General features: G+C 74.2%; 57 protein-coding genes (2 of these 57 cut by a window edge). 27 read left to right on the top strand and 30 right to left on the bottom strand.

Going from position 1 to position 55,388, the window contains the following annotated elements; genetic code table 11:
- On the top strand, positions 1-1,273 hold the 3' portion of the coding sequence (locus tag ACQYWQ_RS01955; protein ID WP_431032118.1) for a discoidin domain-containing protein. It extends 614 nt beyond the left edge of the window; the window shows 1,273 of its 1,887 coding nt (coding positions 615-1,887); its start codon lies off the left edge, out of view; its stop codon occupies positions 1,271-1,273.
- A 103-nt stretch (positions 1,274-1,376) separates the two neighbouring features.
- On the opposite strand, the gene ACQYWQ_RS01950 is transcribed toward ACQYWQ_RS01955, so the two are convergent.
- The 4 genes from ACQYWQ_RS01950 to ACQYWQ_RS01935 all read right to left on the bottom strand — a co-directional run bounded on the left by ACQYWQ_RS01950 (position 1,377) and on the right by ACQYWQ_RS01935 (position 3,752).
- On the bottom strand, positions 1,377-1,955 hold the full coding sequence (locus tag ACQYWQ_RS01950) for a DNA-3-methyladenine glycosylase I (RefSeq protein ID WP_431032117.1): 579 nt from the start codon (positions 1,953-1,955) through the stop codon (positions 1,377-1,379).
- Positions 1,952-2,173 carry a hypothetical protein gene (locus ACQYWQ_RS01945; RefSeq protein WP_431032116.1) on the bottom strand — a complete coding sequence of 74 codons (222 nt, stop codon included), beginning with the start codon at positions 2,171-2,173 and terminating at the stop codon, positions 1,952-1,954. Before ACQYWQ_RS01945 ends, ACQYWQ_RS01950 begins: the two co-directional genes overlap by 4 nt.
- 99 nt (positions 2,174-2,272) lie before the next feature.
- Positions 2,273-3,229, bottom strand: coding sequence for an aldo/keto reductase (locus tag ACQYWQ_RS01940; protein WP_431032115.1), 957 nt, complete (start codon positions 3,227-3,229; stop codon positions 2,273-2,275).
- Between the two features lie 49 nt (positions 3,230-3,278).
- The gene (locus ACQYWQ_RS01935; protein WP_431032114.1) at positions 3,279-3,752 is read right to left on the bottom strand and encodes a MerR family transcriptional regulator; all 474 of its coding nucleotides are present in this window, start codon (positions 3,750-3,752) and stop codon (positions 3,279-3,281) included.
- Positions 3,753-3,956: 204 nt separating this feature from the next.
- On the opposite strand from ACQYWQ_RS01935, the gene ACQYWQ_RS01930 reads away from it, so the two are divergent.
- A complete protein-coding gene (locus ACQYWQ_RS01930) occupies positions 3,957-4,835 on the top strand; it encodes an NAD(P)-dependent oxidoreductase (protein WP_431032113.1) in 879 nt (292 codons plus the stop codon).
- Between the two features lie 56 nt (positions 4,836-4,891).
- Here the strand turns inward: ACQYWQ_RS01930 and ACQYWQ_RS01925 are convergent, their stop codons facing one another.
- Positions 4,892-5,083 (bottom strand): hypothetical protein, encoded by a 192-nt coding sequence (locus ACQYWQ_RS01925; RefSeq protein ID WP_431032112.1) that lies wholly within the window; start codon positions 5,081-5,083, stop codon positions 4,892-4,894.
- Between the two features lie 354 nt (positions 5,084-5,437).
- Positions 5,438-6,499 carry a hypothetical protein gene (locus tag ACQYWQ_RS01920; protein ID WP_431032111.1) on the bottom strand — a complete coding sequence of 354 codons (1,062 nt, stop codon included), beginning with the start codon at positions 6,497-6,499 and terminating at the stop codon, positions 5,438-5,440.
- Between the two features lie 177 nt (positions 6,500-6,676).
- Here ACQYWQ_RS01920 and ACQYWQ_RS01915 point away from each other — a divergent pair, with 177 nt between their 5' ends.
- Both ACQYWQ_RS01915 and ACQYWQ_RS01910 read left to right on the top strand, forming a co-directional pair.
- Entirely contained in the window at positions 6,677-7,762 is a 1,086-nt protein-coding gene (locus ACQYWQ_RS01915) for an S-(hydroxymethyl)mycothiol dehydrogenase (RefSeq protein ID WP_431032110.1), read from the top strand.
- Entirely contained in the window at positions 7,762-8,391 is a 630-nt protein-coding gene (locus ACQYWQ_RS01910) for an MBL fold metallo-hydrolase (protein WP_431032109.1), read from the top strand. Before ACQYWQ_RS01915 ends, ACQYWQ_RS01910 begins: the two co-directional genes overlap by 1 nt.
- A gap of 109 nt (positions 8,392-8,500) precedes the next feature.
- Here ACQYWQ_RS01910 and tatA read toward each other — a convergent pair whose 3' ends face one another.
- Entirely contained in the window at positions 8,501-8,707 is a 207-nt protein-coding gene (gene tatA, locus ACQYWQ_RS01905; protein ID WP_431032108.1) for a Sec-independent protein translocase subunit TatA, read from the bottom strand.
- Between the two features lie 146 nt (positions 8,708-8,853).
- On the opposite strand from tatA, the gene ACQYWQ_RS01900 reads away from it, so the two are divergent.
- The gene (locus ACQYWQ_RS01900) at positions 8,854-10,383 is read left to right on the top strand and encodes an LCP family protein (RefSeq protein WP_431032107.1); all 1,530 of its coding nucleotides are present in this window, start codon (positions 8,854-8,856) and stop codon (positions 10,381-10,383) included.
- Here the strand turns inward: ACQYWQ_RS01900 and ACQYWQ_RS01895 are convergent.
- The 8 genes from ACQYWQ_RS01895 to ACQYWQ_RS01860 form a co-directional block, all read right to left on the bottom strand.
- The gene (locus tag ACQYWQ_RS01895) at positions 10,374-12,872 is read right to left on the bottom strand and encodes an HAD-IC family P-type ATPase (protein ID WP_431032106.1); all 2,499 of its coding nucleotides are present in this window, start codon (positions 12,870-12,872) and stop codon (positions 10,374-10,376) included. The genes ACQYWQ_RS01900 and ACQYWQ_RS01895 overlap by 10 nt on opposite strands.
- Positions 12,865-13,212 (bottom strand): ArsR/SmtB family transcription factor, encoded by a 348-nt coding sequence (locus tag ACQYWQ_RS01890; protein WP_431032105.1) that lies wholly within the window; start codon positions 13,210-13,212, stop codon positions 12,865-12,867. Before ACQYWQ_RS01890 ends, ACQYWQ_RS01895 begins: the two co-directional genes overlap by 8 nt.
- A gap of 73 nt (positions 13,213-13,285) precedes the next feature.
- Entirely contained in the window at positions 13,286-13,510 is a 225-nt protein-coding gene (locus tag ACQYWQ_RS01885) for a twin-arginine translocase TatA/TatE family subunit (protein WP_431032104.1), read from the bottom strand.
- 157 nt (positions 13,511-13,667) lie between these two features.
- Complete coding sequence (locus ACQYWQ_RS01880) at positions 13,668-14,681, bottom strand: sporulation protein (RefSeq protein WP_431032103.1); 1,014 nt, start codon at positions 14,679-14,681, stop codon at positions 13,668-13,670.
- 127 nt (positions 14,682-14,808) lie between these two features.
- Positions 14,809-15,900 carry a PucR family transcriptional regulator gene (locus tag ACQYWQ_RS01875; protein ID WP_431032101.1) on the bottom strand — a complete coding sequence of 364 codons (1,092 nt, stop codon included), beginning with the start codon at positions 15,898-15,900 and terminating at the stop codon, positions 14,809-14,811.
- A gap of 15 nt (positions 15,901-15,915) precedes the next feature.
- Positions 15,916-17,169, bottom strand: coding sequence for a cation:proton antiporter (locus ACQYWQ_RS01870; RefSeq protein ID WP_431032100.1), 1,254 nt, complete (start codon positions 17,167-17,169; stop codon positions 15,916-15,918).
- Positions 17,170-17,175: 6 nt separating this feature from the next.
- Complete coding sequence (locus ACQYWQ_RS01865; RefSeq protein WP_431032099.1) at positions 17,176-17,661, bottom strand: cation:proton antiporter regulatory subunit; 486 nt, start codon at positions 17,659-17,661, stop codon at positions 17,176-17,178.
- A 938-nt stretch (positions 17,662-18,599) separates the two neighbouring features.
- The gene (locus ACQYWQ_RS01860; protein WP_431032098.1) at positions 18,600-18,920 is read right to left on the bottom strand and encodes a DUF3040 domain-containing protein; all 321 of its coding nucleotides are present in this window, start codon (positions 18,918-18,920) and stop codon (positions 18,600-18,602) included.
- Between the two features lie 464 nt (positions 18,921-19,384).
- Between ACQYWQ_RS01860 and ACQYWQ_RS01855 the strand changes: the two genes are divergently transcribed.
- The 7 genes from ACQYWQ_RS01855 to ACQYWQ_RS01825 all read left to right on the top strand — a co-directional run bounded on the left by ACQYWQ_RS01855 (position 19,385) and on the right by ACQYWQ_RS01825 (position 27,803).
- The gene (locus tag ACQYWQ_RS01855) at positions 19,385-20,377 is read left to right on the top strand and encodes a HAMP domain-containing sensor histidine kinase (RefSeq protein WP_431032097.1); all 993 of its coding nucleotides are present in this window, start codon (positions 19,385-19,387) and stop codon (positions 20,375-20,377) included.
- 227 nt (positions 20,378-20,604) lie between these two features.
- A complete protein-coding gene (locus ACQYWQ_RS01850; RefSeq protein WP_431039035.1) occupies positions 20,605-21,318 on the top strand; it encodes a response regulator in 714 nt (237 codons plus the stop codon).
- Between the two features lie 78 nt (positions 21,319-21,396).
- Positions 21,397-22,380 (top strand): MDR family oxidoreductase, encoded by a 984-nt coding sequence (locus ACQYWQ_RS01845; protein WP_431032096.1) that lies wholly within the window; start codon positions 21,397-21,399, stop codon positions 22,378-22,380.
- 263 nt (positions 22,381-22,643) lie between these two features.
- Positions 22,644-24,539, top strand: a complete 1,896-nt coding sequence (locus ACQYWQ_RS01840; protein WP_431039034.1) for a potassium channel family protein — start codon at positions 22,644-22,646, stop codon at positions 24,537-24,539.
- A 132-nt stretch (positions 24,540-24,671) separates the two neighbouring features.
- Positions 24,672-25,172, top strand: coding sequence for a MarR family winged helix-turn-helix transcriptional regulator (locus tag ACQYWQ_RS01835; protein ID WP_431032095.1), 501 nt, complete (start codon positions 24,672-24,674; stop codon positions 25,170-25,172).
- Between the two features lie 151 nt (positions 25,173-25,323).
- Entirely contained in the window at positions 25,324-26,598 is a 1,275-nt protein-coding gene (locus ACQYWQ_RS01830; RefSeq protein WP_431032094.1) for an MFS transporter, read from the top strand.
- Positions 26,599-26,942: 344 nt separating this feature from the next.
- On the top strand, positions 26,943-27,803 hold the full coding sequence (locus ACQYWQ_RS01825; RefSeq protein ID WP_431032093.1) for a SigB/SigF/SigG family RNA polymerase sigma factor: 861 nt from the start codon (positions 26,943-26,945) through the stop codon (positions 27,801-27,803).
- 118 nt (positions 27,804-27,921) lie between these two features.
- Here the strand turns inward: ACQYWQ_RS01825 and ACQYWQ_RS01820 are convergent, their stop codons facing one another.
- Positions 27,922-28,692, bottom strand: coding sequence for a DUF1206 domain-containing protein (locus tag ACQYWQ_RS01820; protein WP_431039033.1), 771 nt, complete (start codon positions 28,690-28,692; stop codon positions 27,922-27,924).
- Positions 28,693-28,916: 224 nt separating this feature from the next.
- Here ACQYWQ_RS01820 and ACQYWQ_RS01815 point away from each other — a divergent pair, with 224 nt between their 5' ends.
- On the top strand, positions 28,917-29,090 hold the full coding sequence (locus ACQYWQ_RS01815) for a hypothetical protein (RefSeq protein WP_431032092.1): 174 nt from the start codon (positions 28,917-28,919) through the stop codon (positions 29,088-29,090).
- Between the two features lie 57 nt (positions 29,091-29,147).
- Here ACQYWQ_RS01815 and ACQYWQ_RS01810 read toward each other — a convergent pair whose 3' ends face one another.
- Positions 29,148-30,257, bottom strand: coding sequence for a hypothetical protein (locus tag ACQYWQ_RS01810; protein ID WP_431032091.1), 1,110 nt, complete (start codon positions 30,255-30,257; stop codon positions 29,148-29,150).
- 135 nt (positions 30,258-30,392) lie between these two features.
- On the opposite strand from ACQYWQ_RS01810, the gene ACQYWQ_RS01805 reads away from it, so the two are divergent.
- Positions 30,393-31,031 carry a DUF1707 SHOCT-like domain-containing protein gene (locus ACQYWQ_RS01805; RefSeq protein WP_431032089.1) on the top strand — a complete coding sequence of 213 codons (639 nt, stop codon included), beginning with the start codon at positions 30,393-30,395 and terminating at the stop codon, positions 31,029-31,031.
- A 52-nt stretch (positions 31,032-31,083) separates the two neighbouring features.
- Here the strand turns inward: ACQYWQ_RS01805 and ACQYWQ_RS01800 are convergent, their stop codons facing one another.
- The 3 genes from ACQYWQ_RS01800 to ACQYWQ_RS01790 all read right to left on the bottom strand — a co-directional run bounded on the left by ACQYWQ_RS01800 (position 31,084) and on the right by ACQYWQ_RS01790 (position 35,046).
- Complete coding sequence (locus ACQYWQ_RS01800; RefSeq protein WP_431032088.1) at positions 31,084-32,631, bottom strand: SDR family oxidoreductase; 1,548 nt, start codon at positions 32,629-32,631, stop codon at positions 31,084-31,086.
- 198 nt (positions 32,632-32,829) lie between these two features.
- Positions 32,830-34,314 (bottom strand): flotillin family protein, encoded by a 1,485-nt coding sequence (locus ACQYWQ_RS01795; protein WP_431032087.1) that lies wholly within the window; start codon positions 34,312-34,314, stop codon positions 32,830-32,832.
- A gap of 216 nt (positions 34,315-34,530) precedes the next feature.
- A complete protein-coding gene (locus ACQYWQ_RS01790) occupies positions 34,531-35,046 on the bottom strand; it encodes a hypothetical protein (RefSeq protein ID WP_431032086.1) in 516 nt (171 codons plus the stop codon).
- Between the two features lie 303 nt (positions 35,047-35,349).
- Here ACQYWQ_RS01790 and ACQYWQ_RS01785 point away from each other — a divergent pair, with 303 nt between their 5' ends.
- The gene (locus ACQYWQ_RS01785; RefSeq protein WP_431032085.1) at positions 35,350-35,844 is read left to right on the top strand and encodes a glutathione peroxidase; all 495 of its coding nucleotides are present in this window, start codon (positions 35,350-35,352) and stop codon (positions 35,842-35,844) included.
- A gap of 57 nt (positions 35,845-35,901) precedes the next feature.
- Here ACQYWQ_RS01785 and ACQYWQ_RS01780 read toward each other — a convergent pair whose 3' ends face one another.
- Together ACQYWQ_RS01780 and ACQYWQ_RS01775 are read right to left on the bottom strand one after the other, a co-directional pair.
- Entirely contained in the window at positions 35,902-36,357 is a 456-nt protein-coding gene (locus ACQYWQ_RS01780; protein ID WP_431032084.1) for a response regulator, read from the bottom strand.
- 358 nt (positions 36,358-36,715) lie between these two features.
- Positions 36,716-37,177, bottom strand: coding sequence for a pyridoxamine 5'-phosphate oxidase family protein (locus ACQYWQ_RS01775; RefSeq protein ID WP_431032083.1), 462 nt, complete (start codon positions 37,175-37,177; stop codon positions 36,716-36,718).
- Between the two features lie 144 nt (positions 37,178-37,321).
- Between ACQYWQ_RS01775 and ACQYWQ_RS01770 the strand changes: the two genes are divergently transcribed.
- A complete protein-coding gene (locus tag ACQYWQ_RS01770) occupies positions 37,322-37,828 on the top strand; it encodes a GNAT family N-acetyltransferase (protein ID WP_431032082.1) in 507 nt (168 codons plus the stop codon).
- Here the strand turns inward: ACQYWQ_RS01770 and ACQYWQ_RS01765 are convergent.
- Both ACQYWQ_RS01765 and ACQYWQ_RS01760 read right to left on the bottom strand, forming a co-directional pair.
- Positions 37,774-38,328, bottom strand: coding sequence for a GNAT family N-acetyltransferase (locus ACQYWQ_RS01765; RefSeq protein WP_431032081.1), 555 nt, complete (start codon positions 38,326-38,328; stop codon positions 37,774-37,776). The two genes, ACQYWQ_RS01770 and ACQYWQ_RS01765, sit on opposite strands and share 55 nt — an antisense overlap.
- A 215-nt stretch (positions 38,329-38,543) precedes the next feature.
- Entirely contained in the window at positions 38,544-40,571 is a 2,028-nt protein-coding gene (locus tag ACQYWQ_RS01760; protein ID WP_431032080.1) for an ATP-binding protein, read from the bottom strand.
- Positions 40,572-40,776: 205 nt separating this feature from the next.
- On the opposite strand from ACQYWQ_RS01760, the gene ACQYWQ_RS01755 reads away from it, so the two are divergent.
- The 8 genes from ACQYWQ_RS01755 to ACQYWQ_RS01720 all read left to right on the top strand — a co-directional run bounded on the left by ACQYWQ_RS01755 (position 40,777) and on the right by ACQYWQ_RS01720 (position 47,361).
- Entirely contained in the window at positions 40,777-41,133 is a 357-nt protein-coding gene (locus tag ACQYWQ_RS01755) for a PRC-barrel domain-containing protein (RefSeq protein ID WP_431032079.1), read from the top strand.
- A 255-nt stretch (positions 41,134-41,388) separates the two neighbouring features.
- Complete coding sequence (locus tag ACQYWQ_RS01750; protein ID WP_431032078.1) at positions 41,389-42,111, top strand: siderophore-interacting protein; 723 nt, start codon at positions 41,389-41,391, stop codon at positions 42,109-42,111.
- 177 nt (positions 42,112-42,288) lie between these two features.
- Positions 42,289-42,579: a DUF5133 domain-containing protein gene (locus ACQYWQ_RS01745; RefSeq protein WP_431032077.1), complete on the top strand. Its 291-nt coding sequence runs from the start codon at positions 42,289-42,291 to the stop codon at positions 42,577-42,579.
- An 86-nt stretch (positions 42,580-42,665) separates the two neighbouring features.
- Positions 42,666-43,088, top strand: a complete 423-nt coding sequence (locus ACQYWQ_RS01740; RefSeq protein WP_431032076.1) for a hypothetical protein — start codon at positions 42,666-42,668, stop codon at positions 43,086-43,088.
- Between the two features lie 297 nt (positions 43,089-43,385).
- Positions 43,386-43,811 carry an ATP-binding protein gene (locus tag ACQYWQ_RS01735; protein WP_431032075.1) on the top strand — a complete coding sequence of 142 codons (426 nt, stop codon included), beginning with the start codon at positions 43,386-43,388 and terminating at the stop codon, positions 43,809-43,811.
- A 42-nt stretch (positions 43,812-43,853) separates the two neighbouring features.
- On the top strand, positions 43,854-45,164 hold the full coding sequence (locus ACQYWQ_RS01730) for a PP2C family protein-serine/threonine phosphatase (protein ID WP_431032074.1): 1,311 nt from the start codon (positions 43,854-43,856) through the stop codon (positions 45,162-45,164).
- Positions 45,161-46,915, top strand: coding sequence for a CHASE3 domain-containing protein (locus ACQYWQ_RS01725; RefSeq protein ID WP_431032073.1), 1,755 nt, complete (start codon positions 45,161-45,163; stop codon positions 46,913-46,915). Before ACQYWQ_RS01730 ends, ACQYWQ_RS01725 begins: the two co-directional genes overlap by 4 nt.
- Positions 46,912-47,361, top strand: coding sequence for a response regulator (locus ACQYWQ_RS01720; RefSeq protein WP_431032072.1), 450 nt, complete (start codon positions 46,912-46,914; stop codon positions 47,359-47,361). Before ACQYWQ_RS01725 ends, ACQYWQ_RS01720 begins: the two co-directional genes overlap by 4 nt.
- A 34-nt stretch (positions 47,362-47,395) precedes the next feature.
- On the opposite strand, the gene ACQYWQ_RS01715 is transcribed toward ACQYWQ_RS01720, so the two are convergent.
- Together ACQYWQ_RS01715 and ACQYWQ_RS01710 are read right to left on the bottom strand one after the other, a co-directional pair.
- The gene (locus ACQYWQ_RS01715) at positions 47,396-48,220 is read right to left on the bottom strand and encodes an NAD-dependent epimerase/dehydratase family protein (protein ID WP_431032071.1); all 825 of its coding nucleotides are present in this window, start codon (positions 48,218-48,220) and stop codon (positions 47,396-47,398) included.
- 69 nt (positions 48,221-48,289) lie between these two features.
- Positions 48,290-49,156, bottom strand: a complete 867-nt coding sequence (locus ACQYWQ_RS01710; RefSeq protein WP_431032069.1) for an IclR family transcriptional regulator — start codon at positions 49,154-49,156, stop codon at positions 48,290-48,292.
- A 214-nt stretch (positions 49,157-49,370) separates the two neighbouring features.
- On the opposite strand from ACQYWQ_RS01710, the gene ACQYWQ_RS01705 reads away from it, so the two are divergent.
- Complete coding sequence (locus ACQYWQ_RS01705; RefSeq protein ID WP_431032068.1) at positions 49,371-50,888, top strand: sodium:solute symporter family protein; 1,518 nt, start codon at positions 49,371-49,373, stop codon at positions 50,886-50,888.
- Positions 50,889-51,004: 116 nt separating this feature from the next.
- On the opposite strand, the gene ACQYWQ_RS01700 is transcribed toward ACQYWQ_RS01705, so the two are convergent.
- The gene (locus ACQYWQ_RS01700) at positions 51,005-51,268 is read right to left on the bottom strand and encodes a WhiB family transcriptional regulator (RefSeq protein ID WP_431032066.1); all 264 of its coding nucleotides are present in this window, start codon (positions 51,266-51,268) and stop codon (positions 51,005-51,007) included.
- Between the two features lie 390 nt (positions 51,269-51,658).
- Positions 51,659-52,024, bottom strand: a complete 366-nt coding sequence (locus ACQYWQ_RS01695) for a PRC-barrel domain-containing protein (protein ID WP_431032065.1) — start codon at positions 52,022-52,024, stop codon at positions 51,659-51,661.
- A gap of 99 nt (positions 52,025-52,123) precedes the next feature.
- Here ACQYWQ_RS01695 and ACQYWQ_RS01690 point away from each other — a divergent pair, with 99 nt between their 5' ends.
- Positions 52,124-52,732, top strand: coding sequence for a DUF1349 domain-containing protein (locus tag ACQYWQ_RS01690; protein ID WP_431032064.1), 609 nt, complete (start codon positions 52,124-52,126; stop codon positions 52,730-52,732).
- Between the two features lie 69 nt (positions 52,733-52,801).
- Here ACQYWQ_RS01690 and ACQYWQ_RS01685 read toward each other — a convergent pair whose 3' ends face one another.
- Complete coding sequence (locus ACQYWQ_RS01685; protein ID WP_431032063.1) at positions 52,802-53,383, bottom strand: TetR/AcrR family transcriptional regulator; 582 nt, start codon at positions 53,381-53,383, stop codon at positions 52,802-52,804.
- Positions 53,384-53,468: 85 nt separating this feature from the next.
- Here ACQYWQ_RS01685 and ACQYWQ_RS01680 point away from each other — a divergent pair, with 85 nt between their 5' ends.
- Positions 53,469-54,350, top strand: coding sequence for an SDR family oxidoreductase (locus ACQYWQ_RS01680; protein WP_431032062.1), 882 nt, complete (start codon positions 53,469-53,471; stop codon positions 54,348-54,350).
- A 1,015-nt stretch (positions 54,351-55,365) separates the two neighbouring features.
- Here ACQYWQ_RS01680 and ACQYWQ_RS01675 read toward each other — a convergent pair.
- Positions 55,366-55,388: the end of an FUSC family protein gene (locus ACQYWQ_RS01675; RefSeq protein WP_431032061.1), read on the bottom strand. It continues 1,339 nt past the right edge of the window; only the last 23 of its 1,362 coding nucleotides appear in the window; its start codon lies off the right edge, out of view — the gene reads right to left on this strand; its stop codon occupies positions 55,366-55,368.

The raw sequence follows: 55,388 nt of genomic DNA, 5'->3' as shown, positions 1-55,388 counted from the left end.
CGCGGGCGCCAACCCCTCCTTCGTCACCGACGGCGGCATCCCCGCCGACCTCACGGGCGACGCGAGCCGCTGGGCCAGCGACTGGAACGCCGACCGCTGGGTCTCCGTCGACCTCGGCGCCTCCTCCACCATCGACAGCGTCGACCTGTACTGGGAATCCGCCTTCGCCGTCGACTACGAGATCCAGGTCTCCGACGACCAGCAGAACTGGCGCACCGTCTACCAGCCGTCCGCCGACGAGGTGGCGGCCCGCCGCGCCGACATCGGCACTCCCGGCCAGTCCGCGGGCAAGCACGACACCGTGCAGCTGCCCGAGCCCGCCACCGGGCGCTACGTGCGCATGCTCGGCAAGGAACGCCGCTCCTTCTACAACCCCGCGCCCGCCACCGCCCAGTTCGGCTACTCCCTCTACGAGTTCCAGGTCTGGGGCACGGGCGGCAGCGACGAGGCCGCCTACCCCGCGCTCCCCGGCGAGCAGGGCGGCGACTACCGCACCACCTTCTTCGACGACTTCGACGGCGACGGCCTCGACCGCTCCAAGTGGCGCGTCGTGCGCACGGGCACCGAGATGGACCCCGTCAACGGCGAGTCCCAGGCCTACGTCGACTCGCCCGACACGCTCAGCACCCAGGACGGCGTCCTCCAGCTCAAGGCCAAGTACTGCGAGGGCTGCACCGAGGCCGGTGGCACCACCTACGACTTCACCTCGGCCCGCATCGACACCAACACCAAGTTCGACTTCACCTACGGCAAGGTCAGCGCCCGCATGAAGCTGCCCGTCGGGGACGGCTTCTGGCCCGCCTTCTGGCTGCTCGGCAGCAACGTCGACGACCCCGAGGTCTCCTGGCCCGGCTCGGGCGAGACCGACATCATGGAGAACATCGGCTACAACGACTGGACCTCCAGCGCCCTGCACGGCCCCGGCTACTCCGCCGACGGCAACATCGGCGCCCAGCAGACGTACCCGGACGGCGGCGCCGACCAGTGGCACACCTACGCCGTCGAGTGGAAGCCGACCGGCATGACCTTCTCCGTCGACGACCGCGTCGTCCAGGAGACCAGCCGCAACAAGATGGAGTCCACGCGCGGCCAGTGGGTCTTCGACCACGACCAGTACGTGATCCTCAACCTCGCGCTCGGCGGCGCCTACCCGGCCGGGTGGAACCAGGTCACCGAGCCCTACTGGGGTCTCCCGCAGTCCAGCGTCGACAAGATCGCGCAGGGCGGCGTCGAGGCCGACATCGACTGGGTGCGCGTCGAGCAGAAGGGCTGAGGCCCCGGCCCTCGTGACGGGCCGGGGACCCCCCGCGCCCCGCGCGTACCCCCGGTCCCGGAACGGCGACCCCCACCGCCGTCCGGGACCGGTCCCGCGCCACTCAGCCCCCGCTCGCCCCCGCCACCACGAAGCAGTCCCCCGCGTGGTCGTCCACGACTCCCGTCGCCTGGAGGAACGCGTACACGATCGTCGTCCCCACGAAGGAGAACCCGCGCTTCTTGAGGTCCTTCGCGAGCCGGTCCGACACGTCCGTGCGCGCCGGGGGCTGCACCCCGCGCGCCCGGTGGCGCACCACGGGCCGCCCGTCCACCCACGACCACAGGTACGCGTCGAAGGAGCCGAACTCCTCGGCCACCGCGAGGAAGGCCCGCGCGTTGCGCGGCAGCGAGGCCACCTTGAGCCGGTGCCGCACGATCCCGGCGTCCCCGAGCAGCGCCTCCAGCTTCGCCGGGCCGTATCCGGCGACCGCCTCGACGTCGAAACCGTCGAGCAGCCGCCGGTAGTTCTCCCGCTTGTTGAGCACCGTCGACCAGGAGAGACCCGCCTGCGCGCCCTCCAGGACGAGCATCTCGAAGAGATACCCGTCATCGTGCGCGGGGCGGCCCCACTCGCTGTCGTGGTACTCCGTCATCAGCTCCGAGGTGCCCTCGGCCCAGGCACAACGCCGCACCTCGCTCACGCCCGCACCCCCAGCAGCGCGCACAACTCCGCCTCGTTCCCCGCGAACCCCGCCGCCCGCAGCGCCGCGTCCGCCTCCGCCATCGGCCCGGCGAGCAGCACCGCGGCGGCGGGCGCCGTCCCGGGATCGGCGAGCACCGCCCGCGTCGCCTGCCGCAGCCGCAGGCAGGCCCGCGCCGCCAGCACCCCGCGCTCGTCCGTCCTGTCCCGTACCGTCACCGCACGCTCCCCGTCTCCACGGCGCGGGCCCGGTGCCGCGCGCCGGTCCCCAGACTGCACCACTCCACTGACAACGCCCGGGGACCACGCGCGCACCTCTCAGCTGGCCTCGCGCGCCCCCTCGGCCACCCCGTACGGCGACACCTCGTCGATGCGCGCCAGCTCCTCCGCACGCAGCGAAAGGCCCGCGGCGCCCGCGTTCTCCTCCAGCCACTTCCGCCGCTTCGTGCCCGGAATCGGTACCGCGCCCCGGCCCGAGAGCCAGGCCAGCGCGAGCTGAGCCGCCGTCACCCCGCGTGCGGCCGCCAGTTCCCGCAGCCGCTCCACGACGCGCAGGTTCGCCGCGATGTTCTCCTCCGCGAACCGCGGCAGCCCGTGCCGCGCGTCGTCGGCGGCGAGATCGTCGGCCCGCGTGATCGTCCCGGTCAGGAAGCCCCGGCCGAGCGGCGAGAACGCGACGAAACCGATGCCCAGTTCCCGTACCGTCTCCAGCACGCCGTTCTCCTCCACGTCGCGGCTGAAGAGCGAGTACTCCGACTGGAGCGCCGTCACGGGGAACGTCGCGTGCGCCCGCCGGATCTCCTCCGGGCTCGCCTCGCTCAGCCCGATGTACCGCACCTTCCCCGCCGTCACCAGCTCGCCCATCGCCCCGACGGTCTCCTCGACCGGTACCGAGGGGTCGACCCTGTGCAGGTAGTAGAGGTCGATGACGTCCGTGCCCAGGTGCCGCAGCGAACGCTCCACGGCGCGCCGGACGTGCCCGGGGGAGCCGTCGTGCGCGTGGTCGCCGCCGTCCTCGAAGTCCTTCGCGAACTTCGTCGCGAGCGTGATCTCCGCCCGCCGCCCGCCGAGCGCCCGCGCGATCAGCTTCTCGTTCTCGTACGGGCCGTACGCCTCCGCCGTGTCGATGTGCGTCACGCCGATGTCCACCGCGCGCCGCAGCGTCGCGACCGCCTCGGCCTCGTCGCGCGGCCCGTACCAGACGCTCATGCCCATCGCCCCGAGCCCCTGCTCCGAGACCTTGAGGCCCTGTGAACCGAGTGCGATCGTCCTCATGCCGTGTCTCCTTCCTCGCGGTGCTCCCGAGGTCGGGTGGTCACCGTGGTCAGTGTTCTGTCGTGTGCGCCGGGGTCGCGGACCGGTCGCCCGCGCTTTCGCTGCCGGCTCCGCCGTCCGTGGCCGCGGCGCGGTAGTACGCGATCTTGCGGTCGATCGCCGCGAGGTGCGTGCGCGTCTCGCGCAGCCGCTCCAGGACGCGCTCCCTGTGCGCCTCGAAGACGGCGAGGCGTTCGGCTTCGGTGCCGGGGCGGCGCGTCAGCGCGGCGAAGGCGCGGATGTCACGGATCGGCATCCCGGTGCGGCGCAACGTCACCACACCCGCGAGCCACTCCAGGTCGCGCTCCGTGTAGCGCCGCTGCCCCGTCCCGGTACGCCCGGCCGGTTCGGCCGTCAGGCCCTCACGCTCCCAGTACCGCAGCGTGTCGATACCGAGACCGAGAGCCGCCGCGGCCTCGCCGATGGTGAGACCGCCCCGCGGCACCTCCACATCCGGCCGCAGCCGGGGAACTCGTACTGCCATGCACACCACCCTCCGCCCTGGAGCGCGCTCCAGGGCAAACGCCGTGCCCCCGCACCGGTCCGGCGGGGCGGAATCCTCAGTGTGGTGCCAGGCTGGGGGAAGCGGCTCGCGCGCCACGAGGCAGGTCCCGTACCACCACGCCGCACCACGAAGGCGCCGGGCCCGCGCCGCGGGCCCGCACCACGACTCAGGGAGGAACCCCTCATGTCCGATTCACCCCTCGTCGCCGTACTCGGCACCGGCATCATGGGCGCGGGGATGGCCCGCAGCCTGCTCCGCGAGGGTCTCTCCGTGCGCGTGTGGAACCGCAGCACGGACAAGGCGCTGCCGCTCGTCGCCGACGGCGCCGAACTCGCCGCCGATCCCGCGGCCGCCGTGCGCGACGCCGACGTCGTCCTCACGGTCCTCAACGACGGCACTGCGGTCGCCTCCGTCATGGAGCAGGCCGCCCCGGGGCTGCGCGCCGGGCAGCCCTGGCTCCAGGCGTCCACGGTGGGTCTCGCGGCGACGCGGACCCTCGCGGAGAAAGCGGCGGCGCACGGTGTCGTCTACCTCGACAGCCCCGTCTCGGGGACGAAGGAACCCGCCGAGCAGGGCAAGCTCATCGTCCTCGTCTCGGGTGACGAGGCGGCACGGCCCGCCGTCACGCCCGTACTCGACGCGATCGGGCAGCGCACGGTGTGGGCGGGGAGCGAGCCGGGCGCGGCGACGCGGCTCAAGCTCGTCGTGAACTCCTGGCTCGTCAACCTCGTCAGCTCCGTCGCCGAGTCCCTCAACGTCGCCGACGCGCTCGGCGTGGACCCGCGGCTCTTCCTCGACACGGTCACCGGCGGGGCACTCGACAGCCCGTACCTCCAGATGAAGGCGGACGCGCTCCTCAAGGGCGAACTCGACCCCAGCTTCGCGCTCTCGACCGCGCTGAAGGACACGCGCCTCATCCTGGAGGCCACCCGCCCCAGCGGCGCCCGTCTCGACCTCCTCGACGCCACGGCGGCGCGCTTCGCCCGCGCGCGCGACGAGGGGCACGGCGGCGAGGACATGATCGCGACGTACTTCGCCGGGCGGCCCGCGGGGGATTCCTGAAACGGCGGGGGTGCCCGCGAGGCGGGCGCGCGCTCACCCACCTCGCGGGCACCCCCTCACTCCGGCTCCCGTCGTCCCTCCTCGGGACGCAGCCCGAGCGCGTCGAGCAGCCGGGCCAGGTCGTCGGCGTTTTCGGCCCGCGCGGCGAGCGCCCTGCGCGCCCTGCTCCGCTCCGCCGCGAGGGCGGCCCCCAGCGTCTCTGCCTCCTGCCGCTCCAGGCGGTCCAGGTCACGCGCGTCGTGGCTCATCGCCACAGTGTCCCCGCCCCGGGGCGCTCGCGCCCGCCGAACCCGCGGCACCTTTCCCTCCTCGGCCGGGTCCTCACCGTGCGCGGGGCGTACCCGCACCCCGCACGGCCGCCTTCCCCGGGGAACGCCCGGCGCACGTCGTCCCCGCGTGCGCGCCGGGGGGCGGCCCGTGCGTGGTGAGCGCGCTGACCTGGCGACTGCCCGCACCGAGCACGTACCGGTGGCGGCGCGGACTCACGGGGGCGCCCGCCGCCCCGCGCGGGGCGCCCGCCTTCGTCCCCTCCGTGTGCCGCGCGTCGAGTGACGGGGCGTGGGGCGTGGAGCGCTCCCTCGAACGAGTGATGTGTGTGACAGTCACACTTCCCTGAGTGCTCCGGGCCCTGCCCGCCCGTCGCGGACGATCCCCGCCGCCGCCTCCTCGACGCGCGGCAGCAGTTCGGCGGCCGTCCGCTCCCCGCGCGCCCGCAGGTCCGCGTACCCGCTCAGGCCCAGATCGGCGAGGACCTCGCGGAAGCCGGGCAGCAGCCCGCGCTGGAGCGCCGGGGCGTCGGCGGCGAGGACGGTGTGGCAGCGCGCGAGCGTCGCGACGATCCAGAAGACCGCCTCGCGGTGCAGCCCCCGGGCCACGAGGTCCGCGCTCCCGTCCACCGCGACGGGCCGCGCGTCGGGCCGCAGGTCGGCCGCGTAGGGGAACGGCGTCCGCACGGGGACCCCTGACGTCGCGTCGAACGTCTCGGTGAGCACGGCGAGGTGCCCGGCGACGCGGGCCCGGTCCAGGTGCGCGCAGCCCAGCGCGCCGAGCAGGTCCTCGTACAGCTCCTCGTGCGGGCCGGGTACGAGGACGTCGCGGACGGCCGGGTAGCGCAGGCGGATCGTCGGGTTGCGCAGCGCGGCGACGAGGAGGACGTGCGTCGTGACGCCGCTCGGGAAGAGCCATGCCGTGACCTGCTGCGGCAGGGGCGCGTCCGCGGGGAGCGCGGCGAGCCCGTTCCTCACCCGCCCCGCCGCCTGCGCGCAGCGGCGCAGGACGTGCTCCGGGCGGGCGAAGCCACGCGCCACCTCGGCGACGAGCGCCGCGAGCCGTCCGTCCGGGTCGGCGATGAGCGTGTCCGTACGGGCGAGCGGCGGCGCCAGGTGGTAGTCGCCGAGCACCGTGTCCGCCGAGGCGAGCGCCGCCCACGGCTCGTACGTGACCTCAAGGAGCGCCCCCGCGTGCGGGAACTTGCCCGGCTTCGGCGGCGGCAAGGGGGTGTCCAGCACGACGACGAGGTCCACGTCCGCGTACGGCGAGAGCACCGCGTCCGCCGCGAGCCCCACCGTCGAACCGCTGAAGTACGCCCCGGCGAAACCCGGCAGCCCGGGCCCGTTCCGCGCCACCCAGTCGCGAGCCGCTTCCCGTGCCGTACCGACGCGCATGGCGCCCCCCTCCGGTGAAAAGCCACAGGGTAGCGGGTGGGGCGCGGACCCGCCGTGAGTCTCCCCCTCGGTGGCGGGCAGCGGGAGCTGGGGGACAATCGCCCCTGTCGCGGACCTTTCGCATTCCATGCGGGTACCGAGCAGGACAGACAGGTCAGAACGAGAGAGGCGGCACTCATGCCACAGCAGGTTCAGGGCGTCATCGCGCGGGCGAAGGGGGCTCCGGTCGAGATCGCCACGATCACCGTGCCTGACCCCGGGCCCGGCGAGGCGGTCGTACGCGTCCAGGCGTGCGGGGTCTGTCACACCGACCTCCACTACCGGGAGGGCGGAGTCAACGACGAGTTCCCCTTCCTGCTCGGCCACGAGGCCTCGGGGATCGTCGAGTCGGTCGGCGCGGGTGTCACCGAGGTCGCCCCGGGCGACTTCGTGATCCTCAACTGGCGTGCGGTGTGCGGCGAGTGCCGCGCCTGCGAGCGCGGTCGGCCGTGGTACTGCTTCAACACCGCCAACGCCACGCAGCGCATGACGCTTGAGGACGGCACCGAGCTGACCCCGGCGCTCGGTATCGGCGCCTTCGCGGAGAAGACCCTGGTCGCCGCCGGGCAATGCACCAAGGTCGACCCCGAGGCGTCCCCCGCGGCCGCCGGGCTCCTCGGCTGCGGTGTCATGGCGGGCATCGGCGCGGCCATCAACACCGGCAACGTCACGCGCGGCGACTCGGTCGCCGTGATCGGCTGCGGCGGGGTCGGCGACGCGGCCGTCATGGGCTCGCGCCTCGCGGGAGCGGCGAAGATCATCGCGGTCGACGTCGAGGACCGCAAGCTGGAGACCGCCCGCAGGCTCGGCGCGACCCACACCGTCAACTCGCGCACGACCGACCCGGTCGAGGCGATCCGCGAGCTGACGGGCGGCTTCGGCGCCGACGTCGTCATCGAGGCGGTCGGCCGCCCCGAGACGTACGCGCAGGCCTTCTACGCCCGCGACCTCGCAGGGACCGTCGTCCTCGTCGGCGTCCCGACCCCCGAGATGCGCATCGACCTGCCGCTCATCGACGTCTTCGGGCGCGGCGGCGCGCTCAAGTCCTCGTGGTACGGGGACTGTCTGCCCTCGCGCGACTTCCCGATGCTCATCGACCTCTACCGGCAGGGCCGCCTCGACCTCGACGCCTTCGTCACCGAGACGATCGCGCTCGACCAGGTCGAGCAGGCGTTCACGAAGATGCACGGGGGCGACGTGCTCCGCTCGGTGGTGGTCCTCTGATGGCCGTACGCATCGAACGCGTCGTCACCTCGGGCACCTTCTCGCTCGACGGCGGCACCTGGGACGTCGACAACAACGTCTGGCTCGTCGGCGACGACAACGAGGTCCTCGTCATCGACGCGGCGCACGACGCCGAGGCGATCGCCCGCGCGGTGGGGGACCGGCACGTCGTCGCGATCGTGTGCACCCACGCGCACGACGACCACATCGACGCGGCACCCGCCCTCGCCGAGGTCACCGACGCCTCCGTGCTGCTCCACCCGGAGGACGTCCCGCTCTGGAAGCTCACACACCCGGGGATACTGCCGGACGGCGAACTGGCGGACGGACAGGTCCTCGGTGTCGCCGGTACGGAGCTGACGGTGCTGCACACGCCGGGCCACTCGCCCGGCGCGGTGTGCCTGTACGCCCCCGCGCTCGGCACCGTCTTCACCGGGGACACGCTCTTCGCGGGCGGTCCCGGCGCGACGGGCCGTTCCTTCAGCGACTTCCCGACGATCATCGAGTCGATCCGCTGGAAGCTCTTCGGGCTGCCGCCCGAGACCGAGGTGCGCACCGGGCACGGCGACAGCACCACGATCGGCGCCGAGGCCCCGCACCTCGACGAGTGGGTCACGCGCGGCTACTGACCCGCGCCCGGTGCCTCGGCCTCGCCGCCGGGAGCGCCGGTGCCGATGCCGAGGCCGAGGTGCGTTTCTTCGACGGCGTCGGTCTCGGCACCGGCGGGCTCCCTTCGGCTCAGCCGGTGGTGCGTGCGGAGCGCGGCTCTCCTTCCGCCTCGGGGGAGTCGTGCTCCGTGCGCAGCGCCTTCGTCTCGCTCTTCAGGATGCGCAGCGACTTGCCCAGCGCCCGCGCGGTGTCCGGCAGTTTGCGGGAACCGAAGAGGACGACGACCACGACAAGAAGAATGAGGAGGTGCCAGGGTTCGAGTCCGTTGCGGATCATGATCGCCTCGTTCCGAGTCCGGGGAGCCCGGGGGCAGGAAGGCGCGCACCCCGGGAAGCTTGCTACATTGCGCAACTGTACAGCCGTGGGTGGAGCCGGTCAGGGGGCCGGCCGACCGTGGGGACCGAGCCACTGAGGGGACGCGCATGACTCGCAAGGAAGCGGCCGCACAGCGTGGGGCGTCCTCCAGGGCGGGGGGAAGGCGGCGGGCGGGGGCCCGCGGGTCCCACGGGAGGGGCAGGTCCCGGCTCCTCAAGGGACTCGGCGTGCTCGCCGCCTTCGCCGTCCTCGCCTGCGGCGGCTTCGGCTGGGTGTGGCTCAAGCTCAGCGGCGACATCGGCACGTTCAGCCAGGACGGGGTGGCGAAGGAACGGCCCGACGACACCGGGCCGGGCGAGAACATCCTTGTCATCGGCTCCGACACCCGCGCGGGCAAGAACAAGGAACTCGGCGGCGGCGAGGGCGACATCGGCCGCTCCGACACCGCCTTCCTGCTCCACGTCTACGCCGACCACCGGCACGCCGTCGCCGTCTCCGTACCGCGCGACACCCTCGTCGAGATCCCCCGCTGCCGCCTGCCCGACGGAAGCTGGAGCGCTCCGCAGCCGAACACGATGTTCAACGCGGCGTTCACCGTGGGCCAGACCGAGGAGGGCAACCCGGCCTGCACCCAGAACACCGTGGAGAAGCTCACCGGGCTCCGCGTCGACCACACCGTCGTCGTCGACTTCAACGGATTCTCCAAGCTGACCTCGGTCGTCGGCGGCGTCTCCGTCTGCCTGCCCAACGACATCTACCAGCGCGACCTGAGCCCCAAGCGCCCCACGCGCGGCAGTCTCGTCTTCCACCAGGGGCTCCAGAAGGTCTCGGGACAGCGCGCTCTCGACTACGTGCGGTTGCGCCACGGCGTCGGCGACGGCTCCGACATCGGCCGCATCAAGCGCCAGCAGGCCTTCGTCTCCGCGCTCCTGAAGAAGGTCAAGGAGAACGGCCTCACCCCCACCAAGCTCCTGCCGCTCGCCGAGGCGGCGACCAGCTCCATGACCGTCGACCCCGGTCTCGGCTCCGCCGACAAGATGCTCGGCTTCGCGCTCTCGCTCAAGAACGTCGACCTGCACAACACGAAGTTCGTCACCGTCCCCTGGCGGTACGAGGGCGAGCGCGTCGCGATCGTCCAGCCCGACGCCGACCGGCTCTGGGCCGCGCTCAAGGCCGACAAGCCCCTCGCCGACCCGGGCAAGGAGAAGAAGTCGCAGTCCACCGACGCGAAGAACGGCGACAAGAGCGCCGAGCCCGTCACCGGCGCGGGGATCACCGTCGCGGTCCGCAACGGCACCACGGTGCCCGGGCTCGCCGCCAAGGCCGCCGGCATCCTCGGCACGGGCGGCTTCACGGTCGCCTCCACGGGCAACGCCGCCGACCTCACCGCGGCCACCACGACCATCGGCTACGGCCCGGGCGAGAAGAAGTCCGCCCAGACCACGGCCCGCTGGTTCCCCGGCGCGAGCCTCACCGAGAGCGAGACCCCCGGCATCACCGTCACCCTCGGCCGCACCTACGCCGAGGACCCCGCGGCAGCGCCCGCCACCCCGCAGCCCACCACCCCGTCGAAGCCGGTCGGCTCCGACGCCCGCTCGGCCGACGAGAACCCCTGCGAGGACCTCTCCTACGGCTGATCCCCGGCACGCCGCTCCCGCAGCCACCGCAGCGCCGCCCCGTACGCCAGCAGCAGCACCGCGACCGCCCCCCACACCCGCCACGGCAGCGCCACCATCCCCAGCGCGGCGCCCACCGGGCTCGGCGGCAGTGCGACGCCCACGACGACGAGGCCCGCCACCGCCGCCCACAACACCTTCGGCACCCGCCCGGCCCCCGGCCGCAGCACGAGGAGCACGAGGGCCTGCGTGAGCAGGTTCTCGGCGAACCACCCCGCGTGGAACAGCGCCTCCCAGCGCGCCCCCGCAGCGCCCCCGGCGCCCCAGGCCAGCGCCGCGAACGTCAGGACGTCGATCCCCGCGTTGAGCAGTCCGTACCCGAGGATGCCGCGCACCAGCGCCCGTGTCCGCAGCGGCACGGGCCGCGCCGAGGCACGGGCGACCGCCCCGCGCCGTACGTAGGCCGTCTGCGCCACGTCGAAGCACAGGTTCTGCACCAGGACCTGCGTGGGCAGCATCGGCAGGAACGGCAGCAGCAGCCCGGCGACGAGCATCGCCACGACGTTGCCCAGGTTCGAGGAGAGCGCGGCGCGCAGATACGCGAGAACCGTCGCCGTGCCGCCGCGCCCGGCCCGCACCGCGTGCCCGGCCGCGCCGAGGTCCTTGCCGCCGAGCACGAGATCGGCGTGCTCGCGCGCGAGCGCCACCGCGCCGGGCGGGCACAGCCCCACGTCCGCCGCACGCAGCGCGGGCACGTCGTTCCAGCCGTCGCCGAGGAAGCCCGTGACGTGCCCGGCGGCACGCGTGCGCCCCACGAGCCACGCCTTGTCCTCGGGCGTGCACCGCGCGAAGACCCGCCCCCGCGCGGCACGCGTGGTCCGCTCCGCCTCCGGCAGCGCGGCGAGCGCGCGCATGTCGACGACCTCGCCGGGGTCGAGCCCCAGGTCCCGGCAGGCCCGCGCGGCGGTGCCCGGCTGATCCCCGGTGAGGACCCGTACCTCGACGCCCAGCGTGGTCAGCTCGCGCAGCGCGTCGGCGACCCCTGCCACCGGCGGGTCCCTGAAGGTGACGAAACCCGCGAGCGCGAGCCCGCGCTCGTCCGCGGGCGTGAACCCCCGCCCGGGCCGCGCGGCACGGTGCGCCGTCGCCACGGCGAGCACCCGCAGTCCGCTGTCCGCGAGCCGCGCGGCGAGCGCCTCGGCCCGCTCCCGCTCCCCTGACCCGAACGCACACCGCTCCAGGACCGCGTCCACCGCGCCCTTCACCACGAGCACGTGCGCGCCGGGCACCCCGGGCTCCGTGAGGAGCACGCTCGCCCGCCGCCGCTCCGCTTCGAAGGGCAGCGCGGCGAGTCCCTCGGGCCCGAGCGGATCGATACCGCTCTCGCCCGCCGCGGCCAGCAGCGCCTCGTCGAGCGGCGCGGGGCGCGGCACCTCGCCCAGCTCCAGCGTCCACGCCGCGGCGACCGCGGCGAGCCGCAGGGGCTCGGGGTCGGGCGTCCCGCGCGGGTCGACACTCGCGTGCACGCGCGGCTCGTCCGTCGTCAGTGTCCCCGTCTTGTCGACGCACAGGACCTCCACGGCGCCCAGGTCGTGCAGCGCCGAAGGCCGGTTGACGATCACGCCGTGCTCCGCCGCGAGCCGCAGCGCCGCCCGCGCGGGCGCGAGCGTCGCCACCACGGGCAGCATCTCCGGCGTCAGGCCCACGGCGACGGCGACGGCGAACGGCAGCGTCTGCGCCCCCTGCCCCTGTGCCACCGCGTCCGCGCACAGCACGAGCGGCGGCACGAGGAGCATGAACCGCACGAGCGTCCACGCGACGCCGCGCACCGAGGCGGCGAACGCGCTCGCGGGGCGCGGCGGCCCGTCCCATGCACCGAGCAGCCGCGTCCGTGTCCCTGTCGCCGTCACGAGCCCCGTCGCCGTGCCGCTCGCGACCGTCGAGCCGAGCAGCGCGCCCCCGGGGTCCCCGGCCCGCCGCGCGACCGCGTCGGACTCGCCGCTCAGCGCCGCCTGCCGCAGCCGCAGCCCGCGCGTCCGCAGCAGCCACAGGTCGGCGGGTACGCGGTCGCCCGGGCCGAGCAGGACGACGTCCCCGGGCACCAGCTCGCCCACCGGCACGTCCCGCACCCGGGGCTCCGCGCCCGCGCGCGCCCTGCGCCGTACCGCGGCCGTGTCCCCGAGAAGCGCGTCCAGCGCGGCCGAGGCACGCTCGGCCCTGCGCTGCCCGAGGGCACGCAGGAGCAGGCTGAGGCCGACGAGGAGCGCGGTGACGGCCGCCGTGCCCCAGGCGCCGACGAGCGCCGAGACGGGGGAGAGGGCGAGGAGCACCGCGGTGAAGGGGTCGGCAAGGCCCTGGCGCGCGAGCCGCCACCACGGCGTGAGCGCGGGCACCGGCGGCAGGTTGGGGCCGTACCGCGCCGCGCGCAGTGCCGCCTCCTCCTCGGTGAGACCGCGCGGCGAGGACTCCAGGCGGCGCAGGACGTGCAGGGGCGCCGCGGTCTCAGGCACCGAGGGACCGCTCGGGTACGGCGGGGGCCTCGCTCCCCGGGGCGAGCAACGCACCGACCAGCTCCACGATCCGCGGATCGCGCAGGTAGTAGACCTGGCGGCGGCCCTCGCGGCGGGAGCCGACGAGACCGCCGAGCTTGAGTTTCGTGAGGTGCTGACTGACGGCGGGCAGCGCGCCGCCGAGCCGCTGCGCGAGCCGCGTCACATCGCTCTCGCCGCCCGCGAGGGCCCAGACGAGGTGGAGCCGGGCCGGTGAGGCGAGCAGCCCGAAGACCGTCGCCGCCGCGTCGAGTGCTTCCGCCGCCGGGTCACCGGCGAAGCCGCTCCCTTCCCCGCTCACACCGCTCTCCGTTCCGCCGGTCCTGTCGGGCGCCCCGGCCGCACAAGTGTAGGCAGCGCCCGGCGGGCACCCTTCAGGCGGCGGGCTCGTCCCGCTCGCGGGTCCACTCACCGGGCCTGGCCTTGATGAGCTTGGGGTCGGCCGGGTCGGTGACCGGCGCCTCGGAGGTCGCGCGCGCCTCGCTCCTGAGAACGCGGCTCGCCCGGCCGGCCGAGCGCACGAGGCCCGGCAGCCGCTTCACGCCGAGTACCACGATCACGACGAGGAGCAGGATCGCCAGCTCACTGAGTCCGAACACCGGGTGCGCTCCTGGGGGAAGGGGGCTTCGGGCAGTACGCCGGACCGGGGCGGAACGGCGTCCGGGCCAGAATCTACAGGAGTGTGGAAGCAAGGGGAGAGGGCCTTTCCCCCTCGTTCACCCCGCGGGCCCGGCCGGCCCCTCGGCCGCCGCGCGCTCACTCCTCGCCGCCGTCCCCGTCCTCACTCCCGCCGTCCTCGTCCCCCTCGATCCAGTCGCCCACCTCGTCGACGACCTCGGCAGCGACGAGACCGCCCGCGACGCCCACCGCGAGCCCGGCGGCCCCCGCCAGGACCGCGCCCCCCGCCCCGTGGCCCCCGCCGCTCTCGTGGTGGCTCGCGTGCCCGCCGCCGTACGGGTCCGCGTGGTTGTAGTACGAGCCGTGATCGCCGTACGCGGAGCTGTGCTCCAGGAGGTGGGTGACCCAGCCGTCGACTTCGCTCGTCCAGTCGAGGCCGGGTACGTCCGCGTGCGCGACGGTGAACCGGGTCAGCGCGTCGTGACCGCCGCCGAGCAGCCCGCCCCGCTTGTCGGCCTCCAGGACCACCTCGGCACCGGTGGACGAGGCGAGGAAGGTGACCTCGACCTCGTTGACGGCGTGCGCGAGCGCCGGCGGCGGGGTCAGCTCGATCTCCTGGTAGAAGGGCAGCCGCTGCCCCGTACCGCCGATCCTGCCCAGCTCCAGGTCCGCCGAGCGGAAGCCCCAGCCGAGCCGCCCGAAGGCGTCGAGCACCGCCTCCTGCACCGGCAGCGCGGTCACCACGAGGGCATCGATGTCCCCCTTGTCGCGGGCCCCGCCGAGCGCCACCTCGGTGCGCACCCCGAGGACGATGCCGAGCGGCTGCCCGTACAGCTCGGTCGTCGGCGTCTCCCACGGCAGCGCGAGCGCGAAGGGCAGGACCCGCTCCTCGCCCGCTTCGAGCGTGAAGTCCCCGTCGACGTGGTGCCGCCCGAAGACGATCCCGCCCTCGTGCTCGCCCGTCTCGCTCTCCGCCTCGACGCGCGCGAGGAGTTCCAGCGTGATGCCGTCGATCCGCGCCCGTGTCTCGCCGCCGCCGAGCCGCACCTCTCCCGTGAGCGTGCCCCCCGGCAGGACGGGCTCGTCGCCGAGCACCGTGTCGACCGAGGGCCCGCCCGCGCCGAGCGCACCGAGCAGCCGCTTGAACACCATCGCGCACATCCTCCTGGGACTCCTGGGAAACGGCGCGCACCCCTGGCGGCGCCGACGCGGTCCCGTAGAGCATAAAGGCGCAGGCAGACCCCCTTCGACCGCTCGCGAGGCGCGGGGTGAGGGGCTGTCAGGAGCTTTCTCGGCCCCTCGTCTGATCCGCCCGTGCGCCGCGCGGCCAGCCGAAGTACCGCGCGCCGATGATTGCCGTGTGGAGCGAGTAGCGGTCGAGGGAGTCGGCGAGATCGAGCCCCGTGAGGGTACGGATGCGTTCCAGGCGGTACGTGAGCGCCCGGACGCTCAGGTTGAGACGCCGCGCGGCCTCCGCCGACACGCAGCCCGCCTCGAAGTACTCCCGCAGGGTCGCCAGGAGCGGCCCCGAACCGCCCCGCGCGTCCTCCAGCGGCCCGAGGACGGTGTCCATGAGGTCGAACATCGCCTGCCGGTCGCGCGTGAGCACGGGGAAGACGAGCAGGTCCTCCGCGTGGAGCACCGGCTCCTCCAGCTCCATGCGCTCGCCGACCCGCAGGACTTCGAGCGCCTCCTCATAGCTGCGCACGACCCCGCCGGGACCGGTGTGCGGGCGCCCGACCGCCGCGCGGCACTCCTTGCCGAGCACGTACGCCTGCTTCGCGAAGAACCGCGCGATCTCCTCCTGCCCGCTCGGCGCGACGCAGATCAGCACCTCGTCCTTCGTCGTGAGGAGCGTCCTGCGGTCACCGAAGCGCGCGAAGACCGCGTCCTGCACGCCGCGCGTGACGGGATGCCCGTCGTCATAGGCCTCGGCGCCGCGCGCCACAGCGACCACGTGCGCGTGCGCGAGCCGCAGCCCGAAGCGCTCGGCGCGCTCGGCCATGCGGCCCTGGTTGCCACGCCCGTGCAGCAGGTCGTCGATGAACTCGCGGCGCGCCGCCTCCTCGTGGCGCACCGCGAGCCGCTGGGCCCGCTCGTAGCCCTCGGCGCTCGCGTCGACCGCCTGCTCCACGGCGGCGAGCACCTCCGGCGCCGAGGCCCCCGGCGGGGCCGGCCAGTCGCTGCGCGCGGCGGCGAGGAGGCCGTTGACGAGTGAGCGCAGCCCGTACCCGGCCTCCGCCGCCTCCTCGCCGAGTCTGCGGCGCGTCTCGATCTCCTCGCGCCGCAGCCGCCGCCCTGTCTTCGCGACCTCGGCGAGGGTCTCGCGGAAACCCTCCGTGTACAGCTCGGGAATCTCTCTGGGGTGCACGTCCCCCTCGCCCCCTCAGTTCGCTGCCGCGGTGCTGCCGGGGTTGTCGGCGGCCCGCGCCCCGGGAGGCTCGGCCGGTACGGGGAGTTCCTTGCCGCCGCTCGTGGCCTGCTCCTTGCGGTACAGGAAGCGGCGCGCGAGCGGCTCGGTCCAGCGGGCGGTGAGCGGCCCGAGGATGACGAGGATCAGGACGTACGCGGTCGCCAGCGGCCCGATCTCGGGGGCTGTGGCCACGGCGAGCCCCGCGATGACGATCGAGAACTCGCCGCGTGCCACGAGTGTGCCGCCGGCCCGCCAGCGGCCCGCCCGCTGCACCCCGGCCCGCCGGGCCGCGTACCAGCCCGTGGCGATCTTGGTGAGGACGGTGACGACGGCGAGGAGCAGGGCGGTGAGGAAGACCGGCGGGATGTCCGCGGGGTTGGTGGACAGGCCGAAGAAGACGAAGAAGACGGCGGCGAACAGGTCGCGCAGCGGTGCGAGCAGGTTGTGCGCGCCCTCGGCGACCTCGCCCGAGAGCGCGATGCCGACGAGGAAGGCGCCGACGGCGGCGGAGACCTGGAGTTCCGCGGCGACCCCCGCGACGAGCACGGTGAGACCGAGCACGACGAGGAGCAGCATCTCGGGGTTGTCCGAGGAGACGGCCCGGCTGATGAGACGGCCGTGCCGCAGTGCCAGGTAGAGCACGAGGCCCACGGTGCCCAGCGAGATGACGAGGGTCAGGCTCGCGCCGCCGAGGCTGAGCCCGGCGAGCAGCGCGGTGAGGATCGGCAGGTAGACCGCCATCGCGAGGTCCTCGATGACGAGCACCCCGAGGATCACGGGCGTCTCGCGGTTGCCGAGCCGCCCCAGGTCGCCGAGGACCTTCGCGATGACCCCGGAGGAGGAGATCCAGGTGACCCCGGCCAGGGCCACGGCGGCGACGAAGCCCCAGCCGAGGATCAGCGCGCACAGGAACCCCGGCAGGGCGTTGAGGACGAAGTCCACGATGCCCGAGGGGTACTGCTTCTTGAGATTGGTGACGAGTTCGGATGCGCTGTACTCCAGGCCGAGCAGGAGCAGCAGCAGGATCACCCCGATCTCGGCACCGGTGGCGACGAACTCCTCACTGGCGTCGAGCGGCAGGAAACCTCCCTTGCCGAAGGCCAGGCCCGCCAGGAGGTAGAGCGGGATGGGGGAGAAGCCGATCCGCCCGGCCAGGCGGCCGAGTATGCCGAGGCCGAGAATGATCGCGCCCAGCTCTATCAGCAGTTCAGTCGTCGTGTCGTGCACGAGGGGTCATCCTCCAGCGATCAGTTCGGCCACGGCGTCCACTCCCTCACGGGTCCCGACGACGACCAGTACGTCGCCGATCGCGAAGCGGAAATCCGGGGTCGGGGAAGGAACCGCGTCGGTGCGCCGCAGGACGGCGACGATCGAGGCCCCTGTCTTCGTACGTGCCTGCGTCGCGCCGAGCACCCGGCCGGCGAAGGGCGAGCGCTTCGTCACCGGGATGTGTTCCGTGACGAGGTCGATCTCCATGTGCTGGCGCAGGTACCGCACCGGGTCGGGCTTGAGCAGCCCGGCGAGCGCGAGCGACTCGCCGGGGTCGAGCTGAGCGGCGTCACGGCAGGTGTCCTCGTCCTCCGGGTCGTGGAGGCCGAGGATGCGGCGACCGTCCTGGTGCACGACGACCGACAGGTGCCTGCCGGATTGCGTGTCCAGGTCGTAGCGCGCCCCGATCCCGGGGAGGGCGGTCTTGGTGAAGTGAGCGGTGGGCTCCATCGAGAACTCCGTACGGTGTGTCGCTTGCGCGTTTTCGCGTGCGTGGGTGTGCAGGGGACGGGTGTCACGGGGGACCGTGACAGCCCATACCGTGTCATCCCTGCTGCGCGCACAGAACACCCGTGCGTGGGTAGGGGACGGAACCGGGCTCCTTCAGGGGTGCGGAGGTGCGCCGGAGCGACCGGCCGCGCGGGAGGGGAGCCCGGAAAGGACGGTGGGGATACGGGGGAGCGGTCTCCCCCTGTCGGGGTGCGGGAGGGGCGAGGGGAAGGTCCGGCGGTACGGGCCTGCGGGGGCGGACGGGACGAGGGTTCGCCGGGGGCTTCGCTGGGCCGGACGGGGTCTCGCTGTGCTGGATCTCGCGGAGGTGGGCGGTACGGCGGTACGGGGCCGGGCCGCACCGTGGTCCGGACCGGAGGGACGCGGGGCGCGTACCCCTGGGGGAGCGCCGGGGCGGGCCGCTCAGGCGCTATGCGGAACGGCTTCGCGGGGGCGCACTCCGATGGCCCTGCCGCGAGAGGGAGGGCGGAGCGCCGCGCCGGGGCCGGGTTGAAGCGGCAGTGCGCGAAGGCGGGTGCGCCGGTCGTGCTCCACGGGACCACCCCCTCCCAGGCCTGCGAAGGCGGCCCTGTGACCGGGCCGCTCGACGCGCCGGGACGCCCAGGAGGGCGTGACCGGCTTGGTTATTTGACCAGTACTTTAACGTACGGCAAATGGGATGAAACGGTGGATTTCGTGGCGAAGTTCGCGTATCAACTGGTGGGAATTTTCCCGCTCTTGAAGGACTCGCGCGAGGCGGGCGCCGCGATTTCGCGTGCGCCGGGGCCGTGCGTGCCGGGGCCGCGCGTGCCAGGGCCCCGTGCGCCGGGGCCGCGAGCGGGCCCGGTACCGCGCGCGGGCGGCGGGCCCGGTACCCCCGGCTCGGCGCCCACGCGCGCTCAGTGTCGCGAGTGAGGCGGGCGATGCGGGGCGAGGCGGGGGCGCGTGAAGGCGCCGCCGGTCCCGCGGCCGCGTGCCCCGGGGTGCGGGTCGAGCAGCTGCGCGGCGATCCCGGCAGCGACGAGCCCCGAGGCCAGCACCACGCCGTGCCCGGCGACCAGGCCGCCGCACAGGGTCCCGAGCGCGAGGACGAGCAGCAGTATCACCCAGGGGTGCGAGGTCCTGGGCGGCCGCCCGGTGCGCAGTGCCCGCTCCAGGCGCGGGTCCTCCGCGCGCAGCCCGCGCTCCAGCGCCCGCAGTGTCTCGTCCTGACGATCCATCGCCCGTCTCTCCCTCCGTGCCTCCCGGGTCCCCGCTTCGGCGGGCCCTGCGGCCCGCGCCCCTCGGCGGCACGTACCCAAGGGATTCCGTCCTCGGGCCCCGTCCACACCTGCTGGAGCGGTTCCGCCGCCACCGTCCGCCGGGTCCTTCCCCCGAAGCCTCTCCCGGGGCCGGGGGCGGGCGCCATCCGGAATCACCCCCACCTTTCGTGGCGGGTTCGTGGGGGAGAACCCTGAGCGGCGCGGAGCCGGCCCCGCGACGAACGGGGCAGCGCCCCCGGGCGGAAATGGGTGGTGCCACGGATGGACCCGTCGGGGGCGGATCGGGGAGGCTGGGGGCGGGGCCCGTCGTGCGGCACGACGGACACGTACGGCCAGCGGTCCGGCCACCGGCCCCGCCACCGACCCGGCCACCGGCCCCGCCACCGATCCGGTCACCGATCCGGCCACAGGGAGGGAACGAGGTGTCGTTGTTCCAGCGCATCTTCCTGCTCAACGGCGCCGTGCTGCTCGCGGCGACCGGGCTGCTGCTGCTCGGCCCCGTGACCGTCTCGGCTCCCGTCGTGCTCACCGAGGTGCTCATCCTCTCGGCGGGCCTGGTGGCGATGCTCACCGCGAACGCGGCGCTGCTCAGGATCGGCCTCGCCCCCCTCCAGCGGCTCCACCGCGCGATGAGCACGACCGACCTGCTGCGCCCGGGGCGCCGCCCCGACGTCTCGGGACACGGTGAGATCGCCGGGCTCATCACCGCCTTCAACACGATGCTCGACCGCCTGGAGGCCGAACGGGCCACGAGCACCGCCCGCGCGCTCTCCGCGCAGGAGGCCGAGCGCCGCAGGATCGCCCAGGAGCTGCACGACGAGGTGGGCCAGACCCTCACCGCCGTGCTCCTCGAACTCAAGAGCGCCGCCAAGGACGCGCCCCCGCCGCTCGCCGAGCGGCTCCACCAGGTGCAGGAGACGACCCGTGGCGGACTCGACGAGATCCGCAGGATCGCCCGCAGACTGCGGCCCGGCGTCCTCGACGAGCTGGGGCTGCGCGCGGCGCTCGCCTCGCTCGTCACGGAACTGCCGGCCGACAGCGGACTGCGGGTGCGGCGCGCGGGGGACCGCGAGTTGCCGGAGCTGGACAAGGAAGTGGAGCTGGTCCTCTACCGGGTCGCGCAGGAGGCACTGACCAACGTCGTACGGCACGCGCGGGCCCAGGAGGTACGGCTCACGCTGCGCGCGGTGCCGCGCGGCGTGGAGCTGACCGTCGCGGACGACGGCCGGGGCCTGGGCGACGCCCCCGAGGGCGCGGGGCTGCGCGGCATGCGCGAACGGGCCCTCCTGATCGGCGCCCGCCTCTCCATCGCCCCCGCCGTCGGCGGGGGCACGGAAATCCGCCTGACGGCGCCGCTGACGACCCACGCGTCCCCGCCGTCCCCGCCGCTTCGCGAGGGGGTGGGGGTCACGTGAGGGGCGGGATGCGCGGGGTGACGAGGCTGGGGCCGCCGGAGCCTGCGGGGGGTGTGCGCGGGCCCGCCGCGCCCGCCTCCCGCACCCCGGCCGCCGTTGCGCGCACGCCGTCCACCGGCCCTGCCGTCCCGCTCGTTTCCCTCGCCTCGCCCCTCCCACCGGAGTCACCCGTGTCCACCGTCCCGGCCGCGCCCACCGCGGCACCCCCGCTCGCCGCCCCGCCGCCCCTGCCCCCGGCCCCGCCCGCCTCCGTGTCCCCTCCCGCCGCGGTCCCCACGCCCGGGAGCGCCGCGCCCATCAGGGTGTTGCTCGCCGATGACCACGCGCTCGTGCGCCGGGGGCTGCGGCTCATCCTGGACGCCGAGCCCGACCTCACCGTGGTGGCGGAGGCGGGGGACGGGGCCGAGGCGGTGGAACAGGCACGACTGCACCGGCCCGACCTCGCCGTGCTCGACATCGCCATGCCCCGGATGACCGGGCTCCAGGCCGCGCGCGAGTTGTCCCATGCCCTGCCGGGGCTCCGCATGATCGTGCTCACGATGTACGACAACGAACAGTTCTTCTTCGAGGCGCTCAAGGCGGGCGCCGGAGGCTACGTGCTCAAGTCGCTCGCCGACCGCGACCTCATCGAAGCCTGCCGGGCGGCGATGCGCGACGAGCCCTTCCTCTACCCGGGCGCGACGGGGGCGCTCATCCGCAACTACCTCGAACAGGCCCGCAGGGGCGAGGACCCGGCCGGGGGCAGCACGCTCACCCCGCGCGAGGAGGAGATCCTCAAGCTCGTCGCCGAGGGGCACTCGTCGAAGGACATCGCGGCGCTCCTCGTCATCAGCGTCAAGACCGTCGAGCGCCACCGCGCCAACACGCTCCACAAGCTCGGCCTCAAGGACCGGCTCGAACTGACGCGGTACGCGATACGGGCGGGGCTCGTGGAGCCCTGAGCGTCACCGCGCGGCGCGGGGGAGCAGACTGGCCGGTACAGGCACCATCCGTACCGCGACCAGCAGGGAGCAGCGCACATGTCGTTCCGCGCCATCCGTGTCACCGAGGACGAGCAGGGCCGCCACGCGGCCGTCCGGACCCTGGAGGACGAGCAGTTGCCGCCCGGTGAGGTGACCGTCGACGTCGAGTACTCGACGGTCAACTACAAGGACGGCCTCGCGCTCGCGGGCAAGGGCATCGTGCGCACGTTCCCGCTCACGCCCGGCATCGACCTCGCCGGTACGGTCGCGGAGTCCGGCGACCCGCGTTTCGTGCCCGGGGACCGGGTCGTCCTCAACGGCTTCGGACGGGGCGAGAGCAAGGACGGCGGTTTCGCCGAGCGGGCCCGGGTGGCCGCCGAGGAACTCGTACCGCTGCCCGAGGCGCTGAGCACACGCCAGGCCGCCGCGATCGGCACGGCCGGGTACACCGCGATGCTCAGCGTCCTCGCGCTGGAGGACGCGGGCGTCGCGCCGGGCGACGGCGACGTGCTCGTCACGGGTGCGGCGGGCGGCGTCGGCTCCGTCGCGATCAGCCTGCTCGCCGCGCGCGGCCACCGCGTCGTGGCCTCGACGGGCCGCCCCGAGCACGGCGACTACCTGCGCGCACTGGGCGCGGCGCAGCTCATCGACCGCGCCACGCTCTCGGCGCCCGGCAAGCCGCTCGCCTCCGAGCGCTGGGCGGCGGCCGTCGACAGCGTCGGCAGCCACACCCTCGCCAACGTCCTGGCGGCGACCCGCTACGGCGGCACCGTCACCGCCTGCGGCCTCGCGCAGGGCCTCGACCTGCCCGGCTCGGTGGCCCCGTTCATCCTGCGCGGGGTCCGCCTCCAGGGCATCGACTCGGTGCACGCCCCGATGGAGTCCCGCCGCCGCGCCTGGACCGCCCTGGCCGCCGAACTCGATCCGGCCCACCTCGACACCATCACCGAGACGGTCCCCCTCGCGGACGTGATCCCCTTGGCGCCGCGCATCCTCGCGGGCCAGGTCAGGGGCCGCACCCTGGTGGACGTACGGGCCTGAGCCGGCCCCCGCGCGGCCCGTGGACGGCGACGGGAGGGGAGCACCGCCGCGTACGCGCGTGGGCTCCCGCGCACCGGGGAACGCCGCGCCCCCGGCGCAGGCCCCCTCCACGCCGCCGCCCGTGCACCCGTACGCCCGCCCGGCGCAGGTTTCCTGACCGCCCCTCACCTCTTGGGCGCTCCGGGCGTATACGGCAGGCTGTCCCCGTGCCCGCTCTCACCTTCCCGTCCCCGTCCTCCTCCGCGCCGCCGCCCGAGCCCGGCATGGTCGTGGCGGGGGACGACGCGCTCGCGCCCCGTATCGCCGCCGAACTCGCGGAGGTGTACCGGGAGCGCGTCACGCTCATCGAGCCGCCCGCGCCCGAAGGGCTCGCGACGGGAGGGGCGTTCCCGGGGCGCGGGCTCGGGCGCGCCTCCGCGTTCTTCGACCGCTTCGGCTTCGTACGGGGACGCGCGGCCGACTCCGACAGGGAGCCCGCGCCGCACGGCGGCGTGGAGGTCGTCGAGGCGGCCCGGCTCGATGACGCGGCGCTCACGGCGGCGGGGATCGCGACAGCGACGGCGCTCGCGCTCGTCCACGAGGAGGACGAGGTCAACATCCACGCCGCGCTGCGCGCCCGGCGGCTCAACCCGCGCCTGCGCCTGGTCATCCGGCTCTACAACCGGCGCCTGGGCCAGCAGCTGGAGCACCTGCTCGACCAGGCGGCCGTGGTCGCCGGGCTCGACGAGGGCGTCGCGAGCGTCACCGTGCTCTCCGACGCGGCGACGGCCGCGCCCGCGCTCGCCGCCTCCGCCGTGGCAGGCACCAGCAAGGTCATCGAGGCCGACGGCATCCTGCTGCGCGCGGTCGAACGCCGCCCGCCCGGCAGGGGCGAGGTCGCGGCGCCCGGCCTCGCCACGCTCGCGCTGCTCTCCGCGACGGTCGGCGACCCCGGCGGTGCCGAGGGCTCGGACAGCAGCGCCGACGCGCCGCGGCTGCTCCCCGACGACGCCGAGGTCGCCGCGGCCGCCGGGCGCGAGACGGTCGTCCTGGAGCAGATCGGCCGCCCGGGCGCCCCGGCGGCCGCCGGCCGCTTCACGGGCTGGCGGGTGCCGCTCGGCTCGTTGTTCTCGGCGAGGCTTCGCTGGTCGGTCGCGGGCCTCGGGCTCGCCGTGCTCGTCCTGACCGCCGCCACGATGGTGGTCACCGGCGAACACCCCCAGCACGCCGCGTACGTGACGCTCCTCGATCTCTTCGCGATCAACGACCCCATCGACGACGGCAAGGCCCGGCAGATCCTGCAACTCCTCAACGGGCTCGTCGGCCTGCTCATCCTGCCGGTGCTCGTCGCCGCGACCCTCGAAGCCTTCGGCACCTTCCGCTCGGCCTCGACGCTGCGCCGCCCGCCGCGCGGACTCGCGGGACACGTCGTGCTCCTCGGGCTCGGCAAGATCGGTACGCGGGTGCTCGCCCGGCTCCACGAGATGAACGTGCCCGTCGTATGCGTCGAGGAGGACCCCGAGGCGCGCGGCATTCCGCTGGCGCGCAGGCTCAGGGTGCCGTGCGTCATCGGCGACGTGACCGATGAGGGCGTGCTCGAAGCGGCGAAGATCGGCCGCGCTTCGGCGCTGCTGGCCGTGACGAGCGTGGACGCCACCAACCTGGAGGCGGCGCTGTACGCCCGCTCGCTCCACCCGCGCCTGCGCGTCTCGCTGCGCCTCTTCGACGACGACTTCGCGACCGCCGTCTACCGCACCCTGCGCGCCGCGCACCCCGCCGCCCTCACCCGCAGCCGCAGTGTCTCCTCGCTCGCGGCGCCCGCCTTCGCCGGGGCGATGATGGGCCGCCAGGTGCTCGGCGCGATCCCCGTCGAGCGCCGGGTCCTGCTCTTCGCCGCGCTCGACGTGGCCGGGCGCCCCGAGCTGGAGGGCCGTACGGTCGCCGAGGCGTTCCGGCCCGGTTCCTGGCGCGTCATCGCGCTCGACACGAGCGGCCCCGCCGAACGCGCCCCCGATCTCGGTTCGCCCGGCGGCCAGGGCGGCGCCGGACTCGTCTGGGACCTGCACCCGGGCTACGTGCTGCGCCCGGAGGACCGCGTCGTCCTCGCGGCCACCCGCCACGGACTCGGCTCCCTCCTCGGCCGCCGCCGCGAGGACGGCACGCGCACGAGCGGCAGGTGAGGGAGCCGCGCGGGTGCCGGGGCCCCGCGGGGCAGGGCGCATTCCCCGTGCCGCTGTGAAGTGGCTCACTCTTTCGCGGATGGTTGCATACTTCATGGACCCCCTATATAGGTGCGTGATACATATGACCCCGTGGATGAGATCCCCCTCAGTCAGGACGACGTCACCGCCCTTCTGGAAGGGCTGACGGCGCTGTCCGTACGGCACCTGACGGTGCATGACATCAGCTTCACCGCCGCGATGACGCTCGGCCGCCTGTCCCGTACGGGACCGACGCGGCTCACCGTGCTCGCGAGCGAGGGCGGTGTCTCGCAGCCCTCCATGACGCAACTCGTCCAGCGCCTGGAGAAGCAGGGGCTCGTACGCCGCGTGCGCTGCCCCGACGACGGCCGCGCCGTCCTCGTCTCCATCACCGAGGCGGGGCACGACGTCGTGCGCGAACGGCGTGAGGCCCGCGCCGAACGTCTCTACCAGCTGCTCGCCACCCTCCCGGCCGAAGAGCGCCTGACGCTCCTGCGGGCGGCCAGGGACGCGAGGCCGGCCCTGGAGACGCTGCTCGACACGGCGGTCCGCACCCAATGGCCCACCCCGCCCGGGCGCGGCGGGGGGCGCCCCGCCCCCCGCACCGACTGACCCGCGCCCACCCCCTGCTCCGCACGGCCCGCGCGCCGCGCGGTCGCACCACCGCACGGCCACGCCCTGCCCGTGGCCGTGCGCTCCGCCTCCCGCCCGGCCGGGACCCGCCCGTGCCGGAGCGGCCGAACGTCCCTCCCTGGAGCACACCTTGTCCGCATCAGGACCGAAGCCGGCAAGCCCGTTCAGGCAACCCAAGGCCGTCTGGGCCGTCGCGTTCGCCTGCGTCATCTCCTTCATGGGCATCGGGCTCGTGGACCCGATCCTCCCCGCCCTCTCCACGAGCCTCAAGGCGACGCCGAGCCAGGTCTCGCTGCTCTTCACGAGCTACCTCGTCGTGACGGCCGTCGCGATGCTCTTCTCCGGCTTCGTCTCCAGCCGGATCGGGGCCAAACGCACCCTCGTCACCGGGCTCGTCATCATCGTCGTCTTCAGCGCCCTCGCGGGCGCGAGCGGCAGTATCAACGGCATCGTCGGCTTCCGGGCCGGCTGGGGCCTCGGCAACGCGCTCTTCATCGCGACCTCGCTCGCCGTCATCGTCGGCTCGGCGAGCGGCGGATTCGCCGGCGCGATCATCCTCTACGAGACCGCGCTCGGCATCGGCATCGCGATAGGCCCCCTGCTCGGCGGCGAACTCGGCTCGATCAGCTGGCGCGGCCCCTTCTTCGGCGTCGCCGTACTCATGGCCATCGCGCTCGTCGCGACCGTCGTCCTCGTCCAGCCGACGCCCAAACCCGCGCGCAAGGCGTCCGTCCTCGACCCGCTGAAGGCGCTGCGCCACCGCGGCCTGCTCACGATGGGCCTCATGGCGCTCTGCTACAACTGGGGCTTCTTCACGGTCCTCGGCTACGCGCCCTACCCGATGGAGCTGGACACCCACCAGCTCGGGTACGTCTTCACGGGCTGGGGGCTGCTCGTCGCCTTCTTCTCGGTCTTCGGCGCTCCCTGGCTCCAGGCGAAGCTGGGCGTCGCCAAGGCGCTCTACCTCAACCTCGCGCTCTTCGCCGTCGACATCCTCGTCATCGGCCTCAACACCGAGCACCGCACGACCCTCATCGTCGCCGTCATCGTCACCGGCTGCTTCATCGGCATCAACAACACCGTCACGACCCAGGCCGTCATGACCGTCTCACCGGTCGACCGGCCCACGGCCTCCGCCTCGTACGGCTTCGTCCGCTTCATCGGCGGCGGCCTCGCCCCGTACTTCGCCGGCAAGCTCGCCGACCACTGGGACCTGCACGTGCCGTTCTACGTGGGCGCGGGCGTCGTCGTCCTCGGCATCGTGATCCTCACCACGGGCCACCGGCTCCTCGCCGACGCCGAGCGCGCCCAGATCGCGGACGCCGCGCACCACAGCGCGTCCGCCGACAAGGAGGAGGAACTCGTCCGCCGAGCCGAGGCCGAGGACCTCGGCTCGGCCACCTGAGCGACAGGTCCAGGACACCAGGACCCGTACACCCGGGCACCCGGACCCGGACACCGCGCGCCCCTACGGCGCATGGTGTCCGGGTATGTCGTATGTACGGGGACAAAGCGGGCGCTCTTCGCGGGACTTCGTCGTGTGCCCGGGCGGCCGGAAAACGTCCCCGGCTGTACGCGGCGGGGGCCGGACGGGTAGACAGGAGGGGTGGACACCGGAGCGAAGGCCCCGTGAGCGACGCCGGGCATGCCGCCGGGAAGTTGAGCGGACGGCTGAGCATGACGGCCGGAAGCCGGGGTACACGGGCCGCAGCGCGCCGCGCGGTGCGGCGCAGGACCGAGGAGGTTTTCATGGGTGCGGTAAGGACCGTCACGACCGCGGGAGAACGGACCGAAGCTGCCCCCGCCCTGCCCGAGATCGCGGAGCCGCACAAGGTGGCCCCCAGGGACGCACGGGAGCTGACCCGGCTCTTCTTCGACAGGCTCGACACGCTGGAGGAGGGGACACCGGAGTTCCAGGACGCCCGTAACACCCTCATCGAGATGAACATGTCGCTCGTGCGCTTCGCCGCCCGCCGCTTCCGCAGCCGCGGCGACGACATGGAAGACGTCGTGCAGGTGGGCACGATCGGTCTCATCAAGGCGATCGACCGCTTCGAGCTGAGCCGCGAGGTCGAGTTCACGACCTTCGCCGTGCCGTACATCGTCGGTGAGATCAAGCGCTTCTTCCGCGACACCACCTGGGCCGTGCACGTACCGCGCCGCCTCCAGGAGGCCCGCGTCGAACTCGCCAAGGCCAACGAGGAACTCTCCACACGCCTCGGCCGGGCCCCCAAGGTCTCCGAACTCGCCGCCCTCATGAGCCTGAGCGAGCAGCAGGTCGTCGAGGCCCAGATCGCGGCCAACGGCTACTCCTCGTCCTCGCTGGACGCGACCATCGGTGGCGAGGACAGCGGCGAGGGCGAGGCGGCCCTCTCCGACTTCATCGGCGCGGACGACCCCGGCATGGAACTCGTCGAGGACCTGCACGCGCTCGCCCCGCTTCTCGCCGGTCTGGAGCCGCGTGACCGGCAGATCCTGGAACTGCGCTTCGGCCAGGAACTGACGCAGGCCCAGATCGGCGAGCGCCTCGGCGTCTCGCAGATGCACGTCTCGCGCCTGCTCAACCGCACACTGGGCACCCTGCGCGCCGGCCTGATGTCGGAGCGCTGAGCCCTCCCCTCGCGGCCGCGGCCGCGAGGACGGTACGCACCATCCCGGGCGCCCCCGCCCGTACGGTCCCCTCACCGGCCGTACACGCGGGGGCGCTTCGCGCGTACGGGCCCGCGCGTCACGTCTCCCGGTACCGCGCGCTCGCCACCGAGAAGGCGCCGAAGGCGAGCAGGCCGACGGCGATCACGACGAGGAGCCAGGGGCCGACGGGGGTCTCCGTGAAGGAACGCAGGGTGTCGTCCATGCCCTTCGCCTTCTCCGGCTCGAACCGGACGGCGGCGACGACGGCGAAGACGCCCGCCGTGCCGAAGAGGATGCCGCGCGACAGGTTCCCCGCGATCCCGAGCACGTCCACGACACGCTCCGTGCGGCGGCCCATCCCCGCGGTCCTGAGGTGCTTGCGGAACTTCCGCATGACGGCGCGCACGACGAGGCCCGCGCCGACACCGACCACGACCGCACCGGCCACGGCGACGAGCCACCGGCCGCCGGGCCTGCCGAGCGCCATCGCGGTCACGTCCTTCGACTTCTCGTCCGAGGAACCCCCGCCGCCGCTGCCCCGCGCGAAGGCGAGCACGGAGTACGAGACGAAACCGTAGAAGACCGCGCGCCCCGCCGACATGAGCCGCTTGCCCGCCTTGCCGCCGTCCGAGCCCGAGGCGCCGAAGGCCGCCTCCGACAGGCGCCACAGCGCCATTCCCGCCGTCGCGATCCCGACCGCCCACAGCAGGAAGAGCCCGAACGGCTTCTCGGCGATCTCGGCGAGCGCTCCCGAACGGTCCGCCTGCCTGCCGCCCGACGGGTGGAAGGCGACGCGGATCGCGATCGCGCCGATCAGCAGATAGATGACGCCCCGGGCCACGAAGCCCGCGCGGGCGGCACGGTCCACCGCCGAACTGTTCGCGGCGCGCCTGGCGGTGCGGTGCGCGCGCTGTGTCGTTTCGCTCGTCATGCCGCCCGGTTGCCCCCGCCCGCCGAGCGGAAACGGGAACCGCGCCCACAGCGAACACGGCCCGCGTCCAGGCGTGCGCCGCCCGCGACGGGGCACTCGCACACAGGTCCCGCCGGGACCACGGGCCCGCTCGGCCCGCCGTACTCCCCCCGGGAGACACCGTGCTCGCCTACGTCGCCGCGGCCTTCTTCGTGGTCGCCTACCTGCTCCTCGCCACCGACACGGGCACCGAGACGTGGTACTCGCCGACCGCGCTCGGCCTCGCCGGTCTCGCCCTCGTCGCCGCCCACCTCGGCGGCGCGTCCTCCCGCCTGGGCGCCCGCCGCCATCGCTGAGCCCGTACGGGGACGGGGCGCCGCCTCTCCTGAGCGGCGCCCCGTCCCCGTACCGCCTCAGTACCGCAGCAGCGCCGCGATCCTGCCGTGCTCGGCGAGCGCGTCGTCCGGGACGAAGACGACGTCGGCGCCCGTGCCGAGCGCCGTCTCGACGAGCGTGTCGACGATGTCGTCCTCGACGTCCGGGTCCTCGGGCGAGGCCGCCGGGCGCAGGTGGGTCGCCTCCGGGATCGCCGAGACCTGGAAACCGTCCTCCACCAGAAGGAGCTGGACGCGCCCCTCCTGGACGTTCTGCCAGATCTCGTCGGTGCCCGCGGCGAAGCGCTTCTGACCGATCCCCTCGCCGAGCCGGTCGAGCGCCGCGCGCTGCCGCTCCGCCGTGTACTTCTCGCGCGCCGGGCGGATGACGTCGAGCACAAGGTGCCCGGTCAGCTTGTCCGCCCCCGCCCGCTCGACGCGCTCCCCGATCCTGTCCTTGCTGCGGGTGCGCTCGACGAGCGTGTTGATCTGGTTCGCCGTGCCCACGACGTGCACGGGACCCTTGCCCGTGCGCAGCGCGTCGGCGAGCTTGTCGTCCACGTCCCGCAGGTACTGGCGCAGCCGCTCCTCGCGGTAGGGGGAGGGCTGGGTGCCGAAGTTCGCGCCCAGGTCGGCGTCCTCGTGGTCGGGCAGCTCGGGCTTCGCGGGGAAACCGAAGCCGGTCACCTCGGTGAGCGACTCCCCGGCCCCGTGCCACAGCCGGCTGCCCTCCTCGGAGAGGACGAGGACCCAGTACGGGCGCTCGTGCAGCCACGAGGAGACGAGGTTGCGGGTCAGATACGTGTCCGCGACGACGACGCGCGTGGGCGGTGCGACGGGCAGCTTCCACACCTCCCAGTCGTTCGCCGAGGCGAGCAGGAGCGTCCCGTCGGTGATCTCCGAGGAGTCCACGGAGGCCGCCGCCTCGTCGATACGCGCCTCAAGGGCCTGGAGCGCCGCCTTGTCCACGCCCGGGTCGTCCGCGAGCCGCTTCTTCGCCTCGCTCACGAGATTGCGCAGCCGGATCGCGTCCTCCGCGCCGTCCGGTGACGCCGGGTGCGTGGGCAGCAGCAGCGACACCGCCGGGTACGGGCGCGGGGCGCGCAGCTCGGCCAGGATGTCCGGGTTCAGCTCGAAGGTGTCTCGCACAGAGGGCTCCCACGTCGTCGGTCCTGTTGTCGAGGGTGGCACCGCCCGCCCTGCCACGCAGCCCGGAAGGGGCCGGGAGGGCGCGGTACGCGCTCCCTGGTGTTCCCGATCGGTGGCCGCCTATGATCCCCGGTCATGAGCTCTTCACCGCTTCCCGGCCGTTTCCCCGGCGAGTTCCCTTACGAGGACGGGCAGCGCGCCTCCGATGCCGACAGGGACGCGGTCGCCGAGCGGCTCAGGGAGGCGGCGGCCGAGGGCCGCATCGATTTCGACGAGCTGGACGAGCGCTTGGGCACCGCCTTGAGCGCGCGGACGTACGGGGAGCTGCGGCCGCTCCTCGCGGACCTGCCCGGCGCGCCCCCGCTCGTCCAGCCGCCCGCGCCGCACGGCGGCGAGCCGCTGGAGTTGCGCGGCGGCATGTACGGCGTCCGCCGGACGGGTGAGTGGGAGGTGCCCGCGCACCTCGTCGTGCACGGGGGCATGGGCGGGGTGCACCTCGACTTCACGCGGGTACGGACGCGGTTGGCCGAGATCCTGATCGAGGTGCGCGGCGACATGGCGGGGATACGGATCGTGGTGCCCGAGTCCTGGGGGGTCGACGCGGGCGGCGTCGACCCGGGCATGGGCGGGCTGCGCGACCGTACGACACCGGGCCGCGAGAAGGGCGCGCCCCTGCTGCGGCTCACGGGGGACGCGGGCATGGGCGGCGTCCGGGTCAGGAACCCGGGCCCCATCGAACGCTCCTGCCTCCGCAAGAACCCCCCACCGGCCTGACAAGCGGACGCCCGTGCGGGTCAGCGCGGGGGATACGGGGCCGTACGGGCCGTCAGGCTCCCGCTCCCCGTGGCCGCAGCATCCCGAGCAGCGCGCGCACCGACTTCCCCGCCTGCCCGGACACCGCCTCGCCGCGCGTCATCCGCTCCGCGGCCCGCCCGATGTTCCGCGCCATCCCGCCGAAGACCAGCGCGTGGAAGGGCGCCACGCTCCACCAGTACGCCTGCCCCGCGAGCCCGCGCGGGTGGAAGACGGCGCGCTGCCGGTACACGGACCGGTCCGGGTCGCCGTCCTCTGCCGGGTCGGCGCGCAGCTCCAGCCAGCCGAGTCCCGGCATCCGCATCTCGGCACGCAGGCGCAGCAGCTTCCCCGGCTCGATCTCCTCGACCCGCCAGAAGTCGAGCGAGTCCCCGACCCGGAGGCGTCGCGCGTCCCTGCGCCCCCGGCGCAGCCCGACACCGCCCTGGAGCCGGTCGAGCCAGCCCCGTACCGCCCAGGCGAGCGGGAAGGAGTACCAGCCGTTCTCGCCGCCGATCCCCTCGATGACCTGCCACAGCGCGGACTCGGGGGCGTCGGCGGAGCGCTGCCGCTCGTCGGTGTAGAGCGAGCCGCCCGCCCAGTCGGGGTCGGTCGGCAGCGGATCGCTCGGGGCCCCCGGCACGGAGGCGGAGGACCAGCGCGTCGCCACCTCGGCCTCGCGCACCCGCTGGAGCGCGAGCCGGAGCGTCGTGTCGAAGGGCATCGGGTGGCCAGGCCCGTCGGGGACGTACCGGGCGATGTCGTGCTCCGCGCAGACCACCTCGTACCGCAGTGACTCGGCCAGCGGACGCGCGAGCCCGCGCGGTACCGGCGTGACGAGGCCGATCCAGTGCGAGGACAGGCGCGGCGTGAGGACGGGGACCGGCACGATGAGGCGCTTGCGCAGGCCCGCGACCCGCGCGTACCGCTCCATCATGTCCCGGTACGTCATGACGTCGGGCCCGCCGATGTCGAAGTCCCTGTCGACGTCGGCGGGCAGCTCGGCCGCGCCCACGAGGTACCGCAGCACGTCCCGTACCCCGATCGGCTGGATCTTGGTGCTCACCCAGCTCGGAGTCAGCATGACCGGCAGTCGTTCGGTCAGGTAGCGCAGCATCTCGAAGGAGGCCGAACCGGAACCGATCACGATGGCGGCGCGCAGCACCGCCGTGGGTGTCGGGCCGGCGCGCAGGATGTGCCCCACCTCGGCCCGTGAGCGCAGGTGCGGGGACAGCTCTTTCTCGGGTACTCCGGCGGGTGTGAGGCCGCCGAGGTAGACGAGCCGCCGCAGCCCCGCGGCGCCCGCCGCGGCGGAGAAGGCGCGCGCCGCCTCGCGGTCCGTCTCCTCGAAGCCGGGACCGGAGGCGAGCGCGTGCACGAGGTAGTAGCCGACCTCCATGCCCTCCATCGCCGCCCGCAGCGACTCCGGGTCGGTGACATCCCCCTTGACGATGTCGACGCGCTCCGCCCACGGGTAGTCGCGCAGTTTCTCGGGCGTACGGGCCAGCGCGCGCACGCTGTGCCCCGCTTCGAGCAGCTCGGGTACGAGCCGCCCGCCGATGTACCCACTCGCCCCGGTCACCAGACAACGCACCACGGCCTCCCTCGGAGTGACGTTCTCGCGGCGTCCTCCCCACCATCGCACCGGCGGGCGGGGAACGCGCGCCACGCCGGTGCGGGCGGTCCCGGGAACCGCGCGGGCCGAGGGCACGCGCCCGCACGCCACGGGGCGCGGGCGCGGGACGTGCCCCGCGCCCGCGCCCCGTGGCGGCCGTCGGGCTCAGTCGGTGATCTCCGTGTGTCCCTTCCGCTGCGCCGGGGGCGCGCTCTCGCCTGTACGGGCGAGCCCCGCGCCCTGCGCCTCCGCGTCCCCTGTCTCCTCGTCGGCCGCCGCCGCACCGCCGCCCGTGGCCTTGCGCAGCAGCTCCGTCAGGTTCACGCCCGTCGTCGACGTGAGCAGTTCGAGCCCCTGCACGACGTTGTTCGCGACCGTACGGGGAAGCTGGCCCGCGCCGTCCGTGGAGATGACGGTGAGCTTGTCGACCGCGCTCAGCGGCTCCGCGGCCTTGGCGACGACCTGCGGCAGCACCTCGACGAGCATCTGGAGCACCGCCGCGTCGCCGTACTGCGCGAAGGCGTCCGCCTTCTTGCGCATCGCGTCGGCCTCGGCGGCACCGCGCGCCAGGATCGCGGCCGCGTCCGCCTCGCCCTCCAGGCGCACGGCGTCGGCGAGTGCCGCGCGGTGCTCCTTCTCACCCGTACCGGTGAGCCTGGCGCGCTGCGCGTCGGCCTCCGCCTGCTTGACGAGCGTGATGCGCTGCGCCTCGGCCTCCTGCTCCGCGCGGTAGCGGGCCGCGTCGGCGGGCTTGCGGACCTGTGTGTCCAGCTCGCGGTCGGTGAGCGCGGCCTGCCGCTCGGCGACCTTCTCCTGCTCGGTCAGCACTTCCTGATTGCGCGCCGCCTGCGCGAGCGGCCCCGCGGCAGCCGCACGGGCGGCGGCCTCGTCCGTCTCGGCCTTGATCTCGGCCTGCTTGAGCGCGAAGGTCCGCTCGGCGATCGCGATCTCCTCGGCCGCCTTGAGCCTCGCCTGCTCCGAGGCACGCCGCGCGACCGCCTCGGCGATGTCCGCCTCCTGCTTGGCGCGCGCCGCCTCGGGCCGTCCGAGGTCCTCCAGGTAGGAGCCCTCGGTCGTGATGTCCTGGATCTGGAAGGCGTCGAGCACGAGCCCCTGCCCCGACAGGCTCGCCTCCGCCTCCTCGGCGACCTGCCCGGCGAAGGCGGCGCGGTCCCTGATGATGTCCTCGACCGACATGCGCCCCACGATCGAGCGCAGCGCCCCCGAGAGCACTTCCTGCGTGAACCCGACGATGCCGCCCTGCTGCATGAGGAAGCGCTGCGCCGCGGCGCGGATCGAGTCCTCGGTGCCGCCGACCTTGACGATCGCGACGCCCTCCAGGTTCGCCTTGACGCCGCGCAGCGTCACCGCGCCGCGCACCGCGACGGGGATGTGCCGCGAGGACAGCTCCAGCGTGAACCGTTGCTGCACGAACGGGACGACGAAGACCCCGCCGCCCACCACCACTTTCTGGCCGCTGTTGTCGGTGAAGATCCGTCCGGTCTCCGGGTCCGTACGCGATTTGCCGCGTCGCCCGGTCACGATGAACGCCTCGCTCGGCCCCGCGACCTTGTACCGCGTGACGACCACCAGGGCCACCAGGACGACCAGAATCACGATGCCGCTCACGGCGAGAACCACTGGACTCATCCGCTGCACCCCCTTCGCCCCCGCCGCGCGGGGATCACTCTCGTGCGTAGTACGTGTCGTGCGTGTGCTGCGTGTCGTGCGTGTGTTGCTGTCGCGCGTGTGCTGCGTGTGCTGCGTGTCGTGCGTTCCGCGAGTCTCGCGTATGCCGCATGTGCCGCGTGGGTGGCGCGCGGCGCGCGCCGTGGACGCGGGGCGCGCCACGTATCCGCGGAGCGCTCAGCGTTCGACGAGACGGACGCGCACGGCCGTCGCCGAGAGCGTCTCCTCGACCCACACCTCCGCCCCGCGCGGCACCGCGACGGCGCTGCGTGCCGCGTACTTGACGGGCTGGCCGCCGAGCGAGAGCAGCACTTCGCCGAAGCCCTCGGCCGGGATCGCTGTCACGACCGCGCCCGAGGTGCCGACGAGATCCGACTCGCGCGGTGTCGTCGCCGTCGCGCCGCTCATGAGCGCGCGCGTGAGGCGCCAGGTCAGCCAGCCCGCCGCGAGTCCGGCGGCCAGGCCGATCCCCGCGGCGGCGCCCGTGCCGAGGTCCGTCGTGGCGAGCGTGAGCGCGCCGGTGAAACCGAGCATCGACACGGTGCCCGCCACGACCGGCAGCGAGAAGAGTCCGTCGAGCAGTCCGTCCAGGAAGGACACACCGTCGAAGAGCCCTTCGAGCAGCCCGTCCACGACGAGCGACAGCGCGAGCACCGCGAGCCCCGCGACCCCGGCCACCAGGAACCACGTCATGGCGACTTCCCTTCCCCGTCACGAACTCCGCGGGGGACCGCTCGGCCCCGGGCGGGTGCCGATCCTTTCACCCGGGACGCCGCCCGCGCACTGCCAGGTTCCGGCAGTCTTCGTGGCCGGTTCCCTGCGGCTTCGGGGTGCGGGACCGCTCGTACGGGTGAGTCCGGGCACGGACGGGGCGGGGCGGCGCGGGGCCGTGAGGGGCGCGGGCGCGGGCGCGCGGGGCCCGCGGGACCTCCGGTGTGCGTCAAGGCGCCGGGTACGGCCCGCCGGGGGGACGGCGGCCGGTCGTACGATGCGGACATGACTGTGCACGATGTGGAAATCAGCGCCCTTCAGGGCGGACCCGCCCAGCTCGACCAGTACCGCGGCCGTACCGTCCTGGTCGTCAACGTCGCTTCGCGCTGCGGCCTCACGCCCCAGTACGAGGGGCTCGAACGGCTCCAGGAGACCTACCGGGACCGGGGCTTCACGGTGCTCGGCGTGCCCTGCAACCAGTTCATGGGCCAGGAGCCCGGCAGCGCCGACGAGATCGCCGAGTTCTGCTCGGCCACGTACGGCGTCACGTTCCCGATGACCGAGAAGGTCGAGGTCAACGGCGAGAACCGGCACCCGCTCTACCGCGAACTCGTCGACGTGCCCGACGCGGAGGGCCACAGCGGCGACATCCGCTGGAACTTCGAGAAGTTCCTCATCGGCCCGGACGGCGCCGTCGTCGCGCGTTTCGCCCCGCCCACCGAGCCGGAGTCCCGCGAGGTCGTCGCGGCGATCGAGAAGACGATCGCCCCGGCCGCCTGAGCCACCCCCGCGCGGCAGGCCCCTCGCCGGGCCTGCCCGCCCCGGGGGCCATCCGGCTCACCCGTCCCGCGTCGCCGCCAGCTCCAGCTGGGCCCGCAACTCCCGTACCTGTTCCCGCAGTGCGACCACGCGCTCGTACCGCTCCAGCAGGTATTCCGCCTTCGTGCACAGCGTCCAGGGATCGACCGGCTTCGTCAGCAGATCCGCCGCGCCCAGCTCGCGCGCCCGCTCGGCAAGGGCCCGTTCCCTGCCGAGGCCCGTGACGAGGACGACGGGGATGTCCTGCGCGCGGTCGACGCCCCGCATGTACCCGGCCACCTCCAGGCCACCCGTCCCCGGCATCACCACGTCGAGCAGGACGAGGCCGACCCCGCCGCGCAGCACGCACTTCAGCGCTTCCTCGCCGCTGTGCGCCCGCAGTACGGGCCGCCCGAGTGGCGCGAGCACGCTCTCCAGGGCGAACAGCGTGTCCGGATGGTCGTCGACCAGGAGGATCGCGGTCTCCGCGGGCATCTCTCGTCCCTCCTCGTGGCGTGCCAGCATATGCCCGGCGGCTAGACCGTCATCCCTACGTGATCTCGCCACCTTTGGCCTGGGGTCGAGAACCGGCCGACGCGCCCGCGCCGCGGGCGTCCGGGGGGGGCGGTCACCGGCGGGGATCGCAACGGCCCCGGCAGGATCAAGGCCCCGTCAGGCCCCCGCCGCGAGGACCTGCCCGGACATACGTTCCCTGGAGTACGTGCCCGCGGGTGTGCTCCCGCCGCCCCGGCCCGGCACCACCACGTTCACCCCGGACGCACGCCCGGCCCGTCTCCGCGCGCCTCCGCGCCGAACTGGCCGGTTCCCGCCGCGCCACCGCCGTACGGCGCCCCTACCGCGCCCACACCCCGTCCCGCATGACGACCCTCCCGTCCAGCTCCGGCACGCCGCGCCAGGCGCGCACCGTCCTGGGAACGACGCGGACGTACACGAAGGCACCCTCCTCCGCGCGCGGGTCCCAGCCGAACGTGCCCGCGAACGCCTCCGCGGCGTCCGCGGGCACCTCCCGCTCGGGAAAACACTCCGCCTCGCCCTGGAGGAGCACCACGTCGTACGTGTCCTGGAGCGCCAGGCGCACCCGGGGCTCCGCACGCAGGTTACGGACCGTCACGGACGCGGCGCCCGTGCACATCCACACCGCGCGCCCGTCCCACACGAACCACAACGGCACCTGGTGCGGGCCGTGTACGGGGTGAGCCGTCGCCACCCACAGATCCCGTCCAGCGACGAGCCGCGCCCGCACGTCCCGAACCCGCTCGGCCGTCCCGCGCCGCGTGCTTCCCGTGGTCTCCATGAGCCGCGACCCTCTCACGCGAGGCGCGCGACCACATGGGCCACGAGACCTACGCCGGTCGCCCGACACCCCTCGGCCCCCCGCCCGACGCGGCCCGCGCCCAGGGTCTGGGACGATGCCGTGGCGCAGGACGAGAGGGGACCCGTGAGCGTGTACGTGACCGAGATGACCGAGGCCGACCTGCCGCGCGTCATGCGCCTGCGCGCCCGGGCCTGGGCCGCCGCCTACGACGGGCTCGTCCCCGCCGCCTACCTCGACGGCATGGACCCCGCGGCCGAAGCCCGTGCGCGCGCCGAGTGGTTCGCGAAGAGCCGGGGGCACGTCACCGATCTGCTCGCGCTCGACACCGGGGGCGAACTCCTCGGCTGGGCCTGCTACGGGCTGCCGAGGCCGGGCGCGGGCCCCGCGGGGGAGTTGTTCGCGCTCTATGCCGCTCCCGAGCGTGTGGGTACGGGGGTGGGACGCCGCCTCGTCGAGGAGGTGCACGCGCGGCTCGCCGGACCCGTCACGCTGTGGGTGCTCGCGGGCAACACCCGTGCCCGCCGCTTCTACACGCGCTTCGGCTACCGGCCCGACGGTACGGAACGCCCCGACGACTACGGCGAGTGGGGCGGGCCCGTGCTCAGGGAGCTGCGGTACGTGCGGGACTGACGGGCGCGCGCGGGGCCCGCCCAGCGCCGTTCGCCGTCCTGCCGGGCTCCGTCCGGGCGCAGGCCGAGGGCGCGCGCGACGGCCTCGGACGCGGCGTGCCCCGGACGCACGTGGGCCACCAGACGCCGTACCCCCGCTTCCGCGAGCCGCTCGGCGAGCGCCCGCGCCGCCGCCTTCGCGAGCCCGCGCCCCTGCCACGCCGTGCCCACGACCCACGCCACCTCCGCCTCGTCGCCGCCCGTCACCGTCGCCTGCACGTAGCCCGCGAACTCGCCGCGATCCTCCACCCGCACAAGGAAGTTGACCCACGCGACACCCTCCTCGCCGGGCCCCGCGAGCTGCCGCGCGTACCGCCGCTCCAGCGCGGCGGCCCGCGGCGGCTCCCCGCCGGTGAACCGGTACAGGGCCGGGTCAGCGAGCACGACGGCCATCGCGGCAGCGTGCCGGACGGCGAGCGGGACGAGGGTGAAGGGCGGGGGCCCTGGCGGGGTGGCGCGCATGGGCGCATCCTCCCCTTTCCCGGCCTCCGGGCGACACCCGGTTTTCCTCCGGGCGACACCCGGTTTTCCTCCGGGCGCGCGGGGGCACGCGAGTCCCACGGAGCACCACGAACCCGTACCCGCGGGGGTGAGCGATGAGCCGGTGCGGAGTCCGAGGGCGGCGGCCGGTACGGGCAACCCCGTACCGGCCGCCGCCCGTTCCCGTGTCGCTGTGCTCAGCCCGGACCGTCGAGCCACGAGTACAGCGCCTCGCGCGCGTCCGTCAGCCGCCCCGCCCGGCGCGCCAGCTCCCAGCGCGCGTCCCCGAGCGACTGCCGCGCGAGCGCCTCGTAGCGCGCGCGTACCGGGGCCAGTTCGGGGGTACCGCGCTGCGGGTGGCCTGTCGTCGTCCAGAAGGTCTCGGCGATCCCCGCCATCCGCGCCGCCCGTTCCGCCTGCCCGGCCGCGCTGAGCGTCGCGGCGAGCACGTCGAGACAGAGCGCCGTGCCGAAGGAGTCCTCGATCGCGCGCTTGCTCTCCAGCGCGGCCCGCGCGTACCTGAGCGCCGGCCGCGCCCTGCCCTCGCCGAGGTGGACGAGCGCGAGCTGGTAGTCGAAGTACGAGAGCGTCCAGCGCTCCCCGAGGGCCAGGCACCGCGCCCGTAGCCGCTCCGCCTCGGACCGCGCCCGCTCCCGTTCCCCGAGCGCCGTGTACGCGAAGACCCGTACGAGCAGGCACCGCAGCCTGCCGGGCGAGCCCGTGTCGGGCCCGGGCGCCGCGTCGAGCGCGGCCTGCGCGAGCGCGAGCGCCCGTAGGGGATCGCCCGTGAGCAGCGCCGTGAGGCCGCCCGCGTACGCCGCGCCCAGCATCCCCTCGCGGTCCCGCTCGCGCTCGGCCGTCCCCGCGCCCCGGGCGCTCAGCTCGGCCGCCGCCCCGTACTCGCCGTGCAGCGCGTACGCGACCCCGAGCGCCCACAGCGCGCGCGTGCGGTGCGGCCCGGTGGCCGAGGGGTTCTTGAGCGCCGCCTCCAGGCGGGCCCGCATCTCGTGCAGCCGCCCGCAGCAGGCCCAGAAGAAGACGAGCCGTCCCGCCATGTCGAGCGCGTCGTCCGGCCGGTGCTCCGTCAAGTACGTGAGTGCCGCGCTCACTTCGCCGTACGCCTCGCGCGCCCAGCGGAACCAGGTGATCTGCCGGGGGCCCAGCCACTCCTCGTCGGCACGGCGCACGAGACGCGCGAAGTACGCGGCGTGGCGCGCCGCCAGCGCCTCGTACGCGTCGGTGCCGAGCCGCTCCAGCCACTGCCCCCCGTACTCGGCGAGCGTGCCGAGCATCGACCAGCCGCGCCCGTGCCTGCGCAGCACCGAGCAGGCGAGGAGCCGGTCGAGCCCCGCGGCGATGTCCGCCCGCGCGAGCGGCCCCCCTGCGCACACCTCGCGCACCGCCTGGAGGTCGAAGGGCCCGCGGAAGACCGTCAGGCGCGCCCACAGGAGCCGGTCCTCGGGCAGGCACAGCTCGTGGCTCCAGCCGATCGTGGTCCGCAGCGTGCGGTGCCTGTCGGGGCCGCCGTGCCCCTCGGCGACGAGGGTGTCGAGCCGCGAGTCCAGACGTCGCGCCAGCTCGTCGAGAGGCAGCCGCGCCGCCTGTGCGGCGGCCAGTTCCAGGGCCAGCGGAATCCCTTCGAGCCGCGCGCAGATCCGCGCGGCCACCGCCCGCTCCCCGGGCGCGAGCCCGGCGGGGCGCACCGCGGCCACGCCCTCGGCGAAGAGGGCGAACGCCTCGGGCCCGTCCTGCGGCAGCGGACCGAGCGTGGACACGTACTCCTCGGCGAGTGCGAGCGGCCGCCGCGCGCTGAGCAGCACCGTGAGCCCGGGGCAGGTCGTCAGGAGATCGCCCACCAGGTCGCGTACCGCGTCCCACACCTGCTCGCCCGAGTCGAGCACGAGCAGGCAGCGCTGGGGGGCCAGGTAGGCGCAGAGCGCCTCGGCCCGCGGGCGCGCGGACTGGTCGGCGAGCCCCACCGCGCGCGCCACCTCCGTGAGCAGTTGCCCCGTGTCGCGTACCCGGCCGAGGTCCGCCAGGCGCACCCCCTGCGGGAAGGTGCCCTTGGCCTCGGCCGCGACCTCGCGCGCGAGCCGTGTTTTGCCGATGCCGCCGGGGCCCGTGAGGCTCACGAGGTGCCGCACCCGGAGCGCGTCCAGGAGCGCGGAACGCTCCCGCTCCCGGCCCACGAAGGTGCTCTGCGCGTACGGATTCTCCCCAGGCATTCGCCCAGTCTCGCGCATCGCTGCCGCGGTGGGGCAAGCGTGCCCGGCGAAGCAATGTCGCCCGCGCGTAGTCGCGATGACGGGGCGTGCGCCCGCGCCGTTGCCGGTACGGGCCCCGACCGGCCGGTAGCCTCGCGTGTGGCCGGGCGGGGCGGGGGCAGGTGGCCAGGAGGGGGCCTGACAGACCGTACGAGGAGGCAGGGCGTTGTTCGAAGCCGAGGACATCCGGGACTGGCGCGGCCATGACGTGGTGGACGCCGAGGGGCACAAGATCGGCAGCCTGGAGGCCATTTACGTCGACACCACCACCGACCTGCCCGCCTTCGCGACCGTCGTGATCGGGCTGCCCACCAAGCGCAGGCTGATTTTCGTGCCGCTCGACGGCGCGACGGTCAAGCCGGGGGCGCTCAAGGTGCGCTACGACAAGAAGCGGGTGAAGGACGCGCCGTCGATCGATACCGACGGCGAACTCGTCGCCGAGGAGGAGCCGAAGCTCTTCGCCTACTACGACCTCAGCTACCAGCTCGGCCCCTCGGGAGCGCGGCGCCTCGGCCGGCGCTGAAGCGGGTACGGGCCGGGGCGGGTCTGGTACGGGGCAGGGCGGTACGGGGCGGGGTGGCGCGCACCGGGGCGGTACAGGCCGGGGCGGGACGGGCCGGGGCGGGACGGGCGGCCCCGCCCGTGCAGGTGGTGGCCGCCGGGCTGTTCTCCCGCGCGTGATTAACTTAGGCTTACCTAAGTTAACTGTCCGGTCGTGGACTCCGCGGCCGGACGCGCGTACGGACCGGGGCCGGGACCCCGGTGGGAGGGGTGCGGCGTGGGACACGGCTGGGAGGGCGCGGTGCTGCGGCTGCTGCGCGCCAGGGACTTCACCCTCACGGTGACGGCGAGCGCACACCTCGCCCCCGACTACGTACGCCTCCGCGTCACCGACGGCGGCCTGCTCGACGCGAGCGGCACCCTGCCCACGACGTGGGTCAGGCTCTGGTTCCGCCGCAACGGCCGCCCCCACCAGCGCGCCTACACCCTCGTCGACCCCGATCCCGCGAGCGGCACCTTCTCGCTCGACTTCGCGCTGCACGCCGGTACGGCCGCCGACTGGGCCCGCGCCGCCCGGCCGGGCGACACCATCGAGGCCACCGTGCACGGCACCCCGCTCACGCCGCCGCAGCCGGAGCCCGCCCACCTCCTCCTGATCGGCGACACGGCCGCGCTCCCCGCGCTCAACTCGCTTCTCGACGCCTACCCGGACACGCCGGCCACGGTGTGGTTCGAGACGCGGGGCCCCGCCGACGCCGACCTCCCCGTGCGGGTACGGCCCGGGCGTCACACCCTGCTCCCCGTCCCGCGCGAACGCGCGGGCGAGCGCCTCGTCGAGGAAGTGCGGGCCACGCTGCCCCAGCACCTCGCCGACCCCGCGGGCGCCTGGGCCTGGATCGCCTGCGACACCACGACGACCCGCGCCCTCGCCGGTCACCTCCGCGCGGCCCTTCCCGCGCCCCGCCGTCAGGTCCGCGCCCAGGGCTACTGGCGCCCCTGAACCCCGGGCGCGCCCCTCTTGGCCGGATGTACCGCCCGCAATGGCTGAAAACCTTTTGGATCGGACGCTTGAGGCACCCAGTGCCGGGTATGCGGTCAGAAGACCACCTGCGGCCCATGTCGGCCGAGCCCGTTTCCGGGAGGGGCGAATGCGACGCAGGAAACAGAAGGGACCGTTGTGCTGATTGCTCACCCTGTCGTGCTGCGCAAGCTGCTGAACCGTTACGAAGCCCTGAGTGCCGTTCAGGAGCCGGGCGCCGAGACGCTCCGCGACCTCGACGACGTCACCTACACGCTCTGTGTCTCCACCGGTACGCGCACGATCGACGCGGCGCTCGGTGTGGCCCGCGAGCGGCTCGCCCGGGCCGCCGCCGAGGAGCGCGCCACTCCAGTGGCACTGCGTGCCAAGGAATCGGCTCCGCGCCGGATCAGCGGCTCAGGGCCGACCCCCCTCGTCCCCGCCGGGTGACACGTCTGCGATCCTCACGGCGTGAGTCCGTCGCAGCCGGTGGCGGGCCGATGCACAGCCCCTGAGATGGCAGAGAGTCCTTCATTGTGTCTTCCCCCACCCCGATCTATCAGCAGCTCGTCGAGGAGCAGGGTGACGTTCTGAACGACACCCGGCAGACCGCCGACGCGCTTCGCAGGAAGGCGGAGCAGACCCTCGGCAGGCCGAGCGTCCCGGCCCCCGGGCCGCAGCAGCCGCCCGCCGCTCCGGCGCCCGCCGCTCCGCCCGCGCCGCCCACCGGGGCGACGCCCCCGCAGGCGCCGACCCCGCCGACGTCGCCGGGTGCCGCCGTACCCGGCCAGGCCCCGAACGGCCCGGCGGCCCCGCCCGCCGGCGACCCCGCGCGCCCGCGCACCCTCGCCGACGCCCGGCCCACGGCCCAGCCCGCACACCAGGCCCAGGCGCCGGCCCCGGAGCAGCCGCGGCCCGCGCCCCAGGCTCCCGCCGAGGAGCGCCCGGCGGAATCCTGACCGCACCCGTACGGGCCTGGACCGCACCCGGACCGCACCCGTACGGGGCCCGTACGCCGCCGATACGCGCGCCCGGGCGCCGGCCCCCGCCGACCCCGCGACGGGCCCCGCCGGACCCGTACGGCCTGCCCGCGGGAGCACCTGCGGCCGGGGCGGCCCTCACCAGGGCCGCCCCCGCCGTACCGCCCGCGACCTCCCCCTTTCACGACGTCCCCTTTTCAGCTCCCGCGCTCGGGGTACACCACTTCATGTACCGATGCGGAGTTCCCCAAGGGCTCCCAGTGACGGGGTGAGACCATGCACCACCTGGACCAGGCCGGACAGGCGCTCGCGCCGCCCGCTCCCGCCGCGGCGGGAGGACACCACTCCCGGCCCGCGCACGCCGCCGAGGCGCGCGAGGCCGTGCGCGTCTTCCTCGACGGGCTCGGCCCCGCCGTCGCGGCCCGCACCGCGCAACACTTCCTGCTGCTCGTCTCCGAGCTGGTCAGCAACGCGCTGCGGCACGCGGGCGCGGTCAGCGGGCTGTGGCTGCGCGCGACACCGGGCGCGCTCACCGTCGAGGTGCGCGACCCGAGCCCCGAGCACCCCACCCCGCGCACCCCGCGCCTGGACGGCACCACGGGCGGCTTCGGCTGGCCGATGGTCCGCGGGATCGCCGAGTCCCTGACCGTGCGCCCGGAGCCGGACGGCGGTAAGACGGTGACGGCGGTCCTGGCCCGCTGAGCACCCGCTCCCACACCGCCGTCCCCTCCTGCACCGGGCAGTATGCTTCTGCTTGTCTCGCAGAGGTCCGCCACATGGACGCCTGCTCTTAGGTGGGGGTGTGAAGTGGCCGAACGGCCCACGGGGCTCGAATCCTCGCTGCCACGACCGCGTGCCGGGCACGCCGATCCGGGGTGGGAACTCGATGTCACCCTGGTCTTGGTCGAGGACGACGCCGGTGACGCGCTCCTGGTCGAGGAGTACCTCGCCGACAGCGCCCTCAACCTCGGCCTGACCTGGTGCAAGACCCTCGCCGAGGCACAGGCGGTGCTCGCCCGCACGGCGGGCCCGCTGTGCGTCCTGCTCGATCTCCACCTCCCCGACGTGCACGGCCTCGACGCCGTCCGCCGGGTCCTGAAGGCCGCTCCCGACGCCGCGATCATCGTGCTCACCGGCCTCGCCGAGAGCGAGATCGGCCTCGACGCGGTCGCGCTCGGCGCGCAGGACTACCTCGTGAAGAACCGCGTGGACCCCGAGACCCTCGGCCGCGCCGTGCGCTACGCGGTCCAGCGCAAGGTCGTCGAACGCGCCTCCGCCGCGCTCCAGGCGAGCAGGCTGCGCGCCGAGGAGAACGCCCGCCTCGAACTCGGCCTCCTGCCCACCCCGCTCCTGCGCACCGTGCCCGCCGACTTCTCCGTCGTCTCGCGCTACGAGCCGGGACGCGACCACGCGCTGCTCGGCGGGGACTTCTACGACGTCGTGCAGACCGCCGACGGCACCGTGCACGCCGTCGTCGGCGACGTCTCCGGGCACGGCGCCGCCGAGGCCGCGCTCGGGGTGTGCCTGCGCGTCGCCTGGCGCGCCGCCGTGCTCACCGGCTGCGTCGGCTCCGACCAGGCACGGCTGCTCAACGAGATCCTGTGCGCCGAGCGCGCGGGCGAGCACGTCTTCGCCACGTACGTGAGCCTCCGCTTCGCGCCTGACCACCGCACCCTGCACACCGTGCGTGCCGGTCACCACGGCAGCCTCATCCGCACCCCGGCCGGCGTCGAGTGGTACGAGCCCGAGGGCGGGATGGCGCTCGGGCTGCTCGGCTCCGACATGCCCGCTTCGGCCTGGCCCGAGGCCGTGCGGAGCATCGAGCCCGACACCGCCGTCGTCTCGTTCACTGACGGTCTCTTCGAGGGCCGTACGGGCCCGGGGACGCGGCTCGGCGAGGCCGGGCTGCTCGCCCTCGCGCGCCGCCGCAACGATCTGGCGGGTCCCGCGTTCGTCCGCACCCTGGTCGAGGAGGTCTCCGCGCTGGCCACGCCCGCGGGCGGTCTCTCCGACGACCTCGCCGTCCTGCACCTCGCCTGGGAGAAGAAGTCATGACACAGGGCCACAGCGCGCCCGCGCGCGCGGGCCGCACCGGGCGCCTCTCGGTCCAGGGCTGGATGAACCTCGTCCTCGGCATCCTCGGTGCCCTCCTCGTGCTCGCCGCGGTCCTCGTGGCGGCGCAGATATCCCGCACCAACGACCGCACCACCGACCTCGTCGACCGCATCCAGCCGGCACGCTCGGCCTCCTTCCGCCTCCAGAAGGCGCTGCTCGACCAGGAGACGGCCGTCCGGGGCTACGCCCTGACGGGGGACAAGTCCTTCCTCGCCCCGTACGCCCAGGGGCAGAAGGACGAGAAGCGCTACGGCGACGGGGCCGCGGGACTCCTCGCGGACTACCCGAAGCCCAGCGCCGACCTGAAGGACCTGCGCGCGGCGGCCGAGCGGTGGCGGGCGGGCACCGCCGAACCGGTCATCGACCGCGTCCGGAACGGCACCCCGGTCGCCCCGGGCACGCTGGACTCCAGCAAGACCGAGTTCGACGACATCCGCGCGCTCTTCGACGTGCAGATCGACCACCTCGACGAGGTGCGCGACAAGGCGAACGACGAACTCGACGCAGCGAAGCGGCTGCGCGACGGCACCTTCCTCGGCATCCTCGTCGTCCTCGTCGCGGGCGGCGGCGTCCTCGCCGTCCTCCTGCGCCGCATCGTCGGCCGCCCGCTCACGAGCCTTGAACGCGACGCCCAGCTCGTGCGCGCGGGCGACTTCGAGCGGCCCATCGCCATCGACGGGCCTTCCGACGTACGGGCCCTCGGGCTCGCCGTCGAGGACATGCGCCGCAAGATCGTCGCCGAGCTGTCCGAGTCCCGCTCCCGCGAGGCGCTGCTCGCCGAGCGCACCGCCGAGCTGGACGCCCAGACCGCCGAACTCCAGCGCTCCAACGCCGAGCTGGAGCAGTTCGCCTACGTCGCCTCGCACGACCTCCAGGAACCGCTGCGCAAGGTCGCCTCCTTCTGCCAGCTTTTGGAGAAGCGCTACGGGGACCAGCTGGACGGGCGCGGCAAGCAGTACATCGACTTCGCCGTCGACGGCGCCAAGCGGATGCAAGTCCTCATCAACGACCTCCTCGCCTTCTCGCGCGTGGGCCGCATGGGCGGCGACCTCGTCGAGATGCCGCTCGGCGAGACGCTGGACCGCGCGCTGAGCGACCTGGAGGTGCCCATCGAGGAGGCGGGGGCCGTCGTGGAGACCGAGGGCGCGCTGCCCCGCGTGCTCGGCGACCGTACGACGCTCACCATGCTGTGGCAGAACCTGCTCGGCAACGCCGTCAAGTTCCGCCACCCCGCGCGCCCGCCGCGCGTCCGCGTCACGAGCGCCCGCGAGGGCGACACGTGGCACTTCTCGGTCACCGACAACGGCATCGGTGTCCCCGAGGAGTTCGGCGAGAAGGTCTTCGTCATCTTCCAGCGGCTGCACAGCCGCGAGGAGTACGGCGGCACGGGCATCGGGCTCGCGCTGTGCCGCAAGATCGTCGAGCACCACGGCGGGCAGATCGGGCTCGACCACTCCGTCGCCGAGGGCGCCCGGGTACGCTTCACGCTTCCGGCCCTGCCCGAAGCGGAGCCCCCGGCGGACGGGGTTCCCGCCGAGGTGCCCGCCCAGACCTCGGAATCCCGCTCCCAGGACCTCGCGTCCCCGTCAGCGCGAGCCCAGTCGTCGGAACCCCAGTCGTCCTCGGCCCAGTCGTCGCACGCCCAGCCATCGCAAGCCCAGTCCTCCGCCCCGCTTGGAGTCACGAAGTGAACACGCCGGTCGAGCCCATCGAGGTCCTGCTCGTCGAGGACGACCCGGGCGACGAGTTGATGACGCGCGAGGCGTTCGAGGACAACAAGATCCGCAACACCCTGCACGTCGTGCGCGACGGGCAGGAGGCGCTGGACTTCCTCTACCGCCAGGGCGAGCACACCGAGGCGCCCCGCCCCGACCTGATCCTCCTCGACCTCAATCTGCCCAAGTACGACGGCAGGCAGGTCCTGGAGCGCATCAAGGGCGACGAGAACCTCGCCCACATCCCGGTCGTGGTCCTCACCACGTCCTCCGCCGAGGAGGACATCCTGCGCAGCTACCGGCTGCACGCCAACGCCTACGTCACCAAGCCGGTGGACCTCGACCAGTTCATCGCGGCGGTCCGCCAGATCGACGACTTCTTCGTGACGGTGGTCAAGCTGCCCCGCACGGCCGCGTCCTGAGCGGAGTCCCCGCGGGGGCCGGGGCGGAGTTCCGTCACAGCGGGTTCGGTGCCCCCAGGGGGTTCGTGCAGAAGCCGCCGCCGACGTGGGCGGCCTCGTCGGGCGGCGGCGCGGGGACGTCGCTCAGGAGGTCCGCGTACGCCTCCGCGTTGTCCTTCGGCTCGTAACCCAGCGCCCGTGCCTCCGCGAGCGAGTAGACCCGACGCGTGTTGTCCGAGACGCCCCACACCAGGCGGTAGCCCGGGGACGGGGCGCTCAGGCAGGCCTCGAAGAGGCGGGCGCAGTCGTCGGGCGAGAGCCAGGTGACGAGCCCGCGCGGGCCGAGCGGCAGTGGTGTCTCGAAGCAGGAGCCGATGCGCAGCGCGAGCACGTCCATGCCGAAGCGCGAGTGGTACAGACTGCCGAGCGCCTCGATCGCCGCCTTGCTCACGCCGTAGTACGAGTCCGGGCGCGGCGTGGAGTCGGCGGGCAGCCCATCGGGCCCCGCCTCGTCGACGCGGCGGAAGCCCACCGCGTGGTTGCTCGAAGCGAGCAGCACCCGCCCGATGCCCGCCCGCCGTGCGGCGTCCAGGACGACCTGCGTGCCGTGGATGTTCGTCGCGAGCATCGCCTCCCAGGAGTTCTCACGGCTCAGCCCGCCGAGGTGGATGAGCGCGTCCACGTCCGTGCACGCCTCGGCCATCAGCTCGGGATCGGTCACCGAGCCGGTCACGATCTCCACGTCCTCGCCCTCGGCGGCGGGCTCCTGCGGGGCGAGGTCCAGGAGCCGCAGCACCCGTCCCGGGCGGCGCAGCCGCCCCCGCATCAACTGCCCGACCCCGCCCGCGGCCCCGGTGATCAACAGCCGCTGTGCTCCCACGGATGTGCTCCTTCGTGACGGCCCCCCGGCGGGGGCGATGATGACCTCACTGATCCGGCGGGGGAGTGCTCAGCGAATCCCCGCCCGCCGCAGCTCGCGTCCGAGCCGAGCGGTGACGTCGACGAGCAGCTCGCCGATCTCGCGTACCCCCGCGTCGTCGATCTGGTCCACGGGCAGCGAGCAGCTGATCGCGTCGCTCGCCGGGATGCGGTACGGGACGACGGCGGCGACGCAGCGAATCCCCGGCGTGCCCTCCTCGCGCTCGGTCGCGTACCCCAGCTCCCTCGCCCGCTCGCACTCCGCGCGCAGTGCCTCGCGGGTCACGACCGTGTGCGCGGTGAGCGCGGTGAGTGTCCCGGGCAGGAGCGCGTCGACCTCCGCGGGGGTCAGCTCGGCGAGCAGCGCCTTGCCGAGCGCTGTCGCGTGCACGGGCAGCGAGCGTCCCACGCGCGAGATGAGGTGCGTGGAGCGCTTCGCCTCGCGGGTCTCCAGGTAGACGACCTGGTCGCCGCTGCGCCGCGCGTAGTGCGCGGTGAACCCGGTGCGTTCCCTGATCTGCTCCAGGGCCTCGGTCGCGAAGGGCATCGCGGCGTCGCGGTCGAGGTACGCGGTCCCGCAGACGAGGGCGCGGATGCCGAGCCGGTAGCGGGCCGCGCCCGCGTCCTGCTCCAGCCAGCCCACGTCGAGAAGCGTGCGGAGCAGCCCGTGGAGGCTGGAGCGCGGGAACCCGGTGAGCGTGTGCAGCTCGGCGAGCGTGAGCCAGGTGTCGTGCGCGGCGAAGGTCTCCATGAGGTCCAGCGCGCGCCTGGCCGACTTCACGCCCGTACCGCCCGCGCCCCGCTCCTCCTCGTCGGAGGTGCGCTCGCCCGCCTGCCCCGCTTCCTTCGCCCCTGCCTGGGCCGTCTGTGCGGCCTCCCGTGTGCCCGGTGTCGCCACGCGTTTCAAATCCCCTCTGCCCGCCCGGAGTTGCTCGTCCCGGAGCCGTCCGCGCCCCTGCGCGTTCCAGCCGTCCCTGTCGGCTCCGTTGACTTGTGACGGGGGCCATATTAGCTTCCGTCGCGTTCATGGAGATGGACAGGTTCCAGTACAGCATACGTGTTCATGTTTGTGAACGCCTCGCGGAATGACGGACGCTGAAAGGAAGTCATCGATGCATGCGTTCGACTGGACGGTCATGTGCGCGTACTTCGGGCTCATGGTCCTGATCGGCTGGTGGTCGCACCGCAGGGTCGGCGACGTGAAGGACTTCTTCACCGCCGGGGGCCGGATGCCGTGGTGGCTCGCCGGGATCTCGCACCACATGTCCGGCTACAGCGCGGTGCTCTTCGTCGCCTACGCGGGGGTCGCCTACACGACCGGTATCACGGTCTACTTCTGGGGCTTCGCCTCCATCGGTGTCGGCGTCGGCATCGGCAGCTGGCTCTTCGCGGCGCGCTGGAACCGGTTGCGGTCCCGGCTCGGGGTCGCCTCGCCCCTCGAATACCTCGCCCGCCGCTACAACGTCGCCACGCAGCAGGCCCTCGCCTGGAGCGGCAGCCTCCTCAAGGTCGCCGACATCGCGGCCAAGTGGTTCGCCGTCGCGACCCTGCTCAACGTCTTCGCCGGGATCGACTACAACCTCGGCATCCTCATCACCGGTGTCATCACGCTCGTCTACTGCACCATCGGCGGACTGTGGGCCGACGCCCTCACCGAACTGGGGCAGTTCATCATCCAGGGCGCCGCCGCGCTCGTCATGATCGTCGTCGTGCTCCACAAGCTCGGCGGGATCTCCGCGGTGTGGACGATGTGGGGCGACCTGCCCAGCGGTCACCTGCACCCGGCGACCTCGCAGTACACGACGGTCTTCCTGCTCGTCTACGTCCTCGTCAAGACGCTGGAGTACAACGGCGGCATGTGGAACCTCGCCCAGCGCTACATGGCGGCACCGAGCGCGAGCGAGGCCAGGCGCGGCGCGCGGCTCTCCGCGGCGCTCTACCTGTTCTGGCCGATCGTCCTCATGTTCCCGATGTTCGCCGCGCCCCTGCTCATCCCCGGCCTCGACAACCCCAACAACTCCTACGCTGTCATGGCCACGACATTCCTGCCGCACGGTCTCATCGGCCTCGTCCTCGCCGGGATCTTCTCGCACACGATGGCGATGGTCTCCTCCGACGCCAACGCGATCTCCGCGGTCATCACGCGCGACATGATCCCCGTGCTCTCGGCGCGCGCCCGCCACTGGACGCAGACGCAGGGCCTCAAGGCGGCGCGCGTCACGACCGACGTGTTCGTCCTGCTCACGATGGCGGTCGCCACGCAGGCCGAGAACCTCGGCGGCGTGCTCCAGATCGTCGTCAACTGGGTCGCCGCCCTCATGGGCCCGATATCCGTCCCGCTCCTGCTCGGGATGCTGCCGCGCTTCCGCACCTGCGGACCGCGCGCGGCGCTCGTCTCCTGGGCGAGCGGCCTGATCGCCTACGCCCTCGTCTACTACGTCTTCGACACCTCGCAGACGTGGCTCGTCGCGACCCCGGTCCTCGTCTCGCTGGCCCTCTACGCGGGGCTCGGCCTCCTGCTCCCCGAACCCTCCGAGGCGACGGAGGACGTCCTCGCGCGTCTCGCCGACACCGACGACGACCCGTCAGGGCCGCCGCGGACGAGCGAGGGCAGTCCGGTACGGGCCTGAGCGGCCTCCCGGCGCGGGCCGGGGCGGCGCGTGCGGCGGCTCACCGCGGCCGTCGCGCCCGCTGTCCGGTGTCCCGTATTACGGGCCCGCCGCGGCCGGTCTCCGGTACGGGGCGCTCAGCGCCGTCCCGCGCCGGAGGCCCGCAGCCGGGCCCGGCGGCCGCGGTGCACCGCCTCCCGCTCGCGTTCGTCGAGTCCGCCCCACACGCCCGACCGCTGGCGGCTCTCCAGGGCGTACTCCAGGCACGCGGCCCGCACCGGGCACCCGGCGCACACCCGCTTCGCCTCCTCGCGCTGCCGGGCGCCGGGGCCCTCGCTGCTGACGGGGAAGAAGAGTTCGGGATCGGTGTCCGTGCAGGCGGCACGGCGCATCCACTCCATGAGAGGTCACCCCTCGTATCGGGAACGTTCCGGTGCGGGTGACCGGCCCGCCCCGCCCCAAACCCGGGGTCCACCGGAACTCCCCAGCATCCGCACGGGAATGATGGGCGTGCGCAGGGGCGTCCCCTGGTCTCCAGGAGTTCGCCATGCCGCTGTTCCGCGGCGCCGTCAGCGGCGGCGGACCGCCCATCGCGGTGCCGGGGCCGCTCCCGGCCCCGGGCCCGCGCGGGCCGCTCATCGATCCGCCGACAGCCACGAGGGGGCGTCGCCCACGCCCACCCGGCCGTCCCCCGGGGCACAGGCAGCGACTACCCCGCCGCCACCCGCGCATGCGCCGACTGGTTCGCCGCCGCCCGCGCGGCGGGCGTCACCGGCTGGGCCCGCCCTCCCTCAGACGTCCTCGTCGCCCTCGCGCTCCTCGGGCACGGTGTCCTCGGGGAGCCCGTAGTACGCGTACAGGGCGCTCTCCTGCACCGCGTCGATGTGGTCCTCCGCGTCACCCGGGCGTGGTGCCTCGTGCACGACCTCCTTCGGCCACGGGACGGTGAGGCGGCGGCCCTCGCGCACCGCGCCCGCCAGGGGCACGAAATGCTCGCGCAGGCCGAGCAGCCCCGTACGGACCGTGACCCACTCGGGACGCCCCGTGCGGTCGTCCAGGTAGACCTCGTCGACGCCGCCGATCTTCTCGCCGCCGTCGTCGTAGACGTCGAGGCCGTCCAGCTCACCGGGCGGGCCCAGCCGCTTGCCCTTCGTCACCGTGACCACCTCCTCGCCGTGCGGTGTCCTCCCTCCATAGCGCACCCCGCAGGCCACCGGGGCAACCGGAGGAGCCCCGGGCGTGCGAAGCTCTCGTCCATGACGACCGACGGCACGCACACGGTGGAATGGACGGCGGGGGAGTGGCTCAACCGGCCGCCCGCGCTCCGTACGGACGCGGAGGACGGGGCACTGCTCGTCACGGCGGCAGAAGGCAGCGACTTCTGGCGCACGACGTCCTACGGCTTCGTACGGGACACGGGCCACGCGCTCCTCGTGCCGTTCGCGCGCGACAGCGCCGTGGAAGTGACCTTCCGTGCCGACCTCCCCGAGCTGTACGACCAGGCGGGCGTCCTCGTCCGTGTCGCCCCCGGCACCTGGCTCAAGGCGGGCGTCGAGACGAGCGACGGCGTCCCGCACCTCGGCGCCGTCGTCACGCACGGCACCTCCGACTGGTCCCTCGCCCCCGTTCCCGAGTGGGCCGGGCAGGATGTCACGATCCGCGTGAGCCGCACGGGCGACGCCCTCACGGTCCGCGCGCGGACCGTCGGCAGCCCCTGGCGCATGGTCCGCCTCGCCCACCTCGCACCCGAGGCGGAGGCGACGGCGGGCCCGTTCTGCTGCTCCCCGGAACGCGCCGGGCTCACCGTCCGGTTCACGCGTTTCACGACGGGCCCTGCGGACCGGGGGCTGCACGAGGGCGTGTGAGCGAGGGAGGCGCGGCAAGGGGGGCGGGGGCCGGGAGGTCCCGCCCCCTCCGCGCCTCCGGGCGTGCCGTCAGCCGAGCCGGGCGGCCGCCGCGTGCAGTTCGCGCAAGGCGGCGAGGGTGAGGTCCCGCAGGGCGCCGGGAGTCTCGTCGTGCGCCTGGTCGATCCACTGCCCGTAGCCGCTCTTGAAGGCGAGCACGCCGAGTTCGGCGGCCACTTGCGCGTCGACGGCCGGGACGCCCCGCGCCGTGAGCGCGTCCGTCATGGCCTTGGCCATGCCGACGCTCTTGAGCGCCTCGCGCTCCTGCAACTCCTTGTTCGCGTCGACGGCCGCCCGCAGCAGCGGGCTCAGTTCCCTGTTGAACGCCGTCATCTCCGCAGCGACGCGTGCGAGACCGGCGGCGACCGCGGCGACGGGGGGCGCGTCCGCCGGAGCCGCGCCGATGCCGTCGGCGAGCAGCCTGCTGAGGGCGTTCTGGCCCGCCGTGAGGATGTCCCGCTTGTCGGAGAAATGGCGATGGAAGGTGCTGCGCGTGAGACCCGCGTGCGCGGCTATCTGCGCCACCGTCGTGTCGTCGTAGCCGTGCTCGGCGAACAGCCTGAACGCGGACATGATCAGACGCTGCTGCGCGTCCGGCTTCCATCTCGGCATGGGCACATTCTACTGATGGGACACGTGTCGCATCGCTGGCTATAGTGATGGGACATCTGTCGCATCATGTGTGGGAGGACGCCTCATGAAGGTTTTCGTCACAGGCGGGACGGGCCTGATCGGTTCCGCCGTCGTCGCCGAGCTGATCCGGGCGGGCCACACCGTCACCGCGCTCGCCCGCTCCGAGGTCTCCGCCGCCAAGGCCGAGGCGGCGGGCGCCACCGTCCTGCGCGGCGGCCTCACCGATCTCGACGTCCTGCGGACCGGGGCCCAGGAGTCCGACGGTGTCATCCACCTCGCCTTCAGTAACGACTTCAGCTCGCCCGAGGCCGTCACGCGCGCGGTCACCGAGGAGGGCGAGGCGCTCGCCGCGCTCGGTGAGGCGCTCCTCGGCTCGGACCGACCGCTCGTCACCGTGTCGGGCACGCCGGCCGTTCCGGGGCGCGCCGCCACGGAGGAGGACCCGGTGCCGACCGACGGGCTGGTCGGCGGCCGCGGCCGCTCCGTGCTGCGGGTGCTCGCGCTCGCCTCGCGCGGGGTGCGCGGCTCCGCCGTCCGCCTGCCGCGCACCGTCCACCACGACGGCCAGGGCGGCTTCACCGGAATCCTCACCGAAGCCGCCCGGCGTACCGGTGTCGCCGGTTACCCGGGCGACGGTGCGCAGCGCTGGCCCGCCGTCCACGCGCTCGACGCGGCCGTGCTGTTCCGCCTGGCGCTGGAGAAGGCTCCCGCGGGTACGGCCTGGCACGCCGTCGGCGACGAGGGGGTCGCGGTACGGGACATGGCGGAGGCCATCGGCGAGCGGCTCGGCCTCCCGGTCGGGGCCGTGCCGCAGGAGTCCTTCGGCCCTCTCGGCCAGGTCTTCGTGATCGACCAGCCCGCCTCCAGCGCGTACACCCGCGCCGCACTGGGCTGGGAGCCGGCCCACCCGGGCCTCATCGCCGACCTCGCGCACCTCAAGGGCTGACACCGGCCTCCGGCCGGGCGGGCGGGGTCGGGCCGGTCCGTCGTGGGCGGGCCACGCGCCGCGGAGGCGCGGAGCCGACGGCGCGCGGCTGACGGCGCGCGGCTGACGGCGCGCGGCTGACGGCGCGCGGCTCGGGAGTCCGGGCGGTCGGGGGGCGTCACGCAGGGGAGTGCCGGGCCGGGCTCGCGTGCCGGGCCGACCGGTTGGGCTCGCGGAGCGCGTTGCCGGGGCGGGGCTCGCGTGGGGGTGCTGGACGGCGGGCTCGCGAGGAGTGGTGCCCGGGCGGGCTCGCGTGGGGGTGCTGGACGGCGCGGACGCGCGCGGTCCCCTCGGGAGCGCCCGCGCCGGTGCGGTGTTCATCCTGCCGTGCGCGGCCCCGGCTGGTGTGTCGGCGGGGGCGTCTTGGGCGGTCCGGTCGCGTGGGTGTGTGTGCGTCGGGCTGCGTGCGGTCCCGTGTGGTCTGCGCGCGTGGGGTGTTGCCAGGCCGGGTCCCTGGCCGGGCCCGTGTGCGGGTCGCCCTGTTGGGTGTGGTGGGGGCGGCGGCCGGTTCGGTTGTGCGTGGGCCGGTCCGGTCAGGTCGTGTGGGGTGTTGCCGGGCGGGTTGGTGTGCGGGTGTCGCGCGGTCCGGCCGCGTGCGGTCCCGGCCGGTGCCTCGGCGGGGCGTCTTGGGTGGTCCGGTCGCGCTGGTGCGCTGGCGGGTCCGGTGGTGCGCGGTCGTGTCCGGTCCGCGGGCGTGAGGCGTCGCCTGGTCGGGCCCGCACGCGGTGTCGCCCGGTAGGGGCGCGTGCGGGTGCCGGACGGTCCGGCCGCGCGTGGTCCCGGCCGGTGCGTCCGCGCGGGTGTGCTGGCCGGACCGGGCGTGCGAGGTGTTGCTCGGCCCGGCCCCCGTGCCGTGTCGCCCGGTTCCGGCCCGTGCCGCGTCGCGCCGCCCGGTCGGGCACGTATGCCGTGCCGTCTGTCGGGCCGTGTGCCGTGGCGTCGGTCGGCCCACAGGTCAAAGGTCTTGTGCGGGGCGTCAACCGGTCGGTTCCGCGTTTT

The organism is Streptomyces sp. P6-2-1, assembly GCF_050613165.1.
Classification (GTDB): Bacteria; Actinomycetota; Actinomycetes; order Streptomycetales; family Streptomycetaceae; genus Streptomyces.
This window is presented reverse-complemented; position numbering and strand designations above follow the sequence as displayed.

Bases quoted from the DNA above. Each gene is read 5' to 3' on its own strand.
- ACQYWQ_RS01940 (WP_431032115.1), bottom strand. From the start codon at position 3,229: ATGAGGACGATCGCACTCGGTTCACAGGGCCTCAAGGTCTCGGAGCAG.
- ACQYWQ_RS01935 (WP_431032114.1), bottom strand. From the start codon at position 3,752: ATGGCAGTACGAGTTCCCCGGCTGCGGCCGGATGTGGAGGTGCCGCGG.
- ACQYWQ_RS01930 (WP_431032113.1), top strand. From the start codon at position 3,957: ATGTCCGATTCACCCCTCGTCGCCGTACTCGGCACCGGCATCATGGGC.
- ACQYWQ_RS01925 (WP_431032112.1), bottom strand. From the start codon at position 5,083: ATGAGCCACGACGCGCGTGACCTGGACCGCCTGGAGCGGCAGGAGGCA.
- ACQYWQ_RS01920 (WP_431032111.1), bottom strand. From the start codon at position 6,499: ATGCGCGTCGGTACGGCACGGGAAGCGGCTCGCGACTGGGTGGCGCGG.
- ACQYWQ_RS01915 (WP_431032110.1), top strand. From the start codon at position 6,677: ATGCCACAGCAGGTTCAGGGCGTCATCGCGCGGGCGAAGGGGGCTCCG.
- ACQYWQ_RS01910 (WP_431032109.1), top strand. From the start codon at position 7,762: ATGGCCGTACGCATCGAACGCGTCGTCACCTCGGGCACCTTCTCGCTC.
- tatA (WP_431032108.1), bottom strand. From the start codon at position 8,707: ATGATCCGCAACGGACTCGAACCCTGGCACCTCCTCATTCTTCTTGTC.
- ACQYWQ_RS01900 (WP_431032107.1), top strand. From the start codon at position 8,854: ATGACTCGCAAGGAAGCGGCCGCACAGCGTGGGGCGTCCTCCAGGGCG.
- ACQYWQ_RS01880 (WP_431032103.1), bottom strand. From the start codon at position 14,681: ATGGTGTTCAAGCGGCTGCTCGGTGCGCTCGGCGCGGGCGGGCCCTCG.
- ACQYWQ_RS01865 (WP_431032099.1), bottom strand. From the start codon at position 17,661: ATGGAGCCCACCGCTCACTTCACCAAGACCGCCCTCCCCGGGATCGGG.
- ACQYWQ_RS01860 (WP_431032098.1), bottom strand. From the start codon at position 18,920: ATGGATCGTCAGGACGAGACACTGCGGGCGCTGGAGCGCGGGCTGCGC.
- ACQYWQ_RS01845 (WP_431032096.1), top strand. From the start codon at position 21,397: ATGTCGTTCCGCGCCATCCGTGTCACCGAGGACGAGCAGGGCCGCCAC.
- ACQYWQ_RS01840 (WP_431039034.1), top strand. From the start codon at position 22,644: ATGGTCGTGGCGGGGGACGACGCGCTCGCGCCCCGTATCGCCGCCGAA.
- ACQYWQ_RS01825 (WP_431032093.1), top strand. From the start codon at position 26,943: ATGGGTGCGGTAAGGACCGTCACGACCGCGGGAGAACGGACCGAAGCT.
- ACQYWQ_RS01805 (WP_431032089.1), top strand. From the start codon at position 30,393: ATGAGCTCTTCACCGCTTCCCGGCCGTTTCCCCGGCGAGTTCCCTTAC.
- ACQYWQ_RS01795 (WP_431032087.1), bottom strand. From the start codon at position 34,314: ATGAGTCCAGTGGTTCTCGCCGTGAGCGGCATCGTGATTCTGGTCGTC.
- ACQYWQ_RS01790 (WP_431032086.1), bottom strand. From the start codon at position 35,046: ATGACGTGGTTCCTGGTGGCCGGGGTCGCGGGGCTCGCGGTGCTCGCG.
- ACQYWQ_RS01785 (WP_431032085.1), top strand. From the start codon at position 35,350: ATGACTGTGCACGATGTGGAAATCAGCGCCCTTCAGGGCGGACCCGCC.
- ACQYWQ_RS01780 (WP_431032084.1), bottom strand. From the start codon at position 36,357: ATGCCCGCGGAGACCGCGATCCTCCTGGTCGACGACCATCCGGACACG.
- ACQYWQ_RS01775 (WP_431032083.1), bottom strand. From the start codon at position 37,177: ATGGAGACCACGGGAAGCACGCGGCGCGGGACGGCCGAGCGGGTTCGG.
- ACQYWQ_RS01765 (WP_431032081.1), bottom strand. From the start codon at position 38,328: ATGCGCGCCACCCCGCCAGGGCCCCCGCCCTTCACCCTCGTCCCGCTC.
- ACQYWQ_RS01760 (WP_431032080.1), bottom strand. From the start codon at position 40,571: ATGCCTGGGGAGAATCCGTACGCGCAGAGCACCTTCGTGGGCCGGGAG.
- ACQYWQ_RS01735 (WP_431032075.1), top strand. From the start codon at position 43,386: ATGCACCACCTGGACCAGGCCGGACAGGCGCTCGCGCCGCCCGCTCCC.
- ACQYWQ_RS01730 (WP_431032074.1), top strand. From the start codon at position 43,854: ATGCTTCTGCTTGTCTCGCAGAGGTCCGCCACATGGACGCCTGCTCTT.
- ACQYWQ_RS01725 (WP_431032073.1), top strand. From the start codon at position 45,161: ATGACACAGGGCCACAGCGCGCCCGCGCGCGCGGGCCGCACCGGGCGC.
- ACQYWQ_RS01705 (WP_431032068.1), top strand. From the start codon at position 49,371: ATGCATGCGTTCGACTGGACGGTCATGTGCGCGTACTTCGGGCTCATG.
- ACQYWQ_RS01700 (WP_431032066.1), bottom strand. From the start codon at position 51,268: ATGGAGTGGATGCGCCGTGCCGCCTGCACGGACACCGATCCCGAACTC.
- ACQYWQ_RS01690 (WP_431032064.1), top strand. From the start codon at position 52,124: ATGACGACCGACGGCACGCACACGGTGGAATGGACGGCGGGGGAGTGG.
- ACQYWQ_RS01685 (WP_431032063.1), bottom strand. From the start codon at position 53,383: ATGCCGAGATGGAAGCCGGACGCGCAGCAGCGTCTGATCATGTCCGCG.
- ACQYWQ_RS01680 (WP_431032062.1), top strand. From the start codon at position 53,469: ATGAAGGTTTTCGTCACAGGCGGGACGGGCCTGATCGGTTCCGCCGTC.